We start from the raw sequence: 55883 nt of genomic DNA, 5'->3' as shown, positions 1-55883 counted from the left end.
AAGCTCATGAACGCGCCTTCCTCGTCTTCCCGTCAGATCGTCTGGCCCAGCGTCATCACCGTCATCAGCGCCGCCATCCTGATCGGCGCCGAAGTGTTCGGCGCGGCGTTCGCCGGCGGCTGGGCGCTCGCGATCCTGTTCGGGCTCGGCGACCAGGGCGCACACATCCTGCAGGCCGTGCTGTTCGCACTCGGCGTGCTCGTGATGACGGCCTTCATCCGCGCGGCTCAGCGCATCGAGCCCTTCACGAAGCGCGGCTGAGGCGTCTCGCGCGAGAGAGACGCGCGCGCTGCCACGGAAAACTTAACGCGCGTTCATCTTCCGCGTCGCTCGCGCAACACTGCGCAAGCAGATGTTAGGCAATTCTGTTCGCAGCCTAAAAAAATTCTTGCGAAGCCGAGTCAAAACACTTATGTGCGGACTTGCCCAATTTCGCACGTGCCTGTGGTCGTGTGTCAGTCGGTAGGTATCCGGACAAGAGGCCGGACAGCCGCCAAGGGGTGAAGAAGCCGAGGGGCTCTTCGGAAGTGTGGAAGTCGGAAGGCCGAGGTCGCAAGACTTGCAGGTTGGACGACAAAGCAAACCCGGAGTGCCCAGCATCTCTCTCAAAGGGATGCCATGTCGAAGGTGACTTCGCTCTTTGCAACCGTGACTGGCAGCCGGAGGCGAACCGGCGCACCCCGCTCTCAACGGGGGACGCGACTTAAAGCAACGACGGATCGGGCTTTTTTGGTCTCTACCGGCAGTCCAACGCCGGCGCGGGCTACTGAAAAGGCTTGTCCTTCATTGCCAGGTGTGCGGGCGGGAACACTCCCAACCAATCCACGGCAGCACAGTCTGGTTTGAGTCTTTTGGCTTCGTCGCGCCTCCATCGCGCGATCCGGCCAGAGCACTCTTATCCGGCGTCATGTTTTGAACGGGCCCGTCGCTGGGCCGTTTGGGAGAGTGCCATGACCGAACGTATCCAGGAATTCCTGCGCAACCGCCGCAAGGATGGCCTCGACACCGAGCCGTGCCTCGTCGTCGACCTTGAGGTCGTGCGCGACAATTACCAGAGCTTCGCCAAGGCGCTGCCCGACAGCCGCGTGTTCTATGCCGTCAAGGCGAACCCGGCGCCGGAAGTGCTGTCGCTGCTCGCCTCGATGGGCTCCTGCTTCGACACCGCGACTGTCGCGGAGGTCGAGATGGCGCTGGCTGCGGGTGCGACGCCCGACCGCATCTCCTTCGGCAACACGATCAAGAAGGAGCGCGACATCGCGCGCGCCTTCGCGCTCGGCATCCGGCTGTTCGCGGTCGATTGCGCCGCCGAGGTCGAGAAGGTCGCCCGTGCCGCCCCCGGCGCGAAGGTGTTTTGCCGCATCCTCTATGACTGCGCCGGCGCCGAGTGGCCGCTGTCGCGCAAGTTCGGCTGCGACCCGGAGATGGCGGTCGAGGTGCTCGACCTCGCCAAGCGCCTCCGGCTGGAGCCGTGCGGCATCTCCTTCCATGTCGGCTCGCAGCAGCGCAAGGTGAAGGCGTGGGACCGTGCGCTGGCGATGGCCTCGCAGGTGTTCCGCGACTGCGCCGAGCGCGGCATCAACCTGACCATGGTCAACATGGGCGGCGGGTTCCCGACCAAGTACCTGAAGGACGTGCCGCCGGTGGTGACCTACGGCCGCTCGATCTTCCGCGCGCTGCGCAAGCACTTCGGCAACCAGATCCCGGAGACCATCATCGAGCCGGGCCGCGGCATGGTGGGCAATGCCGGCATCATCGAGTCCGAGGTCGTGCTCATCTCGAAGAAGAGCGACGAGGACGAGGTGCGCTGGGTGTACCTGGACATCGGCAAGTTCGGCGGTCTCGCCGAGACCATGGACGAGTCGATCCGTTACGCCATCCGCACCCGTCACGACGGCGCGGACATGACACCGTGCGTGCTGGCGGGGCCGACCTGCGACAGCGCCGACGTGCTGTACGAGAAGAACCCCTATCCGCTCCCGGTCACGCTCGAGATCGGCGACAAGGTTCTGATCGAGGGCACCGGGGCCTATACGTCGACCTACTCGTCGGTGGCCTTCAACGGCATCCCGCCGCTGAAGACGTACCACATCTGATCCGCCTCTCTGTTCGAGAGGCCTGACGAACCCGGGAGCCGGCTTGCCGGCTCCCTCCCTGACATTTCGATTCTGACGACGTCTTGGACCGGCGTGCTGCTCGCACGTCCGTTCAAACGGGGACTGACGCGCCATGACTGCTTTTCGGAAGCCACAGATCGCCCTCACCTCGAAAGCCGCTCCGTTCGTGATCCGCGCGGAGCGTGCTGGAGACGTTGCGATGCGCGAAGCGCTGCTCGATGCCTGCTTTGGCGAGGACCGCCATGGCCGCACCTGCCAGCGCCTGCGCGACGGACGCGCGCCTGCCGCAGGCCTCGCCTTGTCGGCTATGCGCGAGGGCAGGCTCGTGGGAACCGTGCGGCTGTGGCACGTCAGCGCCGGAGGCAGGCCCGCGCTGGTCCTCGGACCGCTCGCGGTCGATCCTGCCTGCCGCGAGCTCGGGATCGGCGCCGCGCTGATGCATCAGGCGCTGGCCGCCGCCCGGGCGCGCGGGCATGCAGCCGTGATCCTGCTCGGCGATGCCGCCTATTACGCCCGCTTCGGCTTCTCGGCGGACAAGACGGCCGAGCTTGCGCTGCCCGGACCGTTCGAGCGCGACCGCCTGCTGGCGATCGAGTTCGCCGACGGTGCGCTGGACGGCGCCGGGGGGATGATCGTCCCGACCGGCGCGGCCCTGCCCAAACGGAGGTCGGTTCGCGCACCTGTGGCGCGCGCGGCCTGAGGGATCGCTGTCATCGCGACGACCCAAGCCGCGCTGAGCGGCAATGCCCGGCCGCGCCTGCGCCACGCCCGTTGCTTTGGGGTTGCGCAGGCGCCGGAAACGCCCTTTAACCCCGCGAAACATCCTTCAGTCGAGGCCCCAAACCATGCCCCGTCGCCTGATCTCCACCGGCTCTCCGCTCGAGAAGACCGTCGGCTACAGCCGCGCCGTGATCGACGGCGATTTCGCCTTCGTCGCGGGAACCACCGGCTATGACTACAGCACGATGACGATGCCGGCCGACGTCACGAGCCAGTCACGCAACTGCTTCAAGACCATCGAAGCCGCCCTGAAGGAGGGTGGCTTCGAGATGGCCGATATCGTCCGTGCGACCTACTACGTCACCGACCCCAGCTACATCGACGACCACTTCGCCGTCTGCGGCGCGGTTCTCGGCGAGATCAGGCCGGCCGCGACCTTGCTGGTCGTCAGCGCCCTCGCCAAGCCCGAGATGAAGGTCGAGATCGAAGTCACCGCCAAGCGCCGCAGCATCTGACAAGCGCCGCAGCGCCTGATCCACCCAGCCCTTGCCTGCCAGCACGTTCCGGAGAAACCGTCCCATGAGCCCTCCCTCGCAGATCTACGCGAAGATCACCGGTCCCATCGTCATGGTCGGCTTCGGCTCCATCGGCAAAGGCACCCTGCCGCTGATCGAGCGGCATCTCGATTACGACAAGTCGCGCGTCACCGTGATCGATCCCAAGGACGAGGGCCGCAAGGCGCATTGCGAGAAGCACAATGTCCGCTTCATCCAGAAGGCCGTGACCAAGGACAATTATCGCGAATTGCTGTCTCCGCTGCTCACCGAAGGCGGCGGCCAGGGCTTTTGCGTCAATCTCTCGGTCGACACCGGCTCGACCGACATCATGGAGCTCTGCAACGAGCTCGGCGCGCTCTACATCGATACCGTGAACGAACCCTGGCTCGGCTTCTATTTCGATTCGTCGAAGGGGCCGGAGGCGCGCTCCAACTACGCCCTTCGCGAAGTGACGCTGGCGGCCAAGAAGGCGCGGCCTAAGGGCTCGACCACGGCCGTCTCCTGCTGCGGCGCCAATCCCGGCATGGTCTCCTTCTTCGTCAAGCAGGCGCTGCTCAACGTCGCCGCGGATCTGAAGCTCAATGCCCCCAAGCCGAAGACCAAGGCCGAATGGGCGGATCTGATGCGGCAGGCCGGCATCAAGGGTATCCACATCGCCGAGCGCGACACCCAGCGCTCCAAGAAGCCGAAGGAGCCCGACGTCTTCGTCAACACCTGGTCGGTGGAAGGTTTTCTCTCGGAGGGCATGCAGCCGTCGGAGCTCGGCTGGGGCACCCACGAGAAATGGATGCCCGAGAATGCGCATGGCCACGAAGCCGGCTGCGGCGCCGCCATCTACCTGATGCAGCCGGGCGCCAATACGCGCGTGCGCACCTGGTGCCCGACCCGCGGCGCGCAATACGGCTTCCTCGTCACCCACAACGAGTCGATCTCGATCGCCGATTACTTCACGGTGCGTGATGCCTCAGGCACGGCGATCTACCGGCCGACCTGCCACTACGCCTATCATCCGGCCGACGACGCCGTGCTGTCGCTGCATGAGCTGTTCGGCCGTGCCGGCAAGATGCAGGAGAAGCACCACATCCTCGAAGAGGACGAGATCGTCGACGGCATCGACGAGCTCGGCGTGCTGCTGTTCGGCCACGACAAGAATGCGTATTGGTACGGCTCGCAGCTCTCCATCGAGGAGACCCGCGAGCTCGCGCCCTACCAGAACGCCACCGCGCTGCAAGTGACCTCCGCCGTGCTCGGCGGCATGGTGTGGGCGCTGGAGAATCCGAATGAGGGCATCGTCGAGGCCGACGAGATGGATTTCGACCGTCTCCTGGAGATCCAGCTGCCCTATCTCGGCCCGGTGAAGGGTTTCTACACCGACTGGACGCCGCTGACGGACCGCCCGGGACTGTTCCCGGAGGACATCGACACCAGCGATCCCTGGCAGTTCAAGAACGTCCTGGTGCGGTGAGGGCCCGACGCGTCCCGCCTCGCCCACGACTGTCATGCCCGGCTTGACCGGGGCATCCAGTACGCCGCGGCAGTCGTGATTAAACCGAGATGCTGGTGATGACTGGATCGTCCGCCTTCGCGGACGACACTGAGTGTGTGGCTGGGAGCGAGCGGTGACCGCCCTACTTCCTCTCCAGTGGCGGCGCGATTTTCTCGGCAGGTGCCGGCGGCAATGCTGGCTTGGCCGCGCCCGCCGCGCCTTGCGTCTGGGGATCCGGCCGCGCGGGCTCGGGCGCCGGCGTGGTCGGCCGGTCGCCGCCGGGCTTGGCCTCCGCCGGCACCTTGCTCTGCTCGTCGGACGGAGTTCCCTGAAGCGGCTGCGTCGCCTGCGCTATCTGCATCCGGTTCTCGGCGTGGATTTGGGCGAGCGACATCACCGCGACCACGAGTCCCGCCGCGAACAGCGAGACAGCGATTGTCAGGTCGAGCTTCAGGCTGCGCTTGTCATGTTGGCCGGGCATATCGATCACCGCCTTTATCCACGGGATCAACGAAATCGCCTGACCAGGGTTCCATCCCCGGCAGGACCGGAACGGCCCGTTTGCGCGCCAAAACGACGCGCTTACTCGGTCGTGCTGGCTTCCCAGGTGGCATGGCGCACGCCGGGCAGATGCTGCAGATCGGTCGCCACGGCGTTCAGCTCGTTCGGGTCGATCGCGCTCGCGACCAGCTTGGCGACAATCTCCAGCATGTCCTCGCCGATCTCGACGACCTCGAGACTCGCCACCGGATATTTCGCACCCTCGAGCTTTTCGACGAGGCGGTCGCGCATATCAGGCAAGGCGTCGGCCGCGACCGCGAGCTTGAAATAATAGCTCGCCTCCAGTGCCTTCTCGTTCAGCGGGATGCGGTTGATGGCGTTGACCAGCGGACGCAGCATGGTGTTGCCGGCAATGACGAACACCGTCAGCGCGGCCGCCTGCGCGATCATGTCGGCACCGGCGCAGGACCCGACCGCGGCCGAGGCCCACAGCGTCGCGGCGGTGTTGAGCCCGCGCACGTCCATGCCCTGCTTCATGATGACGCCGGCGCCCAGGAAGCCGATGCCCGAGACGACATAGGCGATCACCCGCACCGCGCCCTCTGCATTGTCGAGCTGCATGGCGAGATCGACGAAGGCGGCAGCCCCCACCGCGACCAGCACATTGGTCCGCAGGCCCGCGGTGCGCTGGCGGTATTGCCGCTCGGCGCCGATCAGCGTGCCCAGCACGAAGGCGGTGATCAGGCTGACCAGCGTGTCGGCGAAATCGGCAATCTGGAAGGTGGTGAGAAAACGCATGGCCCGCTATACGTTCGGAAGATGACGATTGATCGTGCGGCACCCACTTAGCCGACCTTGCGGCCTTCCTCAGGGCCGACGAGCTTGTCTTCGATGATCCGTGCTTGCGCTACGCCTGACTGAACAAGGATATCGAGGCAACGGAAAAGATCGTCGGCTCGTTCGGTCAACGTGGCGCGCGCCGTTGCATCTTTGGTTAGAGCCTCATCGCACCAGGCGCACACGCGGCTGCCGATGTTCCTCTCCGCCCAGAAATTTCGGTCTACGCCATAGGCAGAGCACCAAGCCGTCAGTGCCCGAACGACAAACGGAATGAGTGCTTTGTCACGCGACGATTCGATCAGGTTTAGAAATAGAGCCGCGATATAGCCCGACGTTGGCGCACCTACAACAATATTCGTGAGCGTTGGCATGGTTGTCGGCAGGTCATGCCAATTGTTAGGAATTGTCGGACGGTCGCTGCCAGCCCAACGCGAAGGCTGGTAGAACATGGCAGTCAAAGCATCGCCAGCATGAGTTTCGCTCGTAAAGCCCTTCTCGCGTCCTAGACGCCGATAGTTCCAGGTGCGCTTGATGCGGTCGGCAAGCAATTTGCGAACATCAGCCGGATTCTCTGGGGTTTTAGTATCCGTCGCCACCGTCGCCCGGTCGTAACCGCGAAGGAATGAGGCCATGGCGTCATGAAAGGCATCGTCGTTAAACCCTATGATGCGTTTCAAGAATAGATCGACTACTTCCGAATGCGATAACGCAACGCTCAACACTCCGACAAAATCGAAAAAAGCGATATTCCAAGTGTTCGGACGATGGTCGGGCGCGCGCACGTCCTCGCCATGCGGACCATTCGCCTCGTCGGTCCACGCCATCAAATGGACAGCTAGGTGCTTAACCCAGACCGGAACATCCTTGATCGTGAAGCGGATGAGATGATGCGCAAGCTTGGCGATCGCTTGTTCGTGGACATAGTGCCTCGGCCGTTCGCCGTCATCGTCATCATCAATACGTCCATCGTCGCCCAAGCGACTGCCCCGACGCGACCTCGAGGGCCATGACGCCAGCTCGGGCCACGGCGGCTCCGTACCTCCTCCGTCAAGCCAATTCTGTTCGACAGCGATCGCAGCATCAATTGCCTCGCGGTGAAGGCGGTCATTAGCCTTCTGCTCCTCAACACTCAGGGCCCGGCGGAGATGGACCGCAGCGACCATAACTATGCGGATGATGGACCGCGGAATTCGGTCGTTCGCTTCGCCCAAATGCAATAGATTCTGCCCTAACGCTTCGAGTACCGCGGGGTGCTCATAGCCTGATAGCTCTAGGAGCATGTCACGTGTCGTCTTATCCTGATCTCGAAGAAACAGAGCGACAATCCCAAGGGCGGCAGAAGCCGACGTGTTGTGTTCGATCTGATCGTTGCCGAAATATTCACGGTCGTTCTGCACCGATGCCGTCAGTAAAATCGGACGAGCCCAAATTAGAACCTTGTCGCGGTCTTCCGCCTCGTAGTCGCGGGCAACGAGCGCCGCTGTCATTACAACCGCGCGGCGGTTCCATTCCGTATCGTAATTGTCGTCCTCGCCGTCCGGCTGCAGTTGGATTTGCGCGGGCTGCGCTATTGCCCAGGCGAGTGCTTCTTGCAAAAGGGCCGGTGTCGACTGGTCGGGCTCAACAAGAGCGGACTGTATCCGCAGCCGGATACTCATGCGCTGAAGGTTAGCGCTTGCTTGGGAGGCTTGGTTCTCTCTCGCTTGTTGCTCCTCGGGAATTTCCTTGAATTGATAGGCTTGGACCTGAGTACCGTCCTGCAAAGTCGTGGTCACGGCCTCCCAATTTGCCACATCCAGCATGCGGAGGGCGCGCGTAACCGTTGCATGGAGCTCCGCGACCCGATTTTGATCGTCATGGGGTTGATTGTCGAGTTCGTCGCGGACTTTTTCAAAGGCGGCCCGTAGCTGCGTGAGAGTGGTGGCGTCCCCGCGGAAGGCGTATCGCCCGATTATGTCGAATAGGCGCGTTCGTCGCGACCGCTGGGCGTCGAGATCCACGCGAAGAGTGGTCTGGATCTGCTGTCCTCCCGCGCGTGGCCGACGATTGACGCCGCTGATATCGTGCCTAAAGCGGTCCTCATCGAACTGGATCAGTCGAGGATCGGCAGCCAAGGGCCAAGCTGCATCGGCGACGACCTGCCAATGCGACAGCGCAAGGTCAATCGCGACGGCAAGAAACGCAAGACTTGAGCCGTCTGGACCAAGAACGTCGTGCAGGACATCATTGAAAGGGCATCCCGCCTCAATCTGGAGGTGCCCCCAAGCTTCAAGTGCCCTTAATGCCGTGGCGGCGATCAGCGAAGGACCGGTGGCCCGTGTCCAGCGATAGACCATGAGATCGCCTTCGAACGTCATTTCATTGCCGGGAAATGCGATCTTTATCTGCGGAAACGGCGTTCCCTGTTCTTGGTATTGCTCCCGGCGCCATTGCGTCGCGTGCTCGACAAGCCCGCGAATAAGCCGCAAGCCGTCATCGCGGGAAGCATTTAGAACCGAGAGGAATGGTCCGCCATCGGTTGGGATATCCAAAAAGACATGCTCATGGACTTCAAACGGACCGTAGTCGCGGCGACGCGTATAGTAGCGATCCGGATCATCTTTCTCGATCAGCGTCGCTAGCGCAAAATCTGCGAATGGCCCAGGGGCTGCTCCCGGCAACGTTCCAGGCGATTTGAGAAGTGTCTGCTGATCGTGATAGGCGATCGTTTCTGAATTGATGCCGGCTAGGTACCGGGCTGCCGCAGACGGATTCAAGTTCGCGAAACTGAACGCGATCATCCGAATGTCGTTACGCACGTCTTCCAGATGATCGATATTCAGGCTCGGCGGAACCTCGCTGATGTCTCGGTAGACGCGGTGCGTCACATGAGACTCGACGAGGGCAAGCCAATCAAAAAGAATCCCGACAATCTGCGTGTTCAGTGGATAATTGTGGCCATGCGTGGTCATTAGCCACGCCTGAAATATCTTGACGGCATCTGGAATTAATTCGGTCGGCAGAGACTTGGTCGAAATCGTCAGCCAGATCACGAGCGGAAACCAACTCGAACCTTTCGGCGCGATGAAGTCACCACCGCCGAACGCTGGCAGAGCGATATCCGGCCGTACCCTTGCGATCAAGGAAGCGAGAGGCTCAGACTCGACGGCGATCACGAGCCGAATAATTTCGCGCAGCCAGCGCCCGCCCGATTCCAACAAGACGGCTGTCAGAGCAACAAATAGTGTCAGGGAGTTTTCAGAGCGCGGAAGTGCCAGCAGTATGGGCCGCTTCCAGCTCCCATGGCGGCCTTCGCGTTCGGCAATGGCAAGAAGTGCCAGCCAGCGTTGCCCTGAAGGATCATCGGCCAACGCCAATCGCGCCGCGATCTCCAGCCCGCGGCCCAACCAGATTGGCAACGGCCGCTCCATCGGCTGCGCCGCTAACAGGTTGGCGTCTTCGTGGATCTGAAATCCAACCGTCCAGTCACGCAGCACATCGTGTCGGAACGTTACGCTTGCGCCACGGATCTCCTCGCGCAAGGTTTCGAGCCGCAATAGTTCAACAACGGTCCTAGAATCGAGATTGTCGACATTGAACGTTGCCTGCGAGGGGGCCGAAATCGCCTGAGCGCCGATCGTACGTAACAGTTTCAGGCGCGCAAATCGCCGATCGTCCTCGGATCGACCGCCACCATAGCGCCACCACAGGCGCGCGAGATCAAGTTCGGTTGCAATGCCGGCGTCCTGTCCGACACCGAGTTCGACCAGGCGCGACAGATAGAAGAGATTTTCAGCAATTCCCTTAGCCGGATGGCCGTCTGCCAAAATCAGAGCCAGCGCCTTGTTCTGCGAGGAGAGTTCGGCCTTTTCCTCATTCGACAAAGCTCCGATCACCAAGCTGCCGATGCCCGCCGCTCTAACGCGCGTGGGAAGTTTCGTCTTCCAGTCGTCACTTTCCACACCGCAGGTCGCGACGATGCGCCAGCCCTGGCTGCGAGTGGCTTGCGATAGCAGGTCGATGACTGTGGCCCATTCGCCTGGATCGTCGATCTGGTCGATGTTGTCGATGAACAGGGTCGCTCCGCCACCCGCTCCAAGCTCATTGAACAGTTCCGCTTGAGAGCCGGCCCAACCGATCGTGTGAGCCATCACTGACCAGCCGCCCGAGATAATCCGGCCGCGGCGGAGAGCCAGGACGCAGCCTTCAGCTTGCAGACGCGCGGCAAGGTGCTTCATGACCCCGGATTTGCCGACACCGGGAGGCCCCTGGATCAGCACAATCGGACGTTGTTGGAGGAGGTTTTCCGCCTTGTCGATCAACTGGTTTCGCCCAAGGCGCACACCCCCAACGGTCTCGTCGATCTCATCGAGCGCCAGCTCGGCTGCTTCCGTCAGGCGCTCATAGACAGGACGCACATAGGGATGCACTGTGAAGCGGACGCCATGCTGCTGCTCAAGTGTCGTGACAACCGTAGCTCGATCCATGGCGCCGGCCGCACGAGCGCTTGCGCCAACAAGATCGATGAGAACCTGCCAGAGGCCATTGGCACGGTCGGCTTGGTCCGGGCCGAGGATCCAACGCAAATTCTCTCGCGCGCGATGTTCGTAGTCCGAGCCCACTGACTCAAAATCAAAAACCAGAATCTGGAAGCGACGAAGTAGCCTCCAAACCGTCTCGTCGTCCGTCCGCCCGCCGGCCAACCTGAGGTTCGTGCGAAAGACGTCGACGAAGCTGCGCATCGCGTCCGATGCGAAGCTTGGGCGGTTGATACGCGCGGCGAAAGTCGCGCCATCGGGAAGTTGGCGAGCCCAATGCAACACTTCCTGGCAGGCCTGCTCGATACGCGTTGTCGTTCGCGCGACCGCCGCTGCGAGTTCGTATCGGCTGATCGCGAAGTCCGGCTTCTGCGCCGCTTCCCAGATTTGTCCAACGACGTCCAGAAATTCAGTATCGGCGGCGGTGAAGGTCAGGCTGCGCTTGACCTGGATCTCCAATGTGGCCGGGGAGCCGTCCCGGCTGGCCGCTTTGATCACCACATCGTCGAGAGGGTGTTTCGCAACTCGTTGCTGAAACGCAACGCTGCGGACGGTGGCACCCGGCAGGCCGCGAGGCTCTCCGCCTGATAGAAGCGCCAAAACGTAGAATGCACCGACCCTGACCTCAAACTGAGGCCCCGCCCCACCCGTTGCCGCCGGGGCTGCGATTTTGGCTGGTTGGTACGTTTCCTCAGGCACACCTCATCTTGTTCTACGTTTGTTCAACGGTCAAAGGCTTCTTTCTGATTATCAACCTAGAAGACCAGAGCACCGTCGCACACTGGCGCTGGTTAAAGCTCCAGCAGGCCGCCATCCCCATTTTCGTCGGCGAACGCCAGCAGCGTACCCTTGGCGTTCCAGGCGATCGCGGCGACCGGCGGCGTGCCGTTGCGGCGGACCAGGATCTCGGCGCCGTCATCGAGGCGCACCATCAGCACGGTGCCGTCGCTATAGCCGGCGGCGAGGATGTCGTTCCTGGGATGACAGGCGACGACCGAGACGCGCGCCTGCAGCGGTGCCAGCATCGCGGGCTCCTTGCCCATCGGACCGTCCTTGCTGCCGAACGGCCAGATGATGACGGTGTCGGCGCCCGAGGTTGCGAGCCCCTTGCCGCCCGCGCTCCAGGACATCGAGCGGACGCGGCCGGGATAACCGGACATACGCATGTGCCTGTTGTCGGCGAGCCGCCAGCCATGCAGCGCCGGCTCGTGCATCGCAGTGACCAGAAACTTGTTGTCGGGGCTGAAGGTGACGGCGTGATGCGAGCCGGCCCAGGGCAGGAATTCGGCCGATCCTTCCATGTTGGGAAACCACAGCGTCACGCCGTTGTAATGCGCGATCGCGAGCCGCAGGCCTTTCGGCGCGAAGGCGAGGCCGCCGACGGTCGAGGGCACGTCGAGCGATTTCTCCTCGGCCTTGCCGCTCTTGACGGTGGCGGTCTTGCCGGCCGACCAGGCGAAGGCGCCGTCGGTGTGCAGCGCCACCGCGTCGATCCAGCGCCGCTTCGGGTCGGTGGCGAGCAGCGTCACCTCGCCCTTGGCGTCGAGCGAGACGACCTTGCCGTCGTCGCCGCCCATGACGAGGCGCTTGCCGTCGAAGGCGGTGGAGAGAATGCCGCCGCTGTGCACGGCGACCTTGGCGATCTCACCCTTGGCATCGACCAAGGCGACATTCTCCTCGCCGCCGACGAAGGCGGCACGATCCCCGAGGAAATGCGCCGAGGTCACGGCCATGCCGAGCGCAACGGGCTTGACGCGGTCGGTGACGGAGACGATCGAGGCGGAATCGGAAGGCGGCGTGAACTCTTTCATCACGAGACGATGCAGCTCTCGAAACCCTTGCGAATGGCCTCTTCCGGCAATTCGCGGCCGATGAAGACGAGGCGGCTCTCGCGCGGCTCGCCTTCCTTCCACTTCCGCTGGTGGTTGCCCTCCAGCATCATGTGGACGCCCTGGAAGACGTAGCGGTCGTCGTCGTCGTGGAAGGCGAGGATGCCCTTGGAGCGCAGGATCTTGCCGCCCTCGACCTGCACCAGGTTCTGCAGCCAGGGCATGAACATATTGGGATCGAGCGGCTTGTCGGTCTTGAGCGACAGCGACTGCATGTCCTCGTCGTGGTAGTGCTTCAGGCCGGGATCATGATGATGATCGTGGCCGTGATGATGGTGGTGATCATGGTCGTGGTCATGATCGTCGGCCTCCAGGAAATCCGGCTCGATGTCGAGGATGCGGTCGAGATCGAACGCGCCGCGGTCGAGCACGTCGGCCAGCGCCACCGAGCAGCGCTCGGTGCGATGCAGCTTCGCATAGGGGTTGATGGCGCGGATGCGGGCCTCGACCTCGTCGAGCTCGCCCTTGCTGACGAGGTCGGTCTTGTTCAGGACGATGACGTCGGCAAAGGCGATCTGGTTCTTGGCCTCGGGCGCGTCCTTGAGCCGGTCGGACAGCCATTTGGCGTCGGCGACGGTCACCACGGCATCGAGACGCGCGTTCTTCTGCACGTCCTCATCGACGAAGAAGGTCTGGGCGACGGGCGCGGGATCGGCAAGGCCGGTGGTCTCGACGATGATGGCGTCGAACTTGCCCTTGCGCTTCATCAGGCCGTCCATGATGCGAACGAGGTCGCCGCGCACGGTGCAGCAGATGCAGCCGTTGTTCATCTCGAACACTTCCTCATCGGCGCCGATGATGAGGTCGTTGTCGATGCCGATCTCGCCGAATTCGTTGACGATGACGGCGTATTTCTTGCCGTGGTTTTCCGACAGGATGCGGTTCAGCAGCGTGGTCTTGCCGGCACCGAGATAGCCGGTCAGGACGGTCACGGGAATTTTTTGGGAGGTCGCTTCAGACATAACAACTCCGGCTTCGGGCTTTTTCGCGCGACGCGAGGCGGGGTGGCCCCTGCCCTAATGGTCAAGCGCGCTGGTCAGGGCCTTTATATTGTGCCTGACCATGTCAATGTAAGTGGGTGCAGGCCCCTTTTCGCCGGTCAAACCGTCTGAAATCAGGGTCCCGCCGACCTTTGCCCCGGTCTCTGCCGCGATCCGCCGGATCAGCCGGTCATCGCTGATATTCTCCAGAAAAACGGCCGGGATTTTCTGCGCCTTGATCTGACCGATGATGGTCGCGATGTCCCGGGCGCTGGGCTCGGTTTCGGTGGAGACGCCCAAGGGGGCGACGAACCGGATACCGTACTCGGCGGCGAAATAGCCGAAGGCATCATGGGTGGAGATCACCTTGCGCCGCGCGGTCGGGATTTTAGCCACGGCCTCGCGGACCTCGCGGTCCAGCGTTTCGAGCTTTTCCAGATAGGCCTTGGCCTGGGCGCGAAAGAAGTCGGCTGCGTCAGGATCGGCGGCGGCCAGCGCGTTGGCGATATCAGTCACGTAGACCTTGGCGTTGGGGACCGACTGCCAGGCATGTGGATCGGGCGCCGAGCCCAGCTTGAGCGGGGCGATCCCGGCGCTGGCGGTGACGACCTGCGCCTTGCTGCCGGACGACTGCACGAGACGCGGCAGCCAGCCCTCCAGCCCGAGCCCGTTGACGATGACGAGCTTCGCCTCCGCGACGCGCTTCGCATCGGCGGGCGGCGGGGTGTAGACGTGGACATCGCCGTCGGCGCCGACCAGCGTGGTCAAATTGATCCTGTCACCGCCGACGTTACGGACGAAATCGGCGAGGATCGAGAAGCTCGCGACGACGTTCAGCCGCTCCGCGGCCTGACCTGGCGAGGCGATCAACAACAGCGCACAGAACAGGATGAACCGCATCGTCATGCTTCCAGATGCCGGCCGGGAAACAATTGCCGGACCACGCCGCCGACGCGGCCGAACAGAACCGAGATCACGTAGATCACCGTCGCCACCAGAATGATCGCGGGGCCTGAGGGCACCCGGGTCTGGAACGACAGCACGAGGCCGGCATAGCCGGAAGCCGTGGCAGCGACGACGGCGATGCAGATCATCGCGGTGAGATCGCGCGACCAGAACCGCGCGATGCCGGCCGGCAGAATCATCAGGCCGACCGCAAGCAGCGTGCCGAGCGCCTGGAAACCATTGACGAGATTGATCACGACCAGGGCGAGGAAGGCGAGATGCGCAGGTCCCCCGGCGCGACTGACCGTGCGCAGGAACAAGGGATCGACGCTCTCGATCACCAGCGGACGATAGATTACGGCGAGCACGAGCAGCGTCACGGTGGCATTGAAGGCCACCACCAGCAATGTCTGGTCGTCCATCGCGAGGATGTTGCCGAACAGCACGTGCAGCAGGTCGATATTGGTGCCCTTGATCGAGACGATGGTGACGCCGAGCGCCAGCGAGGCCAGATAGAAGGTGGCGAGCGAGGCGTCCTCCTTCAGCCCGGTCGAACGCGCGACCAAGCCGGCGAGGATCGCGACCGCAAAACCTGCGATCAGGCCGCCGGCGGTCATCGCGAACAGATTGAGACCGGAGAGCAGGAAGCCGATTGCGGCGCCCGGCAGGATCGCATGAGCCATGGCGTCGCCGACGAGGCTCATCCGCCGCAGCATCAGGAACACGCCGATCGGCGCGCCGGCCAGCGCCAGCGCGATCACGGCAGCGAGCGCGCGCCGCATGAACTCGAATTCGGTGAACGGGCCGATCAGCGCGTCATAGAGCATCGGATATCAGGCCGCCCGCGAGCCGATATCATCGGCAGCGCAGGCCGCGGCACTGTCGTCGAAGGCCTCGCACATCCGCATCGCGACCAGCAGGTTTTCCGGCGTCAGCACCTCGGCCGTCGGTCCCCACGCCACCGGGCCACGCGCCAGCACCAGCGTCTCGCTGAAATGGTTGCGCACCATCTCCATGTCGTGCAGCGCGGCGAGCACGGTGCGGCCCTCATGGTGCCATTGCTTGACCAGCGCGAGCAGGTCGGCCGTGGTCTTGGCATCGATGGCGTTGAAAGGCTCGTCCAGCACGATCAGGCTGGCGTCCTGGAGCAGCACGCGCGCGAACAGCACGCGCTGCATCTGGCCGCCGGAGAGCGTGCCGATCGGGCGATTCTCGAAGCCGTTGAGGCCCACGGACGCGATGGCGCGCAGAATCTTTCCGCGCGCGGCCTTGCCGATGCCGCCGAACAGGCCGGCATCGCGCCACAACCCGGTGCCGACGAAGTCGAACACCGAGATCGGGAAGCTGCGGTCGATCTCCGCGCTCTGTGGCAGATAGGCGATGTCCCTGGCGTCGAGCCCGCCGAGATGGATGCTGCCGTCGAGCGGCTTGAGGATGCCGACAATGCCGCGCAGCAGCGTCGACTTGCCCGCGCCATTCGGACCGATCACGGCGACCAGCGCACCCCGCCCGACCTCGCCGCTCAGATGGTGGACGGCGGGATGCCGGTCATAGCCGAGCGTGACGTTGTGAAAGTGCAGCGCGGCCATCGTCATCTCATCGCCAGCAGGACCACGCCCCAGAGCACGACACAGACGGCGAGCGCCGCCGCAAGGCGCGCGGCCATGGTCATCCGCAGGATCGACCAGGGCGCCGCCTGGGCAGGATGCGGCGAGGCGGCATCGTGGGTGTGGGTGTGGTCGTGCCCATGCCCGTGCTCGTGCCCCTGCCCGTGCGCATGGGAGTGCCCGTGGGCATGGTCGGGATGATGGGCGCGGGAGGCGGCGGGAACCATCTAAGCATGTTATATTATAACATTACTCCTGTCCATGACCCGGCCGTCGTACCGGGGCGATGCAAAGCCTCGAACCCGGAATGACAGTGCTAGCTCAGGGCTTGCCGATCACCATCGCGATGGCAGCGGCCACGAAGGGGAACGGCACCGAGACGGCGCAGCGGAACCAGACGAAGCGGGCGGGCATGAACGGAATTTCCCACAAGATCACCCGCTGGAAGGCAAACAGCGCCCAGGCCACGACATAAGCCACCACCTGCGGCATCCCGCCGCCCGACTTCAGCGCCACGGAGCCGATGGAGAAGCCGACCACGGGGCCGCCCGGCGTCGCCGCGCCGGCGACCACGGCGGTCGCAACGCCGAGCCAGCCGCTGTCCGGCCCGAGCCAGCCGGTGATCACCTCCTGCGGGATGATCGCAGCGATGTAGCCGGAGCCGATCACCCCGAGCGCGATCCGCGGCACGATGTTGATGAAGTCCATCGAGCCTTCGCGCAGCGAGGCCTTGAACACCGCGGGGCCGCGGCGAAAGGCGATCAGCCCGACGCCGAGCACCGAACCCCACAGCAGGATGTCGATCAGGAGCGCGGCGCTCATGCCGCGTCCTCGTCGCTGGCGCGCTTCGGATAGAGCCGGACATAGACGAAGCGTCCGAGCGCACCGGCGAGCACCGGCAAAGGCAGCGAGATCACGATCCGCCACAATGTGAAGTCGGTGCCCATGATCGGGATTTCCCAGGCCACCGCCCGGCCGTAGCCGATCAAGGTCCAGCTCACGACCATGGCGATGGTGGCGCCGAAATCGGCTCCGACCGCGAGCAACGCGCTCGCCACGGGATAGGCGGTAAACGGCCCGCCCGGCAGGATCGCGCCGAAGGCGGTGCCGATCAGAAGGCCCATCAGGCCGGATTTCGGCCCCAGCGAGCGCGAGACTTTTTCATGCGGCAGGATCTCGGAGATGAAGGCCCCGAGCAGGCAGCCGGCGAGCACGCGCGGCAGGATGCCTGAGAACAGCGAGAGATCGTGGGTCAGGATGTCGAGAACGCCGTCGGTGCCGTCACGCCGCCAGACCAGCGCTGCGCTGACCGCGACCAGAACGGCGATGATGATGGTCGACCAGCCGATCGGCTTGCGCACCCGCCCGGGCCGCGGCTCGGACTCCGCATCCTCGGCCGGCGCTGGGGTTTTCGGGGAAGGTTCTGACAACGGGCTTGTTGGCTCGAGGGCGATGCCCGTCCTGATTAAGGGCGGTGCCCGGGCGATGCAAACGGTACGATGACAGACCCATGCGCGTACCGCGCAGGGCAATTCCGCACAGCAAAAAGGCGGCCGCATAAGCGACCGCCTTGTTTTCTGTCATTCCGGGGCGGCGAAGCCGAACCCGGAATGACGAGGTGAAAGCTCACGCCTTCTCGAACAGGGACTCCACGTATTCCCAGTTCACGAGGTTCTCGACGAACGCCTTGAGATAATCGGGGCGGCGGTTGCGATAGTCGATGTAGTAGGAATGCTCCCAGACGTCGCAGCCGAGGATCGGGGTGGCGCCGTGCACCAGCGGATTCTCGCCGTTCGGGGTCTTGGAGATCTCGAGCTTGCCGTTCTTGACCTGGAGCCAGCACCAGCCGGAGCCGAACTGGCCGACGCCGGCCGCCTGGAAGTCTGTCTTGAACTTCTCGAAGCCGCCGAGATCCTCGTTGATCTTCTTCTCGAGCTTGCCCGGCAGCTTGGTGCCGCCGCCATTGGGCTTCATCCAGCTCCAGAAGTGGATGTGGTTGTAGTGCTGGCCGGCGTTGTTGAACACCGCGGGGTTCTTGCCGAACGAGCCCTTGACGATCTCCTCAAGGGACTTGCCTTCCCATTCGGTCCCCTTGAGCGCGTTGTTGCCGTTGGTGACGTAGGCCTGATGATGCTTGTCGTGGTGGAATTCCAGCGTCTCCTTCGACATGTACTGGCCGAGGGCGTCATAGGCGTAAGGGAGTGGGGGCAGCGTAAAGGTCATGGCTTCTTGTCCGCAACTGGGTGGAGAACGGGTTCTAACGGTCACCCCTTATAGAAGGTTCCGTGGCCGTTAAATACCGCCAATTTGCGAAAGCGCGTGATGCCGCAGCTTGGCCGGATTGCATAAAATCGACGCATCGAATTAAATCAGGCGGTTCGTTCCGAAAATATCTTTGCCAATGAAACATTTATGGGGCCGGAAATGATGAAGACAGTTTCTTCTGCACTCGCTGCCGTCGCGATGTTGCTCGTCTTGACGCCGACCGACGGCAGGGCCGCCGGCACCGTCCTCCGGGCCAAATTCAGCTTTGAGGGTCTGGCGACTTGCCAAAATCCACCGATCCAAAACTTCCCGATCCGCGGCGAAGGGAGCGGCACCCTTTCGACCGACCGCAGCGCCCAGCTCGACATGACCAGCAATATCGAAGGGCGGGTCGTCTACAACGCGAAGCTGGGCGCAAAGCCAACGGAAGCGCCCGAGGGGACGGCCGCACTGCGCGTTGCCGGCCGGCACACCTTGCGCGCCATCCGTGAGTATCCCAACAATTACATCATCATCAACTTGAAGGTCGTCGGCAGCCGCTGCACCATGACGATCGATCAGAGGCTGAAACCGGGCAAGCGGCAGTACACTTTCTACAATGGCTCCGGCCTGTCCTACTGCGCCAAGCCGACCATCACGCGAACCGCGTGCGAAGGTTATTGAGCGCGGCGTCGGGCAGCGGGACTATTCGCAGAACGACGTCCCCTGATAGACGAAGCACTTGCCGCGGGATGCGGAGGAAGGTGAGCGCCGCTCGCGCGTCGCTTCGGGACGTTTGACGCAACTGCCGCCCGCGCTCAGGACGTAGCCCGCCTCGCAGGTGATTTTGACGCAGACCTCTCCGCTGGCGCGGAAGCCCCGGTCGCATTCGAGCGGGCAGACCCGGCCGGCCTTGGCCTGCACCGCATCCAGCGCATCCAGACTCGCAAGTCTGGTGTCGAGCTTCGTACCGGCCTTCTGGTTGAATAGCGAGAGGGCCCGGCGGGCCTGGTCGTTCCACTCATTGCCGACTTCGCCGGTCTTGCAGCCGACCCGCTTGAGCTCGGCCTGGAGCAGGCGAGGAAGATCGGAGGGAATCGCGCGACTCGCCTGCGGTTCCGGTGTAGGCGTGACCATCGCGATCCGGCCGGTGGGCTGGGCCGATCCAGGCGTGGGTGTATCCGGCTGCTGCGGCGCCTCGTTCGTGGCGGCGAGCTTGGCGGCGCTCGCCTTCTTCGCCTCTGCTTCGGCCTCCCGTTGCAACTCGGCGGCTTTTTTAATCTCCGCAGCTTTGGCCTGTTCGGCCAGCCGGTTCTGCTCGGCGGCCAGCTTGGCCTCCTCTACCTGCTTCTTCTTCTCGGCCGCTATCCGGGCTTGCTCGGTTGCCTTCACCTCGGCTTCGGCCTTCGCCTGATCCGCCGCTTTGGCACCCTCGACCGCGAGCCGTGCACGCTCATCCGCGGCTTGGCGCGCCTTCTCGGCGGCAGCCGCGCGCTCGGTCTCCGCCGTGAGCTTGTTGCGCTGCGCCTTCGCGAGATTGGCGTAAAAGCCGGACGGATGCGCGGCGATAAAGGAATCCCACCCCTCGACCGTCCCGACACGTTCGGCCAGCTCATAATCGGCGCGGACATCCGTATCCGCCGGGCGGGCGGGCAGTGCCGGGACCGCAGGCGCCGGAACCAGAGAGACGTCATTGCCGCCGAGCGAATTGGTCGTATAGGGCTCCTGCTGGCTTGCCGTGGCGCTCATCACGTCATCGCGGACGAAACCGAAGGCCTTGCGGATGTCGAGGCCGGGGATGGTCAGATGCTTGACCAGCGCCGTGGTGAACGGGCTGTTGCGGCCGTCACCGTCCGACGCCGTTGCTCCCTCCTTGGCGGCAAAGGCAATGAACGTATTGGGCCTGTTGGCTTCTACGCCTATCAGCCCTCGCCCGAGCGAGCGCGACGCAATCGTGCGCTTCATCTTCTTCGCAAAGGGATTGTCGCGGCAGGCATCCAGAATGACAAGGCGCAGCTTCGCGGCCGGCTCGACCGCAAGCAGGATGCGATTGAGCGACACCGCCTCGTCATCGACGTCGGAATCGCGCTCCAGCACCGCGTCCACCGGGACCGCGTAATTGGTGCCGTCGACCTCGAGGCCATGGCCGGCGAAATAGATGACGGCAATGTCGGCCCCGCGCGCCTTCTCGGTGAAGTCGCGCAGCGCCCGGCGCATCTCCATGTATTTGAGGTCGCGACGCGAATCGATGACGTCAAAGGAAGCCTTGCGGAACATCTCGGCCATGGCGGCCGCGTCGTTCGCGGGATTGGTCAGCGCGGTGACGTTCTGATAGCCAGAATTGCCGAAAACCAATGCCACGCGTTTCTCGGCGCGCGCGCTTTCGCCCGCCAAGCAAAACGCGAGTGCCATAGCGATCAGCCCCAGCCGGCGCATCTCGGTTTCCAGTTTTGTCGCGATACCATACCATTTAGTGCTATCTGAGCAAATTGGCGCCCTCCGTCTGTGAGGCCGATCACCGAACTGCGATGCAAAACGGACTCCATGAGCATTGAGATCGACATTCTGAACGGCGACGCCTCGTGGCCGATTGCGGAGCCATTGCATCAGGCGGTTTGGGGACCACATACGATCGCGGACAAGCCCTGGGCTCAGGTCAAATGGGCCAATGCCGATCTGCGCGTCCTGATCGAGACCCCCGAGGACGGCCTGGTCTGCCATGTCGGCATCTACTTCCGCACCGTCACCTGGAATGGGCAGAAGGTCCATATCGGCGGCATCGGCGGGGTCTGCACCCGCGAGGACCGGCGCGGCCGCGGCTATGCGACCGTGGCGATCGACGCGGCGGTCCACACCATGCGCGCCAACGAGGCCGTTCGCTTCGCGCTGCTGTTCTGCGAGCCCCACAATGTCTCGTTCTACGAGACCCGGAGCTGGCTGCCCCTCAAGGGTGAGGTCTATTGCGAACAGCCGGAGGGGCGGATCCGCTTCACCCACATGGCGCCCTACGTCTTCAACATCGTCCGCGCCCCGACGCTGGGCACCATCGACCTATGCGGCCTGCCGTGGTGAGCCCTGCGTGAGCGAGGGCTGGGCCGCCTGCTCCCGGCCCTATAATATGTCGATCATCATTTAAAATGTCCGCCCGGTGAACATGACGATCGACGCCCCCGTAGACGCCGTCCCGCCGCGGGGACCGGTCGCCTCCTCCATTACGAGCCTGCTGACGGCGCCGATCCTGCCGACGCTGCTCCGCCTCGCGGTCCCCAACATGATCGCGATGGTCGGCAGCACGCTGGTCGCGATCGCCGAGACCTCGTATATCGGCCGGCTGGGCACCATCCCGCTCGCCGCGATCGCGCTGGTGTTTCCGTTCGCGATGCTGACGCAGATGATGAGCGCGGGCGCGATGGGCGGCGGGGTATCGTCCGCGATCAGCCGCGCCCTCGGCGCCGGCGATCGTGACCGCGCCGCGACGCTGGCGCTGCATGCGGCCATCATCGGCCTCTGCGGCGGGCTGTTCTTCACGGTGATGATGCTCGGCTTCGGCCGCTGGTTCTTCACCCTGCTCGGCGGCCGCGACCGCGTCCTGGAGGAAGCCAGCGGCTATTCGCAGGTGCTGTTCTCCGGCGCGGTCGCGATCTGGCTCGTCAACACGCTGGCCTCGGTGATCCGCGGCACCGGCGACATGCGCCTGCCCTCGATGACGCTGATCGGCGCGAGCGTGCTCCAGGTCGTGCTCGGGGGCACGCTGGGTCTCGGCCTGTTCGGCGTGACGCAATTCGGCATGCCGGGTGTCGCCAGCGGCCAGTTGATCGCGTTCAGCTGCGCGGCGGTCTTCCTGCTCTGGTATCTGTGGTCCGGGCACAGCCGGCTGCAGCTCGACTTCCGCGCCTTCCGTTTCGAGCGCGCGATGTTCCTGGACATTCTCAAGGTCGGCGCGGTGGCCTGCCTGTCGCCGCTCCAGACCGTGCTCACGATCCTGATCTTCACCAAGATCCTGGCGACCTTCGGCACCGAGGTGCTGGCCGGTTACGGCATCGGCTCGCGGTTGGAATTCCTGCTGATCCCGATCACCTTCGCCTTCGGCATCGCCTCGGTGCCGATGGTCGGGCTGGCGATAGGCGCCGGACATTTGAAGCGGGCGCGGCATGTCGCCTGGACCGCGGCGGCGGCCTCCGGACTCACGGTCGGCCTGATCGGGCTCGTCGTCGCGCTCGATCCCGCGCTCTGGGTCGCGCTCTTTACGCAAGACCCCGGCGTCACTGCCGCGGCGCACAGCTATTTCCACTGGGCCGGTCCGGCCTTCGTGTTCTTCGGCATAGGCGTGTCGCTCTACTTCTCGTCACAAGGCGCGGCCCGCGTCGGCGGACCGGTGCTCGCCTCCACCGCACGACTTCTGATCGTCGCGATCGGCGGCATCGGCCTCATGATTGCGCAGGCGCCGGCCTGGACCTTGTTCGCGCTGGTCGGCGGGGCCATGGTCGTGTTCGGCCTGTCGACGGCGGCCTCGGTCGCGTTTGTGCGCTGGGGCAAATGAGCGCAGCAAAAGCGCAGGAATGTGATTGCAGCCGCTCGGCGCGGCGTCACTACGGGCCGCAGCGGGTCCGGGACACGGGAATCGGCTACGCCGTCATCGCCTTCAGCGCCGTCGCTGCCGAGGCATAGCCGCCCCGGGCGCCGTCGATGAAGTGGACGTGATCGCTCCGCAGCGCCGAGGGCGCGAAGCAGGTCATCATGGCGGCGTCCTGCTGATGCAGGCCGTAGCGCACGATGCCCTCGCGCGCTGCGGCCGCAAGGCGATCGCTCAGCGCGCGCTCGAGCTGCGGGGTGCAGTCGAGAATCATGCGCAGGCCGTCGTCATACTTCCTGAAGTCCGAGTTCTCGACGACCTGCCGCTTGTAGAGGCCGGGCACGAAGCCGCCGACCTTGATGTCGAAGCGCATGATCAGATAGGCGAAGAGCGTATAGGCCAGCACGCTGGCTCGGCGGGCCAGCAGCGGGCCGCCGCGCCTGGTGCGGGCTTCGTAGTCCACCCCCTGCGGCGGCCATTTCAGCGGCGGTCCCTGCGGCGGCACCGGACGGGCGCCGTCCGGGCTGCGCTCGACGAGATGGATGACGTCCTCGATCACCTTGCGGAAGGCATGCGGATCGGCGCCGCGCGCCGGCATCACCAGCACCGACAGGATCAGCCCGCGCGAGGCCGGCATCATCTCGAAGCGGCAGGACAGTCCGGACAGGTCGGGCTGCGTGCCCGGCGGGGCCTCGGCGACCGCAAACTCGCCACGCTTCATCGCCGCGTCGGCAAAGGCGAGGCCGCCGCCGGAGAACATCGCATAGGACAGGTTCGCCGACGGACCGAAGCGCGCGACACGCACGTCGAGGCCCTGCGCGCGGATGGCGCTTACCGGCACCAGCGCGACCCGCATCCTCAGGTCGAGGTCCTCCCGCACCCAGGTGGCGGTCGCGGCGAGCGCCTCGCGCGCCGCATCGAGATCGCCGGGCGCAACCGCAAAGCTCGCGCCGTCGCCGCCGAACACGAAGGGGAATTCGCGTCCCTCCAAGGCGTTCGTCACCGCCGCGATCACCGCCGCACCGGCCATGTTGACCGCCTTGTAGCGCCGCGCCGCGATCGCCTTGGTGGAATCGACGATATCGGCAACGCCGATGCTCCAATCGTCCGGAAGCGGCGCATAGAGCGCAGGGTCCATCAGGCTGGTGAAGCCGCGGAAGACCGGAATGCCGCCATAGAAGGATTCGCCTGGGGTCATCGGGGATGCCGGATGGTTGGAATGCGCAACAAATACGTGACAGGATCGATCCGGGTTCGCAGGCGGGCGACCCGTTTCGATCATTGGCTGAAATGGGCCGGAACAACAAGACGCCGGCCCGCTGGGCAATGCTGCGGGGGTCATTGATCGGCATCAAACGACCCGCCGGGGAGTGCGGCTATCCTCGTTCAGCTCCACGGCCTTGCATGGGATGATCGAGGTGTCCGACTTCGGCAATAGGGACTCCACCTCTCCGGTCCGCCGACGCACCGGCGTCGACCCGATCAGCGCGGTCAAGATGCCCGAGAGATTGACGGAAGCCGTCGATGCCTGGGCTGAAGCGCACCGCCTGACCCGCTCGGATGCCATCTGCAAGCTGATCGAGCTGGGCCTGAAGATCGCGCCGCCGGTGCTCCCACCGGAGCACCCGATCACGTCAGAGGCGATCAGGATCGAGGAAATCGCAGTCCACGAGATCGAAACGCTGCTCGATCCCGCGTTGCCGGAGGACGAGCGCGAGCGCCGCATCCGCCGCCTCACCGAAGGGCCGCCCGAATTCTCACACGAACGAATTGACCTGCCGAAGATCGCGCCGAAGCACGGGACGTGACGGCTAGAGCATGATCCGGATGTGCGCAGCGGTCTTCTAGTGCAGCTTCTCGTCCTGACGCTTGCGCGAGGTGTCGAGCGACGCGTCATGGCAGCCGACCAGACGAACGAATTGCTGCGGGTACATCTCATAGCCGTGATCGCCGGAATTCTGATGCGCCATCGGTGGACAATGGACAACGTCCGGCTGGGCTTGCTGCGTCCGACCCCGGATTGAAGCGGCCGTGTTTGGCATGGCCATGGACTGCTCCTCGTCGATTAGGGCAGATCGATTGACGTAACCCAACCGATTACGGGGCATATTACGACCAATTCGGGCTGAATGTCATTGCGCCCGATCAACGCAATCATGCCGGCCGAGTTCCGCTCATGCCGTGTTGCCCGCATCGACGGTGAACACGGTGCCGGTGACGTTGCGGCCGCCGTCCCCCAGCAGATATTCCACCATGCGCGCGACGTCGTCTGTCTCCGGCAGCCGGCGCAGCGCGCTGCGTCCGGCGATGCGCTTGCGCCCCTCGTCGGAGAGGTTGTGGGTGAGCTCGGTATCGATGAAGCCCGGCGCGATCGCATTCACGGTGATGCCGACCTTGCCGACCTCGCGCGCCAGCGAGCGGGTGAAGCCGGTGGCAGCCGCCTTGGTCGCACCGTAGACGGACAGGCCGTTATAGCCGGTCGTCGCGATGATCGAGGAGATGTTGATGATGCGGCCGGCGCCGTCCGCCATCATCTGCCGCGCCACATACTTGGTGAGGATGATCGGCGACAGCACGTTGAGCTGCACCAGCGCTTCGATCTCGGAATTGTGCATGGTGGCGAGCAGGCCTTCGGTACCGAGGCCGGCATTGTTGACGAGGCCGTAGACCGGGCCGAACTCGTCGCGCACGAGCTTTGCGAAGGCCGGGATCGCGTCGATCACGGCAAGGTCGCAGGCGCGGAAATGCAGGCGTCCCTCGGATTTTGCGATTGCGCCCTCGAGCTCCTCGCTCTGGCGCCGTGCTACTGCGATCACGTTGTAGCCGGCACCGACCAGGCGACTGCCGATCGCCAGACCAATGCCGCGGCTGCCGCCGGTGACGAGAACGTTATGCATCGGTGCGCGCCAATTTGCCGGCCGGGGTGACGTCGAGCGCCTCGACGAAGCGGATCACCGCCGGCACCTTGTGCGAGGCGAGTTGCGCACGGCACTGAGCCAGGATCTGGTCGCGGATCTCTTTCGCGCGCGCCTGATCGGCGCCGTCGGCCAGGACCACGTCGGCGACGACGATGCCGCCGGTGATTGGGCTCTTGCGCGATTTCGCCCGCGACATCCGCACGTCGGGATGACGGTTGATCACCGCCTCGATCTCCTCGGGGTGGACTTTCAACCCGCCGATATTGATGATGCCGCCGCGACGGCCGACGAAATAATAGCGATCGCCGCGCAGCTCGACGATGTCGCCGCTGTCGACAAAGCCGTCGTCATCGGTGAGCGCCGCGGCGCTGCGACCGACATAGGCGTGCGCGGTGCGCGTCGAACGAATCCGCAGCGAACCGTCGACCACCTTCATCTCGACGCCGTTGCGATTGCCGAGATAGTCGGCCGGAAAGCCTTCCAGCCCGTCATTCACGGCGAAGCCGACGCCGGCCTCGGTCGAGGCATAGGCGTGACCGACCGAAGAATTGGGGAATGCCGCCTTCAACCCGTCCAGCACCGCCTGGTCGGCGATTTCGCCGGAGAGGCGGACGTAAGCCGGGGCGAATTTCGTGGCCGAACCGCTCATCAGGAGCTTGCGCCAGTGCGACGGCGTGCCGGAGATGTGCGAGACGCCACGCCCCTTCAGCCGCGCGACGTGATCGCCGAGCGCTTCATGCGGGTCCGACAGCACCATCGAGCCGCCGGACAGGACGGCGCGAAGGAAGATCTGCAGGCCGCCATAGCGGCGGATGTCGTAGAACGTCGCCCATACCGGCGCAGGTCCGCGCGCGGGACCCTCGGCGACGATGGCGCCGGTGAGCGCTTCCAGCGTGTGACTGACGATTTTCGGCACGCCTGAGGTGCCCGAGGTCAGCATCAGCCATTCCGTGGCGCGCGCGGTCTTGGCCGGCGCGGCCGCTTGAAGCGGCAATTGCGCGATCACGACGAGCGACACGCCGGAATCGGCCCAACGACCGGCGTCGTCGGTGACGACGGCATCGATCCCGGCATCCTCGATCAGTGCATCGAGATGCGCCGGGTTGAGATCGGGCGGGCACAGCAACATGCGGCTCGCGATGCCGTCGAGCTCGATCATGGCAAGGCCCGACCGGAGCTGGTCGGGCAGCTTGAGCAGCACGGAGCGGCCCGACAATTCGCGCAGGCGGCCGCCCAGGACCGTCTGCGACAGGATATCGGTCAACGACACGACATCATGCGCGTCGGAGATCGTGCGGCCTTTCAACTCCGCGCTGAGATAGTCGCGGAGCGCAAAGATCTCACGCGGGGACATTTTCGTAGGCCCGCACGAAATCGCCCACGGTGGCGGGGAATGCTGCGTCCTCGGAAATGGTGAAGGGGTCGACGCCGGTGTCGTCCTCGAGACGCGCCACCAGGATGGCGAAGGCGAGCGAGTCGAAGCCCGTCTCGTGCAGCGACAGATCGTCCGACAGCTCCGGAAGCGTGACGTTCTGCTCCTTGGCGATCTGCCGGATCGCCTCGATGACCTTTGACCTTACCGACATGGCTGGCTCGCTTTGTTATCGTTGGTGTTGCGGCGGCTCGTGCTGGCCGCCTCCCCATGGCCGCCTGTTTACCCGAGAGAAGTAAATGTCTTCTTGGACAATTCAGATAAAATTGGACCTATCTGCCGATTTTGGCGGAGTCACAGCCTGATCGAGCCGCCCAGGATTGCCGCATAAGCCTCGGCATCCAGCGGGACATAAGCTCCGGATTTCGAGTCCGCCATGAACAACGGATCGGGGATCGCGGCGGGATCGAAGCCTTCCCGCAACAGATCGCCCTTCTTCTGCTTGAACGTCTCGGTCGCATCGATCTCGCGGGAGATGCGGATGAAGACCGGACGGGCATAGGCCGGCAGGCGCTGCGACAGATGTGCGGGCAGCGCCGCAATGTCAAAGCCTTCGTTGACCACGATCGCGCTCATGCCGGCGCGGCCATCGGCGCCGGGGATGCTGACGCCGTAGGTGGTGGCATCGACCACGCCGGTGAAATCGCGCATCACCTCGTTCACTTCGGAGGTCGCGACGTTCTCGCCCTTCCAGCGGAACGTGTCGCCGATCCGATCGACGAAATGGAAGAACCCCTTGTCGTCGATCCGCATCAGATCGCCGGTGCGAAACCAGGCATCGCCTTTGGCAAACACATCGCGCAGGATCTTCCTCTCGGTTTCGCCGGCGTCGGTGTAGCCCTCGAAGCGACCCCCGCCCTCGTCGGCGGTGCCGATGCGGCCGATGGCTTCGCCGGCCTCGCCGCGGGCGCAGGCGATGCAGAAGCCCTTTTCATCGCGCAGCGGCGCGCCGTTGTCCGGATCGAGCCTGACGAGATTGGCAGGGAAGCGATGCGCCAGCAGCGGCGGGATGCGGCCGATCGCGCCCGGCTGCCCCTCGACGTTGAACAGCGAGAAATTGCCTTCCGTCGCCGCGTAGAATTCGAGGATACGGGGAATGGCGAAACGCGCCTGAAAGTCCTCCCAGATGTCGCCGCGCAGGCCGTTGCCGCAAACGAGGCGGAGACGATGGCGGTTCTCGTATTCCGAGGGCGGAGCCCTGAGCAGGTAACGGCAGAGCTCGCCGATATATTGAAACAACGTGCAGTCGTGCCGGACGATGTCCGACCAGAAATGCGACGCCGAGAATTTCTCGGCGATCACCACCGAGCCGCCGGCGGCGAGCATGCTGCACGGCGCGACGATGCCGCCGACCGAGTGGAACAGCGGCAGGCAATCATAGAGCCGGTCTTGCGGGCTCGCGCCGGTGAGGCCGGCGAACCAGAAACCCCAATTGAGAATGCGGCGATGGCTGATGCTCGCGGCCTTCGGCAGGCCTGTCGTGCCCGAGGTGTAGATCAGCAGCGCGCGGTCGTCGATGGTGACCTCGCCGTGCTCCTCCGGCGACAGCGGCGCGTCGTCCAGCGCCGCAAGCGCGACGTCGATGGCGCGTTCGCCGCGGGCGTCCCCATGCGTCCACACCTTGGCCTGACTTTTCAGATGCGGCGCGGCTCCCTCCAGCATCTCCTTTAGCTCATGCGCCACGATGATGTGGGAGGGTTTGGCGACGTCGATGCAATGCGCGAGCGAGGGGCCGACCAGCTTGGTGTTGAGAAGCGCGACCACGCCACCGACCCGGCTGATACCGAGCCACGCTGCGAGATAGTCGATGCCGTTCGGCATGATCAAGGCGACGACATCGCCCTTGGCCACTCCGACCGAGCGCGTCCAGCGCGCGTAACGGTTGATGCGTTTCGACAGGCCGGCATAATCGAGACTTGCATCGTCCGTGAGCAGCGCAACGCGGTCGGGCTGGCGCTGTGCCCAATCGTCGATGACGTCGGCGAAAAGGCGCCCCGGCAGCGTCTCGATCCGCGCGGTGAGCTCGATCGCCTTCAGCCAGATCCTGGAAGCCGACGGTGCGCGCGCGACTTTCGGCTGCTCGATGACGCCGGTGGTCATATTGTTCACTCTTTCGGGCGGTCTGCGGTTTCCGGCAGTCTAGCCCGTGCGCCCTGACCCAGGCGTTAAAAGACAAGGTAAACCCGGTTAGGAGGCGATTAACGCTAGCCATCCTTTACCAGGCCGACGCTTTCGGCGGCATGCCGTCAGCGCAGGCCGATGGCCGGTGCAAGATGGCGGGCTAATCGCCGCTAGCCGCTGCGCTTGTGACGCGGGCGCTGCGGAGGTGCTTTGGGCTGATAGTACGGATTGAGATCGCAGGTCGCAGCGCGGCCCGAGGCCGTGGCGCGGCACTGCGGCATCGATGTGAAAGAGCAATCATACCAGTTCAGGCCGCCGCGACCGGCATAGACGTGCATGCAGACAGGATAGCGCGGATCGTAGGTCTGCGCCTGCGAGGGGGTGGCCGCGAGCAACGCCGCGATGGCCATGATCGGGTACGACCAGAGAAGCAAGAAGGGCTCTCCTGCACGGCACACCGACGATCTATTGCGGCCTCTTGTGGCGCCGGCGCGGCGGCGGCGGCTCGTTGTAGGCATAATAGGGATTGGGGTCGCAGGTCGCGGCAAGGCCCGACGCCGTGGCGCGGCACTGCTCCATCGAGGTAAACGAGCAGTCGAAATAGTCACCGCCTCCGCCACCGGGGCCGCCGACGTAGCGGTGCATGCAGAAGGGATAGGCCGGATCGTATCTCTGCGCGCTGGCATCCGCTGCGCCCAGCAACGTGAAGATCGCGGTGAGAATGAGGAATGGCAGGCGCATGGGGCTATCCTCGATTTCGTGGCGTCGCTTCATATGACACAACATCTCGTCGTCCGCGACTGTTCCGCGGGCCTGATGACGTCAAGGTGAGTGGACCGCGCAACGCCAAAAGCGATGCGCACTGGAGAGGTGGTGGCGGTCAAGCCCAGCCGGAACGATGCTGCCAGGCAGCGCTAGCCGCCCAGCCCCTGCAACACCAGCCGGTTCAGCCTTGTCGCAAACGCCGCCGGGTCTTCCGGCAATTCGCCGTCCAGGATCTGCGCCTGCTCGAGCAGGAGCAGGCTGAGATCGTCGACGGTTTTCGAGCCGGCTTGCGCCTTGGTGATCGCCGTCACCAGCGGATGACGCAGATTGATCTCGAGGATCGGCTTGGTGCGCAGGCCCCGGTTCTGCTGCGACAGGATGCGCTCGAGCTCGCGGCTCGGGCCCTGGCTGTCGGCAACGAGGCAGGAGGCCGAGCTGGTGAGGCGCGTCGAGGCCTTGACGTCGCTGACGCGCTCGCCGAGCGCGGCCTTGATCACGGCGACGGTGGCGGCCTCATCCGCGGCCGGCTCCTCCTTCTTCGCCTCGTCCGCCTCATCGACGCGCGGGATCAGGTCGAGATTGAGATCGCCCTGGCTCAGCGACTTCAGCGGCTTGCCCTCGAACTCCGACGGCATCGAGGTCCAGAAGGCGTCGACGGGATCGGACAGCAGCAGCACCTCGATGCCGCGCGCGGTTGCCGCCTCAAGCCGCGGATTGGACTTCAGCCGCTCGATGCTGTCGCCGACGAGATAATAGATCTCGGTCTGGTTGGGCTTGAAATCGGCGATGACCTGCTTCAGCGAACGTTTCTCGCCCGACGTCGTGGTGAAGCGCGACAGGGCCAGCAGCTTTTCGCGCCGCTCGAAATCCTCGTAGATGCCTTCCTTGAGGACCGCACCGAACCCGTCCCAGATCTTGGCAAAATTGTCCGGATCCTTGTCGGCGAGGCTTTCGAGCTCCGACACGACCCGGGTCGCCACCGCCTTGCGGATCTGCGCCAGCTGCGGATTGTTCTGCAGCATCTCGCGGGAGATGTTGAGCGGGAGATCCTCGCTGTCGACGACGCCGCGAATGAAACGCAAATAGCCCGGCAACAGATCGGCATCATCGGTGATGAAGACCCGGCGGACGTAAAGCTTCACGCGGCCCTTGCGGTTCGGCTCGAACAGGTCGAACGGCTTGGCCGAGGGCGCAAACAGCAGCACGGCGTAGGAATAGCGCCCCTCGGCACGATAATGCAGCGTCATCGCGGGATCGTCGAAGGCGGATGCGATCTGCTGATAGGCCTTCTTGTAGTCCTCCGGCGTCAGCTCGGACTTCGAGCGCTGCCACAGCGCGCTCGCCGAGTTGATCTGGCGCGGCTCGCCTTCTTCCGGCACGAGCTCGATCGGGAACAGGATGTTGTCGGAATAGGCATGAACGATGCGCTCGATCTCGAAGGCCTCGAGATATTTCCTGGCATCGTCCTTCAGGTGCAGGACGATCTCGGTGCCCCGCGTCACGCGCGCCGCCTCCTCGTCGCTGGCGCGGGAGATCTCGAAGCCCGAGCCGCCGGAGGACGTCCAGGTCCAGACATCGCTCTCGCCGGCGCGGCGGCTGATCACGACGATCTTCTCGGCGACCATGAAGGCGGAATAGAAGCCGACACCGAACTGGCCGATCAGGCCGAGACCGTCCTTGGCCTCCTTCAGCTTGGACACGAACGCCTTGGTGCCGGAGCGGGCGATGGTGCCGAGATGATCGATCAGCTCCTGCCGCTCCATGCCGATGCCGTTGTCGGCGATCACGAGCGTATTCGCCTGCTTGTTCGGGGCGATGCGGATCTTGAGCGCGTCGCCCTCGCCCAGCAACGCCGGACTGGCTATCGCCTCGTAGCGGAGCTTGTCGCAGGCGTCGGAGGCGTTGGAGACGAGCTCGCGCAGGAAGATGTCGGTCTCGGAATAGACGGAGTGCACCATGAGGTGCAGCAGCTCGGAAACCTCGGCCTGGAAGGGCTGCGTATGCACAGCCGTGTCTGACGTCGTCATGCGTTTACCCGGTCAAAACGAAAAGGAAGAAACCCGGGATATAACGCGAGGCGAGGGGGGATCAAGTGGACGTGAAAAATCGCCCTCCCGGCGGGAGGACGATCTGTCTGGTCGCGCAGCGGATCAGGTCACGCAACGACCGGGCTGGAGCAGCTTTGCGACCTCGGTCAGCGAGCTGACCATCGGCTCACAGGCGATCGTCGGCTTGGTGCGCACCTTCTTCTGGTTCTGGAGCAGTGCCGGCGGCTTGGCGTTACCGGTCTCGATCGCGGCAGGCACCCGCAGCAGCACCGACGTGGCGGCGAGGTCGTTCAGCCGCATCGAGACGGTGCGGGTGGGAACCGCGGCCGGCTTGAGCTCGGCAATACGGTCGGCCTTGCCGGCGCGATTGACGTTGTGAGCTGGGGCGTGGCTCAGGCTGTGGCTGGGCAGATCGGCGACCGCCTGCCAGCGGTCGGCCAGATCGTGGCCGGAGGCCAATTGCACCGCGCCGAGCGTCGCGGCCATCGCGATTGCGCCTAAAAAAACCTTATGAATCTGTGACATGGCTGTCGGTCCCTCGCCCCATGGCGATCGCGGGAACAACGCGAGCGGAGGACCGGGGGTTCTTGGCAGCTGCGATCACTTAACCGTGTCCGGCAAATGCAGCGGCGCGCGGAAATTATTTCGCAAGGCTTGGAACGTCTTGCATGGACAGGAGTCGTCTCAGCAGCCGGCTATTCCCCCCTGCCCCATAAGCCGGCGACGTAGGGCGCGACTGTGGTGATGCCAGTCGCGCCTTACTTTTGTCTGCAGCTCACTTGCTTTGTCTGCAGCTCACTTTGGCTGGACTTGTGCGGCCTTCCCCGCCAGCCAGTCCCGCCCCTCGCCATAGAGCTTCTCGACCTCGGGCCCGGTCAGGCCCGGCATGTCGCGCTTGACCTTGTAGCCGATCAGCTCCTGCATGTAGGCGAGATGGCGATAGCCTTCGGGCAGCGCGGCCAGCGCTTCCTGGTCGAGGCGGAGCGTCGCGGCAGGATCGACCGGATCGATGCGGTCCTTCTCGTAGATCGGCTGGCGCCGGACGATGCCCCATCTTCCAATTCCTGATGGGTCTTGCCGCTTCTCCAGGAAATCGTAGAAGCGTCCGGTGCAGACGACGTCGCAGAGCACGTCGTGCACCAGGGCGCGCTGCGAGATCGTCATCTTGGTCTGGGCGATCGCCCGCGCGCCGGAAAGATCGATGCTGGTGCCGCCGAGGAAATGCAGGATGCGAACGCCTCTGGCGAACCCCTCCCGGCTGACGCGCATGAACTCCCGCGCCGGTCCCTGAAACCAGGTGGCGGACATCCAGCCCTCCTCATGCCAGACCGTGGCAAAACGCTCCCAATCGCCGGCATCGCGCCACACCGCCCAGTTCTCGACGAGGTCGCGAATGGCGAGGCGATCGAGCAGTTGCTGGTCCATGGGCACATCTCCGACGAGGATCATGCATCAGCTATGAGCGGCGTCACCGATGCGCGTCAAGAGCGGGCGACCGGCACGAAAAACCGACGTGCCTTGCGACACGCCGGTTCAGATCGTTTCGCGAAGGTCGCCTGCCTTACGCCGCAGGCGCCTTCGGCGTGCGGTTGCGCGAGTTGCGCTGGAAGAACAGGGCCTGGCTCGCCACCGCCGACACCATCGCGGGCTGGAACGGTTTCGAGATCAGGAACGCCGGCTCGGGCCGCTCACCGGTGAGGAAGCGCTCCGGATAGGCGGTGATGAACACCACCGGCACCTCGAAGGTGCGCAGCAATTCGTTGACGGCATCGAGGCCCGAGGAGCCGTCGGCAAGCTGGATGTCGGCGAGGATGAGGCCGGGCCGCTTGTTCTTGGCCAGCGCCACCGCATCGGCATGGGTGCGCGCGACGCCGACAACGTTGTGGCCGAGATTCTTCACCAGGCTCTCGAGGTCCATGGCGATGAAGGTCTCGTCCTCGATGATGAGCACGTCGGTCGCGATCTCGGCCGCCATCTCGCGTCCGGCGGTGTCCGCCAGCCGCCGCGTCTCGGCGACGTCGGTGCCGAGGATGAAGGCGACCTCCTCCTCCGAGAATCCCTCCAGGGAGAGCAGCAGGAAGGCCTGCCGCGGCAGCGGCGTGATGTTCGACAGCCGTCGCTCAGGCGGCATCGGCAGGGTCGCCACCTCCGAATCATCGTTGACGGAGACCGAATTCCAGATCTGGGTGAATAGCCGAAACAGCCCGACGCGGGGGCCATGGCTCTCGTCGAGCACGCTGGGATCTCCGAGCATGGCTTCCAACATGGCTGCGACATAGGCGTCGCCGGATGCCTGGCTGCCCGTCAGGGCGCGCGCGTACCGGCGCAACAAGGGCAAGTGTTCGGCAACGAGCTGTGAACGGGACATCCCCACTCCATTCATCTTCGGGCCAACCTGGCAACGCGGGGGGCCCGGGTTCCCCTGCTGGCTGTCTACGCCTCAGCCTAAGAAAAGTTCCGCTTGAGGCGGAACTTTTTCTCGAACCTGGAATTGTGCCTATCCAGGGAACGGCTCCCGGTTGAGAAAACTTCTCGATTTTACAGTAACTTAACTCGGGGAAACGTGGAACAGGTCATGAAAGATCTCAAGTCTCAAGCAACCAGAAGCACGACCCCCGGCAAGGGAGGGCTCACTCCGGAGATTCAATCCCGGATCGGGCATCAGCTGCGTGCCATGTACGACGACGTGGTGCGGCAGGGGGTTCCGGATCGGTTCGCAGAACTGATCAAGAAGCTTGATGCCCAGGGAGCCACACCCCAAGTGGAAAATGACGGGGGATCTAACGACAACACCAATGGGAGGGATTAATGCCTCTCACGGACTCCCTGCGTAACGACATCCTGGCGGCCGTACCCAGCCTGCGCGCCTTTGCCATCTCGCTCAGCGGCAATGCCGACCGCGCCGACGACCTGGTGCAGGAGACGCTGCTCCGCGCGCTCGCCAACATCGACTCGTTCCAGCCCGGCTCCAACCTGCCGGCGTGGCTGTTCACGATCCTGCGCAACCTGTTCCGCTCGGACTATCGCAAGCGGCGGCGCGAGGTCGAGGATGCCGAGGGCAATTACGCCAAGACGCTGAAGACACAGCCGTCGCAGAACGCGCATCTCGAGTTCGAGGAATTCCGCACGGCGCTGGACAAGCTTCCACAGGACCAGCGTGAAGCTTTGATCCTGGTCGGCGCCTCCGGCTTCTCCTACGAGGATGCGGCTTCGATCTGCGGCTGTGCCGTCGGCACGATCAAGAGCCGCGTTAACCGGGCCCGCTCGAAGCTCGCCGCGCTGCTCTACGTCGACGGCGCCGAGGATTTCGGGCCGGATGAGACCGTGCGGGCCGTGATCGGCGGCAGCGGCGGCTGACGGCCGGCGTCAATCGAACCGGACAAGATGAAGGCGGCCGCTTCTGCGGCCGCCTTTGCATGCGTGCGCGAACGACGCCGCCCGCGCCGATCACTCCTCCACGAAAGTGACGGTCTCCGCCACGCTCGCCCGCGAGGTGCGGTAGCTGTTGACCTTGTGCGCATGGTCGGCATAGCCGAACGAGATGCCGCAGACGACGCGGCGGTCGTCAGGCAGGTTGAAGTGGCGACGGATCAATCCGGAGTGCCGCGCCAGCGCGGCCTGCGGAATGGTGCCGAGCCCGAGCGCCTGCGCAGCCAGCATGAAGTTCGAGACATAGGCGCCGCAATCGATCGCACCGTAAATGCCGAGCGGCTCGTTGGTGTGGATGATCGCGACATGCGGCGCGCCGAAGAAATTGTAGTTCTCCAGCGCCTGCCTGGCGTAGGCCATCTTGTCGCCGCGGGCGATGCCGAGCGTGTTGTAGAGCTGAAAGCCGCTTTCGCGGCGGCGTTCGAGGTAGACGCCGACATATTCGCGCGGCGGGGTGAAGTCGTAATCGTCGCCGAGACCGCCTGAGGCCTCCTTGTAGATCGCCTCGCGAAAGCGCTCCTTGGCCGCGCCGCTGGCGATGACGACCTGCCAGGGCTGGCTGTTGCACCAGGACGCGGTGCGCTGCGCGGTGGCCAGCACATGCTCGATCGTGGCGCGGTCGACCTGCTTGGGCAGGAAGGCGCGGACGGAGTAGCGCTCGTTGAGGAGCTCTTCGAGCACATCGATACGGTTTTGGGTCTGGCTCACTTTTGCGTCCATGGTCAGCTCGCGATGCTTGCTTCGTAGGGGGGGGCAAAGGCGCGTCGCGCCGTGCCCACCGACAGACTTTCCCCGGCGCATCTGCATATGGTGGGCACGCTTCGCTTTGCCCACCCTACGAGACACAGCCATGGACTGGATCACCGTCCCTTGGTCGGGATCTTGTTGTACGGCACGTCCTTGTCGACGCGGATGTCGCCGGGCAGGCCCAGCACGCGCTCGGCGATGATGTTGCGCAGGATCTCGTCGGTGCCGCCGGCGATGCGCATCGAGGGCGAGGACAGCAGCATCTGCTGGAACTGGCCTTGCACCGTCTCCTCGTCGTTGCCGGTGAGCACGCCGGCCGCGCCCTGCAGGTCCATGGCGTAGGTCGCGATGTCCTGCAGCATCATGCCGGAGACGAGCTTGCCGATCGAGTTCTCCGGACCCGGCCGCTCGCCCTTCGACAGCGCCGAGATGGTGCGGTAGCTCGTGAACTTCAGCCCGTTCGACTTCGCCGCCCAGCTCGCCAGCTTCGAGCGCACGGCGGGATCGTCGATCGCCGGGCCATCCTCGAGCATGAGGTTTGAGCAGAACTCGAACATCTCAGGCACGCCGGTCGCAAGCCGCGCGCCGATCGACATGCGCTCGTTCATCAGCGTGGTCAGCGACACGCTCCAGCCATCGCCGACGGCGCCGAGACGCTGGCTGTCGGGGATCACCACGTCGGTGAAATAGACCTCGTTGAACTCCTGCATGCCGTTGGCCTGCTTGATCGGACGCACCTCGACGCCGGGGCTCTTCATGTCCAGGAAGAACATGGTGAGGCCCTTGTGCTTGGGCACGTTCGGATCGGTGCGCGCGATCAAAAGGCCGTAATCGGAGTAATGCGCGCCCGAGGTCCAGATCTTCTGGCCGTTGACGACCCAGCTATCGCCCTTCTTCTCCGCGCGGGTGCGAAGCCCCGCGACGTCCGAGCCGGCGGACGGTTCGGAAAACAGCTGGCACCAGATCTCCTCGCCCGAGGCGAGCTTCGGCAGATACCGGCGCTTCGCGTCCTCGCTGCCGAACGCCATCACGGTCGGGCCGCACATGCCCTCGCCGATCTGGAACGGCTGCGTCAGCTTGCCGTAGACGCCCTCCTCCTGCTGCCAGATCACTTTCTCGATCGGCGTCGCGCCACGCCCGCCATATTCCCTAGGCCAGTGCAGGCAGGCCCAATTGCCCTCGAACTTCTTCTTCTGCCAGGCCTTGCCGACCTCGACGATGTCGCGATTGGCGAGGCGGATACGGCCGAGCGAAGATTTTGACAGCTCGGCATGCAGCTCCTTCGGCGCGTTGGCGTCGATCCATTTGCGCGCGGTCTCGCGGAATGCGGCTTCCTGCGGCGTGTCGTCGAAATTCATGGCGGACCTCTATCTTCGTAGGGTGGGTTAGCGAAGCGTAACCCACCACTTCTGCTGACGCCGAGACGAAAGAGGTGGGTTACGCCTTCGGCTAACCCACCCTACGGTTCTAGCCTCTTCCCTTGGTCGGGATCTTGTTGAACGGCACGTCCTTGTCGACACGGATGTCGCCGGGCAGGCCCAGCACCCGCTCGGCGATGATGTTGCGCATGATCTCGTCGGTGCCGCCCTCGACGCGCGTTCCTGGCGCACGCAGCAGCATGGCCTGAAAACGGCCCGCCAGCTCCGCATCCTCGCCGCTAATCACGCCGCTCGCACCCTGCAGGTCCAGTGCGTAGGTCGCGACGTCCTGGATCATCGAGCCCGCCACCAGCTTGCCGATGGAGTTTTCCGGCCCCGGCCGCTCGCCCTTCGACAGCGCCGAGATCGCGCGCATGCTGGTGTATTTCAGCCCGCTCGCCTTCACCGCCCAGTTCGCCAGCTTCGAGCGCACCGCGCGATCCTCGATCGCAGGACCGTCATCGAGCATCAGGCTGGAGCAATATTCGAACAATTCCGGGAATCCGGTCGAGACCGCCGCGCCGATCGCGCTGCGCTCGTTCATCAGCGTGGTCAGCGAGACGTTCCAGCCGTCGCCGACCTCGCCGAGGCGCTGGTGGCCGGGGATACGGACATTGGTGAAATAGACCTCGTTGAAGTCGGAGGCCCCGCTCGCCTGCTTGATCGGCCGCACCTCGACACCAGGACTCTTCATGTCCAGGAAGAACATGGTGAGGCCCTTGTGCTTGGGCACGGTCGGATCGGTGCGCGTCAAGAGGATGCCGTAGTCGGAATAATGCGCGCCCGAGGTCCAGATCTTCTGGCCGTTGACGATCCAGTCGTCACCGTCCTTCTCCGCACGCGTCCGGAGCCCTGCGACGTCGGAGCCGCCGGCGGGCTCGGAGAACAGCTGGCACCAGACCTTCTCGCCGGAGGCGAGCGGCGGCAGATAGGTGCGCTTATGCTCCTCGCGCGCGAACGCCATCATGGTCGGCCCGCACATGCCGTGGCCGATGATGAACATGCGGGAGAGCTGGCCGAACGGCCCCTCTTCCTGCGACCAGATCACGCGTTCGATCGGCGAGGATCCGCGGCCGCCATATTCCTTCGGCCAGTGCAGGCAGGCCCAGCCGGCATCGGCCTTCTTCTTCTGCCAGGCCTTTGCGACGTCCAGGATATTGGCGTTCTTGAGCACGGTGCGGCCGAGCGAGGATTTGCGCAGCTCTTCCTCGTATTGCTTGGGCGCGTTCGCCGCGATCCAGGCGCGGGCGGTGGCGCGAAATTCGGCTTCCTGCGGGGTGTCGTCGAAGTTCATGGTGCTTCTCTGTCTTCGTAGGGTGGGTTAGCCGAAGGCGTAACCCACCAATTTCGTCCAACGCGCCGATCGATGGTGGGTTACGCCCTACGGATCGCGCTGCGCGCATCCGCAGAGCTAACCCACCCTACGCATCTGTGCTTACGCCGCGTTCTTCTTGCGCATGCGATCGATCAACTGGTCCTCCCAATAGGACATGCTGCCGAGCCCCAGCGCCATGGCGTTGGCGCGGCGGTAGTACATGTGGCAGTCGAACTCCCAGGTGAAGCCCATGCCGCCGTGAACCTGGATGTTGTTCTTGGCGCAGTGCTGGAACGCCTGCGTCGCGCTGATGCGCGCGGCGGCCGCAGCTTCCGACAGCTCAGCGGCATTGGTCGAGAGCGCCCAGGCGCCGTAATAGCTGTTGGAGCGCGCCAGCGTCGCCGAGACGTACATGTCGGCGAGCATGTGCTTGACGGCCTGGAACGAGCCGATCTGACGGCCGAAGGCGATGCGGTCGAGCGCGTAGTCGCGGCCCATCTCCAACGCGCGATCGGCGCCGCCGACCTGCTCGAACGCACACAGCACCGCGGCGCGGTCGAGCACCTCTGTGAGGATGCTCCAGCCTTCCCCGGCCGCGCCGAGCGGCTCCGCCTTGCAGTCCTTGAAGGTCATCTCGGCCTGCCCGCGGGTCGGATCGAGATTGGTGAGGTTCTTGACCTCGACGCCGCCCGCCTTGAGATCGACCAGGAACAGCGAGATGTCGTTGTCGCGGCCGCTCGATCCGGTGCGCGCGGCGACCACCGCGAAGTCGGCGATGGCGCCGTCGGCGACCGGCTTCTTGACCCCGTTGAGCACGCCGTTCGCAGCCGTGAGCTTGACATTCTTCGGCGCCGGATTGCCCTTGCCCTCGAACAGCGCCAGCGTGCCGATGGCTTCGCCCGAGGCGATCGCCGGCAGCCATCTCTTCTTCTGCGCGTCGCTGCCGGCTATCAGCAGCGCTTCGGCGGCAAGATACACGGTCGAGGAGAACGGCACCGGTGCGTTGGCCCGCCCCATCTCCTCCGCGATCACGCAGAGCTCGAGATGACCGGCGCCCGCTCCGCCGAACTCCTCGGGAATAGCGACACCAAGAAAGCCCATCTCGGCGAGGCCCTTCCACAGCTCCTTGTCGTAAGGCGCCTTGCCGTCGAGCACCACGCGCACCGCCTTGGGCGAGCATTTCTCGGCGAGGAATTTGCGCGCCTGGTCGCGGAGCTGCTTCTGATCGTCGGAGAAGTCGAAGTTCATGGCGGGCTATCCTTGTTTATTCGTCGTTCATTGGAGCCGTCATTCCGGGGCGCGCGTAGCGCGAGCCCGGAATCCATAACCACCAGCCGGGGTTATGGATTCCGGGCCTGGCCCTTCGGGCCATCCCGGAATGACGAGGTGAGAGACTTGCGCACTCATCGCAGCACGATCACGTCGCCATCCGGCCTGTCCGCATAGAGCCGCTCGACCAGCACGGCGCGGCGCTCGAGGCCGGCGCGCTGGTTGATGTAGCCCTTGTCGGTGAGCTCATTGCCGTCGATCGAGGGCGGCTCGACCATCAGCATCGCGCGCGCGATGATGCGGCTGCTGGCGCCCTCGCATTCCTTATTATGAGCTTCCAGGCCGCGGCGGAAGCAGGCAACCACCTCGGGATGCTTCACCGCGTCGGCAAAGCTGAGATCAGGATTGCCGACGAGCTGGCGGCAGGCATGCAGGTTCGGCCAGGCCAGCAGGCCGATGAAGGCGCGATCCTGCCCCGCGACCAGCGCGTCATGCACCACAGGCGTTGCGGCTGCGATCGCATCGGTGCGGAGCGAGCCGACATGCACGAATGTGCCGGTGGTGAGCTTGAAGTCCTCGACCACGCGGCCCGCGAAGATGATGCCCTTTACCGGATCGGCATCGTCGACGAACACGCCGGCATCGCCGATGCAGTAAAACCCTTCCTCGTCGAACATCTTCTTGGTCAGCTCCGGCTGGCCGAAATAACCCGGGGTGACGTTGACGCCGCGCAGGCGCAGCTCGTATTTCGAGCCGCACGGCACCATCTTCAACTCGACCCCCGGGAACGGCAGGCCGATCAGGCCGACGCGCTCGGTGTCCCAATAGGTGCCGGTTGAGGTCGGCGCGGTCTCGGTCGAACCCCAGCCGGTATAGAACACGATGCGCTCGCCGGTGGTCTTCACGGCGAGGGCCTGCATGCGATCGTAGAGATCGTCGGGCAGCCGCGCGCCGCCATAGGCCATGATCGACAGGTTCTTGAAGAACGAGCGGCAAAGCGCGTCGTCCTTCTCCATGGCGGCAGCGAGCGCGGCATAACCGGCCGGCACGTTGGCGTAATAGGTCGGCGAGATCTCGCGCAGGTTCCGCAGCGTCTCCTCGAACTGGCCCGGCATCGGCCGGCCGTCGTCGATATAGAGCGTGCCGCCATCGACCAGGATCGGATGAAACGCCGCATTGCCGCCCATGGTGTGATTCCAGGGCATCCAGTCCAGCATGGTCGCGATCGGGCCGTCAGGCGAGCGCGGCCGCACCTGCATCATCATCGCGGCATTGGCGCACATCATCTCTTGCGTGTTGATGACGGCCTTCGGCATGCCGGTCGAGCCCGACGTGAACAGCAACTTACCGACGGTCTGCGGCGTGATTCTTGCGATCGAATCCGCGACATCCTTCGTCACCGGCGTGGCCGCCAACTCGGCAAAGCTGACGCTCGTGATGCCGTCGCAGGGCCTCGCGACGTGCACCACGGTGACGCCGGAGAGATCGAGCGCCTTCAGCGCCTTCTCGAAGGTCGGACCGTCCTGGACCATCAGCACGGCCGGCTTGATCAGGTCGAACAGGTACTTCAGCTTGACGTGATCGTGGCTCATCAGCGAGTAGGCCGGCGACACCGGCGCCGCGGGTGAGCGTGCCTGCATCGCGGCCTGCGTCATCAGCGCATGCTCGATCGAATTGCCGGAGAGGATCGCGACTGGCCGCCCGTCGAGCCGGAGATTGAGCAGACCTTGCGTCAGCGCATCCACGGTACGCTTGGCTTCGCCATAGGACACCTTGCGCCATTCGCGGTTCGGGCCGCCGCGCTGCGCCAGCCAAATACGCTCGGGCGCTTCCTTCGCCCACTTCGCCAGCGACGCCGGAATGTGCGTCTCGTAAGCTTGCAGCGGAATGCGCGACTTCAGCACCACCGTGCCGTCGGCGCGGCGCTCGACGTCGATGTCGCGCTTGAGCCATTCGACCTTGCGAAAGGCGGGCTTCGTCATCACAGCCGCCGCGCTTCCACTCATTTTGCGTCTCCCGGAATTATTGTCCTTTACGGATCTTGGTGGCTCAGCGCTTGATATAGACAGGCTTTCGCTTCTCAAGGAAGGCCCTGATGCCTTCCGAAAATTCTTCAGAGCGGCTGCACAGGACCTGGTTGCGATCCTCCATCGCGATCGCCGCCTCCAGCGATCCGGCATCGACGCTCATGTTGAGGCATTCCTTGGACAGGCGCAGCCCCACCGGCGAAGCCGTCATCATCGCCTCGACATAGGGCTCGGCCGCTTCGTCGAGCTTGTCCTCGTCCACGACCTCCGAGACCAGGCCGACCGCAAGCGCCCGCTCGGCTCCGATGAAGCGCCCGGTGAGGACCAGTTCCGATGCGACGGAGACGCCGACGAGGCGCGGCAGGAAGTAGCTGGTGCCGATGTCGCAGCCGCCGAGGCCGAGCTTGATGAAGGCGCAATTCATCCGCGCCGATTTCGTCGCGATGCGGATGTCGGAGGCGAGTGCCAGCGCAAAGCCGCCGCCGGCGGCCGCGCCCTGCACCAGCGCCAGGATCGGCTGCGGACAACGCCGCATCAGCATCACGATGTCGGCGATGCGGCGTTGCGAATCCAGCGATTCCGTGACGCCCGGCGGCTCCTGCTGCCCGGCACGGCGCGCCATCGCCGCCTTGAGATCGAGGCCCGCGCAGAAATTCTTGCCGGCTCCCCTCAGCACCACCACGCGGGTGTCGCGATTTCGTTGGAGGCCCTGGAAATAGTCGTTGAGCGCGTCGATCAGCGCAGGATCGAGCGCGTTGAGGTGTTCAGGACGATTGAGCGTCACCCGGTCGACGCCGTCGTCATGCTCGATCAGCAGCGGTTGGGACATGGGGGCCTCGTGCATCAGTCGTGAGCCGGACTTCTACCCTCCCCTGGAGGGGGAGGGTCGGCTCACATTGCGCGCAGCGCTATGTGAGACGGGGTGGGGTGACGGTCTCTCCGCGTCGAGACTGCCCGAGTGGAGAGATCACCCCACCCCGCTCGCGCTACGCGCGATCGACCCTCCCCCTCCAGGGGAGGGTAAGAAACAGACAGCCTACCGCGGCGCCATGCGGATGGCGCCATCGAGACGGATGGTCTCGCCGTTCAGCATCGGGTTCTCGACGATGTGCACCGCGAGCGAGCCGTATTCGGCGGCATCGCCGAGACGCGAGGGATGCGGCACCTGGGCACCCAGGCTCTTGCGGGCTTCTTCGTTCAGGCCCATCAGCAGCGGCGTGAAGAACAGGCCGGGCGCGATGGTGTTGACGCGGATCTTCTGGCTGGCGAGATCGCGCGCGGCCGGCAAGGTCAGGCCGACAACGCCGCCCTTCGAGGCCGAATAGGCGATCTGGCCGATCTGGCCTTCGTAAGCCGCGACCGACGCCGTATTGATGATGACGCCCCGCTCTTCGCCGACCGGCTCGATCGTGACGAGGCGCTCGGCGAACAGACGCAGGCAGTTGAAGGTGCCGATCAGATTGACGTTGATGATGCGCGCGAACTTCTCGAGCGGATAGACGCCGTCGCGGCCGACGATGCGCTGCGAGCCGCCGATGCCGGCGCAGTTCATCAGCACGCGGGCGACACCATGTGCGGCCTCGGCTTTCGCGATTGCCGCCTTGATCTGCTCTTCGCTGGTGACGTCGGCATGCAGCGCAATGCCCTTCACTTCAGCAGCGACCTTCTCGGCGTTGTCCTTGTTCTGGTCGATCACGCCGATCTTGGCGCCCCTGGCCGCCATGGCGCGGGCGGTGGCTTCGCCCAGGCCCGAACCGCCGCCGGTGATGAGAACGGCTACGTCTTTCAACTGCATCGCTTGTACCTTTCCTTGGACGTTTCTTCTCTAGACTTTGAGAGGTTCAGCCGGATCATCCGGCTGCAACGGCTTCCCCGGCTTGCGTGAGGATGCCGCCACAGATCAACGTTTCCATGTGCTTGATGTACTGCCGGCAGACGTCGTCGGTGACCGGACCGACGCCGGTCGCGCGGGACATCGCGTGCCGGCCGAAGAACAGGTGATCGCAGGCGCCGATCAGGCTGGTGTAGAACAGCACCGGATCGGTGGCGCGGAATTCGCCGCGGCTGACGCCCTCCGCGAGCAGGCGGCGGTGGAAATCCAGCAGCGGCGCGACGAAGAATTGCGAGACTTCGTCGGCAGAGTCGGCACTGGTTTCGTGCAGAAGATAATGGATCAGCCGGTTCATATAGGGAAACCGGTGATAGGCGCGGATGATGCCGGCGATATGCAGCTTCAGCTTCGCCGTCGACGTGATCGGTTGCGCCAGCAGATATTCGAGGTTGGACATCTCGGTCGCTGCATCGCGCGCCAGCAGCGCCAGCAGCAGGCCGTCCTTGTTGCCGAAATGATATTTGACCAGCGCGGCGTTGGCGCCCGACTTCTGCGCGATGTCGGACAGCGAGATCTCGATTGAGGAGCGTTCGATCATCAGCTCGCTCGCGGCCACGAGCAATTTCTCCGCCGTGGAATTCTTCCCGCTCGGGAGCCGGTTCGGTACGCTGGTAGCCACGGAAGATCCCTGTTCACCGCTCGAAGCGGGGCGCAGATAAGCCCAAGCAGCGCCTCATCACAAGAGTTAATTGATCGATTGACTAAACGATCTCCCGTCCCTTAAATCCGCCCCCGACACCCAACTCCAATCAAGAATTCAGGGAGAAACCGACATGGCCGAGGCTTACATCGTCGCCGCTGCGCGTACCGCCGGCGGGCGCAAGGGGGGCCGTCTCGCCGGCTGGCATCCGGCCGATCTCGCCGCGAAGGTGCTGGACGAGCTGGTCGATCGCACCAAGGTCGATCCTGCCCTGGTCGAGGACGTGATCATGGGCTGCGTCATGCAGGTCGGCGAGCAGTCCAACAACGTCGCGCGCAACGCGGTGATGGCCTCGAAGCTGCCGGAGAGCGTGCCGGGCACCTCGATCGACCGCCAGTGCGGCTCCTCGCAGCAGGCGCTGCACTTCGCCGCGCAGGCGGTGATGTCGGGCGCCATGGACGTCGTGATCGCCGCCGGCGTGGAATCGATGACGCGCGTGCCGATGGGCCTGTCCTCGCAGCTTCCGGCCAAGAACGGCTTTGGCAATTACAAGAGCCCGGGCATCGAGAAGAAGTATCCGAACATCGTCTTCAGCCAGTTCACCGGCGCGGAGATGATGGCCGAGCGATACGGCCTCTCCAAGGATGAGCTCGACCAATTTTCCTACGACAGCCATCAACGCGCGATCGCGGCGACGCAGGCCGGCCACTTCAAGAAAGAGATCGTGCCGCTCGAGATCACCCGCGCCGACGGCTCCAAGGACACCCACCATATCGACGAAGGCATCCGCTTCGACGTCACGCTCGACGGCATCAAGGGCGTCAAGCTGATCGCCGAGAACGGCAAGCTCAGCGCCGCCAGCGCCAGCCAGATCTGCGATGGCGCCTCCGGCGTCATGGTGATGAACGAGCGCGGCCTGAAGCAGCTCGGCGTCAAGCCGATCGCGCGCGTCCACCACATGACCATGATGGGCGGCGATCCCGTCATCATGCTGGACGCGCCTTTGCACGCGACCAAGCGCGCGCTGGAGAAGGCCGGCATGAAGATCGGCGACATCGACCTGTTCGAGGTCAACGAGGCCTTCGCCTCGGTGCCGACCGCGTGGCTGAAGACCACCGGCGCCGATCCCGAGCGTCTCAACGTCAACGGCGGCGCCATCGCGCTCGGCCATCCCCTCGGCGGCTCCGGCACCAAGCTGATGACGACGCTGGTGCACGCCCTGCATCAGCGCGGCAAGCGCTACGGCCTGCAGACCATGTGCGAAGGCGGCGGCATGGCCAATGTGACGATCGTGGAGCGGCTGTAGGCTGAGACGTCGCCACACAAACGGTGTCGTCCCGGCGAACGCCGGGACCCATAACCACAGGAGGCTGTGGTTATGGCGAGCCGGGGCGACATTCTGTTTCAGCGACTCACTGCAGTGACTATGGGTCCCCGCGTTCGCGGGGACGACATCTCGTTTGCCTCGGGACCTGCACCAAATGACCCACCCCTCCGTCCACGCCCGCACCACGCCCGACAAGATCGCCTATCAGATGGCCGGGACCGGCAAGGCAATCACCTATCGCGAGCTCGACGAGCTCTCGAACCAGGGCGCGCAGCTGTTCCGCTCGCTCGGGCTGAAGGCCGGCGACCACATCGCGCTGCTAATGGAGAACCGTCTCGCCTTCATGGAGCTGTGCTGGGCCGCGCAGCGCAGCGGGCTCTACTACACCGCGATCAGCCGCTATTTGAAGCAGGACGAGATCGACTACATCATCGCCGATTGCGGCGCCAAGGTCGTGATCACCACCCCGAAATGCGCCGACCAGATCGAGGGCCTGATCAAGGGCGCCGCCGGCGAGCCGATCTTCTACATGATGGACGAGCCGCTGCCCGGCTTCCGTTCCTACGACAAGGAGGCCGCCGCGCAGCCGACGACGCCGATCGCAGACGAGGTCGCCGGCTACGACATGCTGTATTCATCCGGCACCACCGGCCGGCCCAAGGGCGTCAAGAAGGCCTTCGAAGGTAAAGCGATCGACGAGCCGAACCCGCTTCTGCGCGTACTCTGCGCCGACATGTGCGGCATGAACACTGACAGCATCTATCTGTCGCCTGCGCCGCTCTATCACGCCGCCCCCTTGCGCTTCAACATGATGGCGATCGTGCTCGGCGGCACCTCCATCATCATGGAGCACTTCGACGCCGAAGAGTTCCTGAAGCTGGTCGAGAAGTACAAGGTCACCCAGTCGCAGCTGGTGCCGACCATGTTCGTGCGCATGCTGAAGCTGCCGGAGGAGGTCCGCACCAAATACGACGTCTCGACGCTCAAAGGCGCCATTCACGCCGCCGCGCCCTGCCCGGTCGACGTCAAGGCAAAGATGATCGAATGGTGGGGACCGATCCTGATCGAGTATTACGCGGGATCGGAGGGCAACGGCGTCACCGTCTGCAGCTCGCAGCAATGGCTGGAGCACCGCGGCAGCGTCGGCCGCGCCGTGGTCGGCAAGGTCAAGATCCTCGACGAGAACGACGAGGAGCAGCCGGTGGGCGAGATCGGCACGGTCTATTTCGCCGACGCACCCGCATTCACCTATCACAACGATCCCGAGAAGACGAAGAAAGCCTATAACGCGAAGGGCTGGTCGACGCTCGGCGATGTCGGCTACCTCGACAAGGACGGCTTCCTCTATCTCACCGACCGCAAGTCCTACATGATCATCTCGGGCGGCGTGAACATCTACCCGCAGGAGACCGAGGACGTTCTGATCACGCATCCTGAGGTCGCCGACGTCGCGGTGTTCGGCGTGCCGAACGAAGAAATGGGCGAAGAGGTGAAGGCGGTGGTGCAGCCGCACGACATGAGCCGCGCCGGCAAGGCGCTCGAGGCCGATTTGATCGCCTATTGCAAGAGCCGCCTCTCCGCCATCAAGTGCCCGCGCACGATCGATTTCGAGCCCGAGCTGCCGCGCACGCCGACCGGCAAGCTGGTGAAGCGGCATCTGCGCGATCGATATTGGCCGAAGGCGGCAGCGAAGATTTAGCCCGCGATCTCGTAGAGTGGGCAAAGGCGCGAAGCGCCGTGCCCACCACCTGTCCATGTGACGATAGGTTCGGTGGGCACGCTCCGCTTTGCCCACCCTACGAAGTCAGTGCAAGCCGTCTCAATCAAACAAACTCGGCGTGTGGTTCACCAGCGCGCCTTCGATCTCGAGCATCTTCAGCTTGGTCACCACGCCGCCATTGGCCGAGAAGCCTCCGGGCTTGTTGCCGGCGGCGAGCACGCGATGGCAGGGCACCACGATCGGGCACGGATTGCGGCCGAGCGCCTGGCCGACATCGCGCGACAGCTGAACGCCGCCGAGCTGCTTGGCGATATCGCCATAGGTGATGGTCTTGCCCGGCGGAATCGCGCGGGCGATCTCATAGACGCCGCGGTTGAACTCGGGCACTCCGTCGAGATCGAGGGCAATGTCGGTGAGGTCATCCGGCTCGCCCGCGAGCAGTCTTGTGATGCGGTCGATCGCCTGCTGCACCTCCGCGGTCGGCTCGGTCTCCGTGGCCTCGGCGTGGCGCTGGCTGATACGGGTGCGGATCTTCTCTTCGCCACCCATCGGCAATTGCGTGCCGTTGATGCCGCGCGGGCCCCAGGCGATGGCGCAAAGGCCGATCCGGGTGTCGAACAGGGCGAAATGCTGGTCGGTCATGGCTTGATTCCTGAGCTTGCGTCCTCGTCGCATGCCCCCATCGTGATCTCGGCCCAAATCTAGGCTTGGAAATAGTTGCGATCCACCCGGTTTCCGGGAATCTTGCACAGGAGTTCCGCCTGCCTCGCGAGTCCCGCATGCAAAGCCTCCACGTCAACGGTTACGACATGCCCTATCTCGACGTGGGGGACGACAAGGGCCGGCCGCCGCTGGTCTGCGTGCACGGCTCGCTCAACGACTTCCGGGTCTGGGGCTGCGTGCTCGGACCGCTGACGCAGCAGCGCCGGGCCATCGCGGTCAGCCTGCGGCATTTCTTTCCCGACCGCTGGGACGGCCTCAGTGACACCTATTCGATCGCCCAGCATGTCCAGGACGTCATCGCCTTCATCGAGAAGCTCGACCTTGGTCCCGTCGACCTGATGGGCCATTCCCGCGGCGGGCACATCTGCTTTCGCGTCGCGCAGCAGCGCCCCGATCTGCTGCGACGGCTCGTCCTGGCGGAGCCCGGCGGCGAGCTCGATGCCAGCCTCGATCCCGATTACGTCGGCGGCCCCTCGCCGCTGCTGGCGCGCTTCACGGCCTCGGCCGAGAAGATCGCAGCGGGCGATGTCGACGGCGGGCTCGCCGTCTTCGTCGACACGCTGGAAGGCGCCGGCACGTGGCCGCGGCTGCCGGCGATGGTGAAGCAGAACCTTCGCGACAACGCCTATACATTGATCGGGCAGGTCCGCGACAATCGTCCGCCGTTCTCGAAGGCGGATGCGGAGTCCATCAAGATGCCGACGCTGTTCGTCCTGGGCGCGCGGACCAAGGGCCTGCTGCCGAAAGTGCTGCGTGCGCTGGCCGCGCATGTGCCCTATTCCAAGACGGCGGTCATCCCGAACGCGACACATCCGATGTTCGAGCAGGCGCCGCAGAGATATTCCGAAGTGGTGCTGGATTTTCTGGCGAGCTGATCATGCAGACATTCCGCGTCAACGATTACGACATGGCCTATCTTGAGGTCGGAAGCGGCCCGCCGCTGGTCTGCGTGCACGGCACGCTCGGAGATTTCCGCACCTGGTATGCGGTGCTCGGTCCGCTGTCGAAGACCCGTCGCGTGATCGCGGTCAGCCTGCGGCATTTCTTCCCCGAGCATTGGGACGCCGTCGGCGACGACTACAAGATGGCGCAGCACGTTTCGGACACCATCGCCTTCATCGAGCAGGTGAAGCCCGGGCCGGTCGATTTGATGGGCCACTCGCGCGGCGGCCACATCGCGTTCCGCGTGGCGCAGGCGCGGCCGGATCTGCTGCGAAAGCTGGTGCTGGCCGAGCCCGGTGGCGATCTCGACGCCAGCCTGCTGGTGCCCGAAGGCACGCCTGCGCATCCGCCGCTGGCGGCGCGCACCGCGCGCTCGGTCGAGATGATCCGCGCCGGCGACATCGAGGGCGCGCTGCAGAATTTCTACGAGGGCATTGAAGGCGACGGCGCCTGGCGGCGGGTGCCGGCGGCGGCGAAGCAGCAGCTGCGCGACAACGCGCTGACCTTGCTCGGCCAGATCAACGAGCAGCGTCGGCCCTACACGCTCGCAGACGCGCAGGCGATCCGGACGCCGACGCTGCTGATCGGCGGCGGCGCCACGACAGGGAGCCTGTCGGTGTTGTGGCGCGTACTGGCCGCGCATATCGCGGGAGCTGAGACGGTGGTGATTCCGAACGCCGGCCATTGGATGTTCGAGCAGGCGCCGCTGGAGTTCGGCGACGTGGTGAACCGGTTCTTGGCGGAGTAGGCGCCCTCTCCCCACCGGGGAAGAGGGCGCGGCAATTCACGCTTTCCACCCGCCAACCGGCATCTTGACCGTTGCGTTCAGCCGGTTCCAGACGTTGATGGTTGCGATCGACAGGATCAGCGTGGCGAGCTCGCGTTCGTCGTAATGCTTGTCGGCCTCGCTCCAGACCGCATCCGGCACCGGATCCTCGCGATCGGCGAGACGGGTGACGGCCTCGGTCAGCGCCAGCGCGGCGCGCTCGGCGTCGGTGAAATAGGGCGCCTCGCGCCAGGCAGACACGGCGAACAGGCGCTCGTCGGTCTCACCCAGCTTGCGGGCGATCTTGGGATGCATGTCGACACAGACGCTGCAACCGTTGATCTGGCTGGCGCGCAGGTGCACCAGTTCCAGAAGCTTTTCCGGCAGGCCCTGCTTGGTCAGGCTGCCGAGGGACTGCAGGAGGTTCATGGCCTCGGGCAGGACCATGACGGGGTGATTCATGCGGGCGTGCATCATGTTCGTCTCCATCGCTCGAATTTCGAAGGTTCCGGTCACACCGGCCGGATCGGCTTCGTCATGGGCATGACGGATCGCGACGAGGGAATGTGACCGATGACCGAGCAAAATCTTCTCACTGAACAGTTCGAGGCCAGCAGGGACCATTTGCGCGCGGTCGCCTACCGGATGCTGGGCTCCCGCGCCGAGGTCGACGATGCCGTGCAGGAGGCCTGGCTGCGGGTCAGCCGCTACGACATGTCCGATATCGCGAATCTGCGCGGCTGGCTGACCACCGTGGTCGCGCGCATCTGCCTCGACATGCTGCGCGCACGGAAATCGCGCAAGGAAGAGCCGATGGGCCCGCATGTGCCGGAGACGGCCGACGAGACGCCGCTGCGCGAGGCCGAGATGGCCGACTCCGTCGGCGCGGCGCTGCTCGTGGTGCTGGAAACGCTGCAGCCTGCGGAGCGGCTCGCCTTCGTGCTGCACGACATGTTCGCCGTGCCGTTCGAGGAGATCGCGCCGATCGTGGGCCGTTCGGTCGAGGCGTCGCGGCAGCTCGCGAGCCGGGCGCGGCGGCGCGTGCAGGGCGCGCCGGTGCCCGAGACCGACCTGTCACGCCAGCGCACAATCGTCGATGCCTTCCTCAAGGCATCGCGCGAGGGCGATTTCGAAGGGCTGCTGGCCGTGCTCGATCCCGACGTCGTCTTCCGCGCCGACGAGGCCGCGATGCGGCTCGGCACGCTGGCTGAGATCCGCGGCGCGGATGCGGTCGCGCAGCTCTATAAAGGCCGTGCCAAGGCGGCGCGGACCGCGCTGGTCGACGGCGAGATCGGCGTTGCCGTCATCCTCGGCGGGCAGCTGCGCATCGCGGTGCGCGTGACATTCAAGAACGACCGTATTGCCGGGATCGAGGCCCTGGCTGATGCGGAGCGGCTCGCTGCGCTGGGGGTCGAGGTGCTGGAGGGCTGAGGCCGAACGCGATTTCGCGAAAACAACCCCATGCACAGTAGACGGGCCTAGAGATATCAAAGGCTTAGCCAGTGCCCGACAGGGCGTTGCGTCACCCTCCGATACCGCTTGACGGGCCCACCTGTCGGAGCATACCTTCGAATACGGAATTCCGTATTCCCTTTTGCCTTTCGGAGCTGCCGGCGTGATCCCTCTCGACCCGCTCCCGAACCTGATCGACCAAGTCTATGCGCGCATCCTGGAGGCGATCTCCGACGGGACGCTCGAGCCCGGCCGACGGATCCGCCAGAACGAGCTCGCCGACAAGCTCGGCGTGTCGCGCCAGCCGGTGTCGCACGCGCTGCATCTCTTGCACCGGCAGGGCCTCGTCGCCGAGAGCGGCAAGCGCGGCTTCGAGGTCACCCAGCTCGACCCTGCACGCATCCGCCAGCTCTACGAGGTGCGCGGCGCGATCGATGCGCTGGCGGCCCGGCTCGCGGCACGACGCGCGGGATCCGACGCGGCCGGCCGCGCGCGGTTGGAAGCGGCGCTGGCCGCCGGAGGCCGCATCGACAGCGCGACGCCCCTGGCCGAACTCATCGTGCTCGACGTCGATTTTCACCGCGCGATCTATCAGCTCGCCGGCAATCCCGTGATCGAGGCGACGATCGCGCCGCAATGGCCGCATATGCGCCGCTCGATGGCGACGGTGCTGTCGGAGCTCGACTATCGCGGCAGCGCCTGGGCCGAGCACGCCGGCATCGCCGGGCATATTCTCGCAGGCGATGCGAGCGCGGCCGAACGCGCCGCGCTGGCGCATGCGCAAACGGCGGGGCGGATGACCGAGGAGAGGTTGAGGGCGAGCGACGAGGCGGCGGCGTAGTGGCACCGCTCCGTCATGCCCGGTCTTGAGCCGGGCATCCACGTTCTTTTGAACGTGACGCCAAGACGTGGATGGCCGGGTCAAGCCCGGCCATGACGAGAGAGAGACAACAAATAACAAGCCAAGGAGGACGACCCATGAGACTGTCTCAGGAGCAATTGGAGTTCTTCCACCGCGAGGGCTGGCTGTTCCTGCCCGAGCTGTTTACCCAAGAGGAGGTCGATCTGTTGGCGCGCGAGGCGGTCGGCATCTACGATGCCAACCGGCCGGAGGTCTGGCGCGAGAAGAGCGGCGCGCCGCGCACGGCCTTTGCCGCGCATCTCTACAACGAGGCGTTCGGCATCCTCGGGGCGCATCCGCGCATGATCGAGCCGGTCGAACAATTGTTCGGCGAGCCCGTCTACATGCACCAGTTCAAGATCAACGCGAAATCAGCCTTCACCGGCGACGTCTGGCAGTGGCACCAGGATTACGGCACCTGGAAGCGCGACGACGGCATGCCGGAGCCGCGGGCGATGAACATCGCGATCTTCCTCGACGAGGTGATGCCGATCAACGGCCCCCTGATGCTGGTGCCGCGCAGCCAGAACGCCGGCGATCTCGAGGCCTCGCACGACCTCGCCACCACCTCCTATCCGCTGTGGACGCTGGACGAGGCGACGGTGACGCGCCTCGTCGAGCAGGGCGGCATCGTCGCGCCGACCGGCAAGCCCGGCGGCATGCTGATGTTCCACGGCAATCTCGTGCACGGCTCCGCCGGCAACATCACGCCCTATCCGCGCAAGATCGTGTATCTGACGCTGAACGCGGTCTCCAACTACATCCGGACCCCGACGCGGCCGGACTATATCGCCCATCGCGACTTTACCCCGATCAAGGCGGTGGACGACGACGCGCTGCTGCGGCTCGCCCGTGCACCGCGGCAGGCGGCGGAGTAGTCTGAGGTCTCGTGCCCCGGACGCAGCGCAGCGTCTCTTGACGACGCGCTGCAGAGCCGGGGCCCATGCCACACCGGTTAGTTTCCCTGTAGTCTTCCTGGGTCCCGGCTCTGCGGAGCAGCGTTTCACGCTGCACCGCGTCCGGGACACGATAGTTTAGCAGGACATTCCCATGAACCTCTTCCGCCTCCTCCAGGCCCGCGCCTCCGCCGGCAAGCCCGTCCGGGTCGCATTGATCGGTGCGGGCAAATTCGGCTCGATGTTTCTGGCGCAGGTGCCGCACACGCCCGGGCTGGAGGTGCCCGTCATCGTCGACATCGACCGCGAGCGCGCGCGCGAGGCCTGCCGCACTGTCGGCTGGGACGCGGAGCGGATCGCCGCGACCATGTTCACCGATGACGGCGCGCGCGCCATTGCCGGCGGTGCGATGGACGTGGTGGTGGAGGCGACCGGCAATCCCGCGGCCGGCATCAAGCATGCGCGCGCCGCGATCGCCGCGGGCAAGCATGTCGTGATGGTGAATGTCGAGGCCGACGTGCTGGCGGGCCCCCTGCTCGCCGAGGAAGCGCGCAAGGCGGGTGTGGTCTATTCACTCGCCTATGGCGACCAGCCGGCGCTCACTGCCGAGATGGTCGACTGGGCCCGCGCCACCGGCTTCCGCGTCGTCGCCGCCGGCAAAGGCACGAAATACCTGCCGGCCTACCACGACGTGACGCCTGACGGCGTTTGGCAGCATTACGGCCTGACCGCAGGCGAGGCGCAGTCGGCCGGCATGAACCCGCAGATGTTCAACTCGTTTCTCGACGGCACCAAATCGGCGATCGAGATGGCCGCGATCGCCAATGCCTGCGCGCTCGACGTGCCCACGGACGGCCTGCTGTTTCCGCCCTGCGGCGTCGACGATCTGCCGCACATCATGCGGCCGCGCTCGCGCGGCGGCGTTCTGGAGCGACCTGGCGTGGTCGAGGTCGTCTCCTCGCTCGAGCGCGACGGCCGGCCGGTGTTCCGCGACCTGCGCTGGGGTGTCTATGTCGTGCTGGAGGCTCCGAGCGATTATGCCGCCGACTGCTTCCGGCAATACGGCCTTAAGACCGACGCCAGCGGACGCTTTGCTGCGATGTACAAGCCCTATCATCTGATCGGGCTCGAGCTGAACATCTCGGTGCTGTCGGCCGCGCTGCGGGGTGAGCCGACCGGCCAGGCCAGCGGCTTCCGCGGCGACGTCGCGGCGGTCGCCAAGCGGAATTTGCGCGCGGGCGAGATGCTCGACGGCGAGGGGGGCTATACGGTGTGGGGCAAGCTGGTACCGGCGGCTGCGAGCCTGAGGGCCGGCGCCTTGCCGATCGGACTCGCCCATCGCGTGAAGCTGAAACATGACGTCGCCCATGGCGCGGTGGTGCGCTGGAGCGATGTCGAATTCGATGCAGGCAACGAAACGGTGAAGACGCGCAAGGCCATGGAAACTGCATTCGCAGCGCAGCATTGACCGGCTTGCCAGGGCACAACCAAAGCGCGCTTGATTTGCGGTTCCCCTTTGGTCATGCTGCCTGCGATCCGGGAATGAATTTCGGACCTACATAAGGAAACGTCGGCCAGCGACGAAGACGAAAGCGGCGTCAAGACCGCGATCCCTCGTCGAGGACTCGGCATCACAGGAGGGAAACGCATGGAACGTCGTAAATTCCTGACGGCAGGCGGACTGGGCCTTGCCGCAAGCGCAGTCGCAGCGCCAGCTATCGCGCAATCGATGCCGGAGGTGAAATGGCGGCTCGCCGCGAGCTGGCCGAAATCACTCGATACGCTCTATGGCGGCTGCGAATATTTCTGCAAGCGCGTAGCCGAGATCACCGACAATCGTTTCCAGATCCAGCCCTTTGCTGCCGGCGAGCTCGTGCCTGGCCTGCAGGTGCTCGACGCCGTCTCCAACGGCACCGTCGAGATGGGCAACACCGCGCTGTATTATTATTGGGGCAAGAACCCGGCGTTCACCTTCGGCACGTCGCTGCCGTTCGGCCTCAACACGCGCCAGCACATTTCCTGGCTGCTGTGGAACGGCGGTCAGGACATGCTCAACGACCTCCTCAAGGAGTACAATGCCGTCGGCGTGCCGACAGGCTCGACCGGTGCGCAGATGGGCGGCTGGTTCCGCAAGGAGATCAAGACCGTCGACGATCTCAAGGG

55 protein-coding genes (1 of these 55 cut by a window edge) are annotated in these 55883 nt (G+C 64.8%); 20 read left to right on the top strand and 35 right to left on the bottom strand.

All coding sequences use genetic code 11. The features are described from left to right. The first annotated feature begins 6 nt into the window (after positions 1 to 6). The 5 genes from DCM79_RS22225 to DCM79_RS22205 all read left to right on the top strand — a co-directional run bounded on the left by DCM79_RS22225 (position 7) and on the right by DCM79_RS22205 (position 4856). The gene (locus DCM79_RS22225) at positions 7 to 261 is read left to right on the top strand and encodes a hypothetical protein (RefSeq protein WP_028134216.1); all 255 of its coding nucleotides are present in this window, start codon (positions 7 to 9) and stop codon (positions 259 to 261) included. Between the two features lie 689 nt (positions 262 to 950). Beyond that, the gene (locus DCM79_RS22220) at positions 951 to 2093 is read left to right on the top strand and encodes a type III PLP-dependent enzyme (RefSeq protein ID WP_257176348.1); all 1143 of its coding nucleotides are present in this window, start codon (positions 951 to 953) and stop codon (positions 2091 to 2093) included. A 133-nt stretch (positions 2094 to 2226) separates the two neighbouring features. Further along, positions 2227 to 2814: a GNAT family N-acetyltransferase gene (locus tag DCM79_RS22215; protein WP_257176347.1), complete on the top strand. Its 588-nt coding sequence runs from the start codon at positions 2227 to 2229 to the stop codon at positions 2812 to 2814. Positions 2815 to 2959: 145 nt separating this feature from the next. Further along, on the top strand, positions 2960 to 3349 hold the full coding sequence (locus tag DCM79_RS22210) for a RidA family protein (protein WP_028134213.1): 390 nt from the start codon (positions 2960 to 2962) through the stop codon (positions 3347 to 3349). Positions 3350 to 3413: 64 nt separating this feature from the next. After that, positions 3414 to 4856 (top strand): homospermidine synthase, encoded by a 1443-nt coding sequence (locus DCM79_RS22205; protein ID WP_257176346.1) that lies wholly within the window; start codon positions 3414 to 3416, stop codon positions 4854 to 4856. Between the two features lie 163 nt (positions 4857 to 5019). Here the strand turns inward: DCM79_RS22205 and DCM79_RS22200 are convergent, their stop codons facing one another. The 12 genes from DCM79_RS22200 to DCM79_RS22145 form a co-directional block, all read right to left on the bottom strand. After that, the gene (locus tag DCM79_RS22200) at positions 5020 to 5358 is read right to left on the bottom strand and encodes a hypothetical protein (protein ID WP_257176345.1); all 339 of its coding nucleotides are present in this window, start codon (positions 5356 to 5358) and stop codon (positions 5020 to 5022) included. A gap of 101 nt (positions 5359 to 5459) precedes the next feature. Next, complete coding sequence (locus DCM79_RS22195) at positions 5460 to 6176, bottom strand: MgtC/SapB family protein (RefSeq protein WP_257176344.1); 717 nt, start codon at positions 6174 to 6176, stop codon at positions 5460 to 5462. Positions 6177 to 6223: 47 nt separating this feature from the next. Then, entirely contained in the window at positions 6224 to 11194 is a 4971-nt protein-coding gene (locus tag DCM79_RS22190) for a hypothetical protein (RefSeq protein ID WP_257176343.1), read from the bottom strand. Between the two features lie 332 nt (positions 11195 to 11526). After that, positions 11527 to 12546, bottom strand: coding sequence for a WD40 repeat domain-containing protein (locus tag DCM79_RS22185; RefSeq protein ID WP_257176342.1), 1020 nt, complete (start codon positions 12544 to 12546; stop codon positions 11527 to 11529). After that, entirely contained in the window at positions 12546 to 13586 is a 1041-nt protein-coding gene (locus DCM79_RS22180; RefSeq protein WP_257176341.1) for a GTP-binding protein, read from the bottom strand. Before DCM79_RS22180 ends, DCM79_RS22185 begins: the two co-directional genes overlap by 1 nt. A 54-nt stretch (positions 13587 to 13640) precedes the next feature. After that, a complete protein-coding gene (locus DCM79_RS22175) occupies positions 13641 to 14504 on the bottom strand; it encodes a metal ABC transporter solute-binding protein, Zn/Mn family (RefSeq protein WP_257180818.1) in 864 nt (287 codons plus the stop codon). A gap of 2 nt (positions 14505 to 14506) precedes the next feature. Continuing rightward, on the bottom strand, positions 14507 to 15376 hold the full coding sequence (locus tag DCM79_RS22170) for a metal ABC transporter permease (RefSeq protein WP_257176340.1): 870 nt from the start codon (positions 15374 to 15376) through the stop codon (positions 14507 to 14509). 6 nt (positions 15377 to 15382) lie between these two features. After that, positions 15383 to 16138, bottom strand: coding sequence for a metal ABC transporter ATP-binding protein (locus tag DCM79_RS22165; protein ID WP_257176339.1), 756 nt, complete (start codon positions 16136 to 16138; stop codon positions 15383 to 15385). 2 nt (positions 16139 to 16140) lie between these two features. Further along, positions 16141 to 16383, bottom strand: coding sequence for a hypothetical protein (locus DCM79_RS22160; protein WP_257176338.1), 243 nt, complete (start codon positions 16381 to 16383; stop codon positions 16141 to 16143). Positions 16384 to 16477: 94 nt separating this feature from the next. After that, a complete protein-coding gene (locus DCM79_RS22155; protein WP_257176337.1) occupies positions 16478 to 16978 on the bottom strand; it encodes a hypothetical protein in 501 nt (166 codons plus the stop codon). Then, positions 16975 to 17586 carry a permease gene (locus DCM79_RS22150; protein WP_257176336.1) on the bottom strand — a complete coding sequence of 204 codons (612 nt, stop codon included), beginning with the start codon at positions 17584 to 17586 and terminating at the stop codon, positions 16975 to 16977. Before DCM79_RS22150 ends, DCM79_RS22155 begins: the two co-directional genes overlap by 4 nt. Before the next feature lie 196 nt (positions 17587 to 17782). After that, positions 17783 to 18379, bottom strand: coding sequence for a superoxide dismutase (locus DCM79_RS22145; RefSeq protein ID WP_028134201.1), 597 nt, complete (start codon positions 18377 to 18379; stop codon positions 17783 to 17785). 189 nt (positions 18380 to 18568) lie between these two features. Here DCM79_RS22145 and DCM79_RS22140 point away from each other — a divergent pair, with 189 nt between their 5' ends. Beyond that, positions 18569 to 19084: a hypothetical protein gene (locus tag DCM79_RS22140; RefSeq protein ID WP_257176335.1), complete on the top strand. Its 516-nt coding sequence runs from the start codon at positions 18569 to 18571 to the stop codon at positions 19082 to 19084. A 21-nt stretch (positions 19085 to 19105) separates the two neighbouring features. Here the strand turns inward: DCM79_RS22140 and DCM79_RS22135 are convergent, their stop codons facing one another. After that, positions 19106 to 20836, bottom strand: coding sequence for a caspase family protein (locus DCM79_RS22135; RefSeq protein WP_257176334.1), 1731 nt, complete (start codon positions 20834 to 20836; stop codon positions 19106 to 19108). 108 nt (positions 20837 to 20944) lie between these two features. Here DCM79_RS22135 and DCM79_RS22130 point away from each other — a divergent pair, with 108 nt between their 5' ends. Both DCM79_RS22130 and DCM79_RS22125 read left to right on the top strand, forming a co-directional pair. Further along, a complete protein-coding gene (locus tag DCM79_RS22130; protein ID WP_257176333.1) occupies positions 20945 to 21472 on the top strand; it encodes a GNAT family N-acetyltransferase in 528 nt (175 codons plus the stop codon). Between the two features lie 82 nt (positions 21473 to 21554). Further along, entirely contained in the window at positions 21555 to 22940 is a 1386-nt protein-coding gene (locus tag DCM79_RS22125) for an MATE family efflux transporter (RefSeq protein ID WP_257176332.1), read from the top strand. 85 nt (positions 22941 to 23025) lie between these two features. On the opposite strand, the gene DCM79_RS22120 is transcribed toward DCM79_RS22125, so the two are convergent. Beyond that, positions 23026 to 24171: a DUF3095 domain-containing protein gene (locus DCM79_RS22120; RefSeq protein WP_257176331.1), complete on the bottom strand. Its 1146-nt coding sequence runs from the start codon at positions 24169 to 24171 to the stop codon at positions 23026 to 23028. Between the two features lie 211 nt (positions 24172 to 24382). Between DCM79_RS22120 and DCM79_RS22115 the strand changes: the two genes are divergently transcribed. Then, positions 24383 to 24781, top strand: coding sequence for a hypothetical protein (locus DCM79_RS22115; protein WP_257176330.1), 399 nt, complete (start codon positions 24383 to 24385; stop codon positions 24779 to 24781). Positions 24782 to 24817: 36 nt separating this feature from the next. Here DCM79_RS22115 and DCM79_RS22110 read toward each other — a convergent pair whose 3' ends face one another. From DCM79_RS22110 to DCM79_RS22060, 11 genes are all read right to left on the bottom strand, one after another. Continuing rightward, positions 24818 to 25021: a hypothetical protein gene (locus DCM79_RS22110; protein ID WP_257176329.1), complete on the bottom strand. Its 204-nt coding sequence runs from the start codon at positions 25019 to 25021 to the stop codon at positions 24818 to 24820. 126 nt (positions 25022 to 25147) lie between these two features. Beyond that, positions 25148 to 25870, bottom strand: coding sequence for an SDR family NAD(P)-dependent oxidoreductase (locus tag DCM79_RS22105; protein ID WP_257176328.1), 723 nt, complete (start codon positions 25868 to 25870; stop codon positions 25148 to 25150). Next, a complete protein-coding gene (locus DCM79_RS22100) occupies positions 25863 to 27245 on the bottom strand; it encodes a class I adenylate-forming enzyme family protein (RefSeq protein WP_257176327.1) in 1383 nt (460 codons plus the stop codon). The genes DCM79_RS22105 and DCM79_RS22100 overlap by 8 nt, the downstream gene beginning before the upstream one ends. Further along, positions 27232 to 27477 (bottom strand): acyl carrier protein, encoded by a 246-nt coding sequence (locus DCM79_RS22095; protein WP_028134192.1) that lies wholly within the window; start codon positions 27475 to 27477, stop codon positions 27232 to 27234. Before DCM79_RS22095 ends, DCM79_RS22100 begins: the two co-directional genes overlap by 14 nt. Positions 27478 to 27617: 140 nt before the next feature. Further along, positions 27618 to 29432 (bottom strand): long-chain-acyl-CoA synthetase, encoded by a 1815-nt coding sequence (locus DCM79_RS22090; RefSeq protein WP_257176326.1) that lies wholly within the window; start codon positions 29430 to 29432, stop codon positions 27618 to 27620. A 182-nt stretch (positions 29433 to 29614) separates the two neighbouring features. Next, entirely contained in the window at positions 29615 to 29854 is a 240-nt protein-coding gene (locus DCM79_RS22085; RefSeq protein ID WP_257180817.1) for a DUF3551 domain-containing protein, read from the bottom strand. 55 nt (positions 29855 to 29909) lie between these two features. Beyond that, positions 29910 to 30185 carry a DUF3551 domain-containing protein gene (locus DCM79_RS22080; RefSeq protein WP_257176325.1) on the bottom strand — a complete coding sequence of 92 codons (276 nt, stop codon included), beginning with the start codon at positions 30183 to 30185 and terminating at the stop codon, positions 29910 to 29912. A gap of 173 nt (positions 30186 to 30358) precedes the next feature. Beyond that, entirely contained in the window at positions 30359 to 32236 is a 1878-nt protein-coding gene (gene htpG / locus DCM79_RS22075; RefSeq protein WP_257176324.1) for a molecular chaperone HtpG, read from the bottom strand. 123 nt (positions 32237 to 32359) lie between these two features. Continuing rightward, on the bottom strand, positions 32360 to 32782 hold the full coding sequence (locus DCM79_RS22070; RefSeq protein ID WP_257176323.1) for a hypothetical protein: 423 nt from the start codon (positions 32780 to 32782) through the stop codon (positions 32360 to 32362). A gap of 270 nt (positions 32783 to 33052) precedes the next feature. Continuing rightward, positions 33053 to 33682 carry a nuclear transport factor 2 family protein gene (locus DCM79_RS22065; RefSeq protein ID WP_257176322.1) on the bottom strand — a complete coding sequence of 210 codons (630 nt, stop codon included), beginning with the start codon at positions 33680 to 33682 and terminating at the stop codon, positions 33053 to 33055. A gap of 136 nt (positions 33683 to 33818) precedes the next feature. Further along, a complete protein-coding gene (locus DCM79_RS22060) occupies positions 33819 to 34625 on the bottom strand; it encodes a response regulator (protein ID WP_257176321.1) in 807 nt (268 codons plus the stop codon). Positions 34626 to 34832: 207 nt separating this feature from the next. Between DCM79_RS22060 and DCM79_RS22055 the strand changes: the two genes are divergently transcribed. Both DCM79_RS22055 and DCM79_RS22050 read left to right on the top strand, forming a co-directional pair. After that, on the top strand, positions 34833 to 35066 hold the full coding sequence (locus tag DCM79_RS22055; protein ID WP_028134180.1) for a NepR family anti-sigma factor: 234 nt from the start codon (positions 34833 to 34835) through the stop codon (positions 35064 to 35066). Further along, entirely contained in the window at positions 35066 to 35614 is a 549-nt protein-coding gene (locus DCM79_RS22050) for a sigma-70 family RNA polymerase sigma factor (protein WP_018316216.1), read from the top strand. Before DCM79_RS22055 ends, DCM79_RS22050 begins: the two co-directional genes overlap by 1 nt. Positions 35615 to 35704: 90 nt before the next feature. Here DCM79_RS22050 and DCM79_RS22045 read toward each other — a convergent pair whose 3' ends face one another. The 8 genes from DCM79_RS22045 to DCM79_RS22010 all read right to left on the bottom strand — a co-directional run bounded on the left by DCM79_RS22045 (position 35705) and on the right by DCM79_RS22010 (position 44915). Beyond that, the gene (locus tag DCM79_RS22045) at positions 35705 to 36406 is read right to left on the bottom strand and encodes a nitroreductase (RefSeq protein WP_257176319.1); all 702 of its coding nucleotides are present in this window, start codon (positions 36404 to 36406) and stop codon (positions 35705 to 35707) included. A 140-nt stretch (positions 36407 to 36546) separates the two neighbouring features. After that, complete coding sequence (locus DCM79_RS22040; RefSeq protein WP_257176318.1) at positions 36547 to 37791, bottom strand: acyl-CoA dehydrogenase; 1245 nt, start codon at positions 37789 to 37791, stop codon at positions 36547 to 36549. A 109-nt stretch (positions 37792 to 37900) separates the two neighbouring features. Then, positions 37901 to 39145 carry an acyl-CoA dehydrogenase gene (locus DCM79_RS22035; RefSeq protein WP_257176317.1) on the bottom strand — a complete coding sequence of 415 codons (1245 nt, stop codon included), beginning with the start codon at positions 39143 to 39145 and terminating at the stop codon, positions 37901 to 37903. Positions 39146 to 39286: 141 nt separating this feature from the next. Next, positions 39287 to 40414, bottom strand: a complete 1128-nt coding sequence (locus DCM79_RS22030; protein WP_257176316.1) for an acyl-CoA dehydrogenase family protein — start codon at positions 40412 to 40414, stop codon at positions 39287 to 39289. A gap of 155 nt (positions 40415 to 40569) precedes the next feature. After that, the gene (locus DCM79_RS22025; RefSeq protein WP_257176315.1) at positions 40570 to 42441 is read right to left on the bottom strand and encodes an AMP-binding protein; all 1872 of its coding nucleotides are present in this window, start codon (positions 42439 to 42441) and stop codon (positions 40570 to 40572) included. A 43-nt stretch (positions 42442 to 42484) separates the two neighbouring features. After that, positions 42485 to 43291 carry an enoyl-CoA hydratase/isomerase family protein gene (locus DCM79_RS22020; protein ID WP_257176314.1) on the bottom strand — a complete coding sequence of 269 codons (807 nt, stop codon included), beginning with the start codon at positions 43289 to 43291 and terminating at the stop codon, positions 42485 to 42487. A gap of 207 nt (positions 43292 to 43498) precedes the next feature. Further along, entirely contained in the window at positions 43499 to 44257 is a 759-nt protein-coding gene (locus DCM79_RS22015) for an SDR family NAD(P)-dependent oxidoreductase (RefSeq protein ID WP_257176313.1), read from the bottom strand. A 55-nt stretch (positions 44258 to 44312) separates the two neighbouring features. Continuing rightward, entirely contained in the window at positions 44313 to 44915 is a 603-nt protein-coding gene (locus tag DCM79_RS22010; protein WP_257180816.1) for a TetR family transcriptional regulator, read from the bottom strand. A 211-nt stretch (positions 44916 to 45126) separates the two neighbouring features. On the opposite strand from DCM79_RS22010, the gene DCM79_RS22005 reads away from it, so the two are divergent. Beyond that, a complete protein-coding gene (locus tag DCM79_RS22005; protein WP_257176312.1) occupies positions 45127 to 46299 on the top strand; it encodes an acetyl-CoA C-acetyltransferase in 1173 nt (390 codons plus the stop codon). Positions 46300 to 46474: 175 nt separating this feature from the next. Beyond that, a complete protein-coding gene (locus DCM79_RS22000; protein ID WP_257176311.1) occupies positions 46475 to 48019 on the top strand; it encodes an acyl-CoA synthetase in 1545 nt (514 codons plus the stop codon). 120 nt (positions 48020 to 48139) lie between these two features. On the opposite strand, the gene DCM79_RS21995 is transcribed toward DCM79_RS22000, so the two are convergent. Further along, positions 48140 to 48682: a methylated-DNA--[protein]-cysteine S-methyltransferase gene (locus DCM79_RS21995; protein WP_257176310.1), complete on the bottom strand. Its 543-nt coding sequence runs from the start codon at positions 48680 to 48682 to the stop codon at positions 48140 to 48142. 137 nt (positions 48683 to 48819) lie between these two features. On the opposite strand from DCM79_RS21995, the gene DCM79_RS21990 reads away from it, so the two are divergent. Next, a complete protein-coding gene (locus tag DCM79_RS21990; RefSeq protein ID WP_257176309.1) occupies positions 48820 to 49638 on the top strand; it encodes an alpha/beta fold hydrolase in 819 nt (272 codons plus the stop codon). A gap of 2 nt (positions 49639 to 49640) precedes the next feature. Next, complete coding sequence (locus DCM79_RS21985; RefSeq protein ID WP_257176308.1) at positions 49641 to 50453, top strand: alpha/beta fold hydrolase; 813 nt, start codon at positions 49641 to 49643, stop codon at positions 50451 to 50453. Positions 50454 to 50489: 36 nt separating this feature from the next. Here the strand turns inward: DCM79_RS21985 and DCM79_RS21980 are convergent, their stop codons facing one another. After that, positions 50490 to 50945 carry a carboxymuconolactone decarboxylase family protein gene (locus DCM79_RS21980; RefSeq protein ID WP_257180815.1) on the bottom strand — a complete coding sequence of 152 codons (456 nt, stop codon included), beginning with the start codon at positions 50943 to 50945 and terminating at the stop codon, positions 50490 to 50492. A gap of 99 nt (positions 50946 to 51044) precedes the next feature. Here DCM79_RS21980 and DCM79_RS21975 point away from each other — a divergent pair, with 99 nt between their 5' ends. The 5 genes from DCM79_RS21975 to DCM79_RS21955 form a co-directional block, all read left to right on the top strand. Beyond that, entirely contained in the window at positions 51045 to 51902 is an 858-nt protein-coding gene (locus DCM79_RS21975) for a sigma-70 family RNA polymerase sigma factor (RefSeq protein WP_257176307.1), read from the top strand. Between the two features lie 184 nt (positions 51903 to 52086). After that, the gene (locus DCM79_RS21970; protein ID WP_257176306.1) at positions 52087 to 52764 is read left to right on the top strand and encodes a GntR family transcriptional regulator; all 678 of its coding nucleotides are present in this window, start codon (positions 52087 to 52089) and stop codon (positions 52762 to 52764) included. Positions 52765 to 52901: 137 nt separating this feature from the next. Further along, positions 52902 to 53702, top strand: a complete 801-nt coding sequence (locus DCM79_RS21965; RefSeq protein WP_257176305.1) for a phytanoyl-CoA dioxygenase family protein — start codon at positions 52902 to 52904, stop codon at positions 53700 to 53702. A gap of 172 nt (positions 53703 to 53874) precedes the next feature. Further along, entirely contained in the window at positions 53875 to 55188 is a 1314-nt protein-coding gene (locus DCM79_RS21960) for an NAD(P)H-dependent oxidoreductase (RefSeq protein WP_257176304.1), read from the top strand. A 180-nt stretch (positions 55189 to 55368) separates the two neighbouring features. Beyond that, a protein-coding gene (locus tag DCM79_RS21955; RefSeq protein WP_257176303.1) for a TRAP transporter substrate-binding protein crosses the window boundary here: on the top strand, positions 55369 to 55883 show its start. 574 nt of this gene lie beyond the right edge of the window; only the first 515 of its 1089 coding nucleotides appear in the window; its start codon is at positions 55369 to 55371; its stop codon lies off the right edge, out of view.

This window comes from Bradyrhizobium sp. WBOS07 (assembly GCF_024585165.1).
Lineage (GTDB): Bacteria > Pseudomonadota > Alphaproteobacteria > Rhizobiales > Xanthobacteraceae > Bradyrhizobium > Bradyrhizobium japonicum_B.
This window is presented reverse-complemented; position numbering and strand designations above follow the sequence as displayed.

Bases quoted from the DNA above. Each gene is read 5' to 3' on its own strand.
- DCM79_RS22000 (WP_257176311.1), top strand. From the start codon at position 46,475: ATGACCCACCCCTCCGTCCACGCCCGCACCACGCCCGACAAGATCGCC.
- DCM79_RS22165 (WP_257176339.1), bottom strand. From the start codon at position 16,138: ATGGCCGCGCTGCACTTTCACAACGTCACGCTCGGCTATGACCGGCAT.
- DCM79_RS22025 (WP_257176315.1), bottom strand. From the start codon at position 42,441: ATGAGTGGAAGCGCGGCGGCTGTGATGACGAAGCCCGCCTTTCGCAAG.
- DCM79_RS22005 (WP_257176312.1), top strand. From the start codon at position 45,127: ATGGCCGAGGCTTACATCGTCGCCGCTGCGCGTACCGCCGGCGGGCGC.
- DCM79_RS22205 (WP_257176346.1), top strand. From the start codon at position 3,414: ATGAGCCCTCCCTCGCAGATCTACGCGAAGATCACCGGTCCCATCGTC.
- DCM79_RS22055 (WP_028134180.1), top strand. From the start codon at position 34,833: ATGAAAGATCTCAAGTCTCAAGCAACCAGAAGCACGACCCCCGGCAAG.
- DCM79_RS22020 (WP_257176314.1), bottom strand. From the start codon at position 43,291: ATGTCCCAACCGCTGCTGATCGAGCATGACGACGGCGTCGACCGGGTG.
- DCM79_RS22015 (WP_257176313.1), bottom strand. From the start codon at position 44,257: ATGCAGTTGAAAGACGTAGCCGTTCTCATCACCGGCGGCGGTTCGGGC.
- DCM79_RS22225 (WP_028134216.1), top strand. From the start codon at position 7: ATGAACGCGCCTTCCTCGTCTTCCCGTCAGATCGTCTGGCCCAGCGTC.
- DCM79_RS22080 (WP_257176325.1), bottom strand. From the start codon at position 30,185: ATGCGCCTGCCATTCCTCATTCTCACCGCGATCTTCACGTTGCTGGGC.
- DCM79_RS22105 (WP_257176328.1), bottom strand. From the start codon at position 25,870: ATGCATAACGTTCTCGTCACCGGCGGCAGCCGCGGCATTGGTCTGGCG.
- DCM79_RS22175 (WP_257180818.1), bottom strand. From the start codon at position 14,504: ATGCGGTTCATCCTGTTCTGTGCGCTGTTGTTGATCGCCTCGCCAGGT.
- DCM79_RS22220 (WP_257176348.1), top strand. From the start codon at position 951: ATGACCGAACGTATCCAGGAATTCCTGCGCAACCGCCGCAAGGATGGC.
- DCM79_RS22095 (WP_028134192.1), bottom strand. From the start codon at position 27,477: ATGTCGGTAAGGTCAAAGGTCATCGAGGCGATCCGGCAGATCGCCAAG.
- DCM79_RS22185 (WP_257176342.1), bottom strand. From the start codon at position 12,546: ATGAAAGAGTTCACGCCGCCTTCCGATTCCGCCTCGATCGTCTCCGTC.
- DCM79_RS21990 (WP_257176309.1), top strand. From the start codon at position 48,820: ATGCAAAGCCTCCACGTCAACGGTTACGACATGCCCTATCTCGACGTG.
- DCM79_RS22045 (WP_257176319.1), bottom strand. From the start codon at position 36,406: ATGGACGCAAAAGTGAGCCAGACCCAAAACCGTATCGATGTGCTCGAA.
- DCM79_RS22065 (WP_257176322.1), bottom strand. From the start codon at position 33,682: ATGGACCAGCAACTGCTCGATCGCCTCGCCATTCGCGACCTCGTCGAG.
- DCM79_RS22070 (WP_257176323.1), bottom strand. From the start codon at position 32,782: ATGTCACAGATTCATAAGGTTTTTTTAGGCGCAATCGCGATGGCCGCG.
- DCM79_RS21965 (WP_257176305.1), top strand. From the start codon at position 52,902: ATGAGACTGTCTCAGGAGCAATTGGAGTTCTTCCACCGCGAGGGCTGG.
- DCM79_RS22200 (WP_257176345.1), bottom strand. From the start codon at position 5,358: ATGCCCGGCCAACATGACAAGCGCAGCCTGAAGCTCGACCTGACAATC.
- htpG (WP_257176324.1), bottom strand. From the start codon at position 32,236: ATGACGACGTCAGACACGGCTGTGCATACGCAGCCCTTCCAGGCCGAG.
- DCM79_RS22035 (WP_257176317.1), bottom strand. From the start codon at position 39,145: ATGAACTTCGACGACACCCCGCAGGAAGCCGAATTTCGCGCCACCGCC.
- DCM79_RS22170 (WP_257176340.1), bottom strand. From the start codon at position 15,376: ATGCTCTATGACGCGCTGATCGGCCCGTTCACCGAATTCGAGTTCATG.
- DCM79_RS22155 (WP_257176337.1), bottom strand. From the start codon at position 16,978: ATGAGCGCCGCGCTCCTGATCGACATCCTGCTGTGGGGTTCGGTGCTC.
- DCM79_RS22145 (WP_028134201.1), bottom strand. From the start codon at position 18,379: ATGACCTTTACGCTGCCCCCACTCCCTTACGCCTATGACGCCCTCGGC.
- DCM79_RS21985 (WP_257176308.1), top strand. From the start codon at position 49,641: ATGCAGACATTCCGCGTCAACGATTACGACATGGCCTATCTTGAGGTC.
- DCM79_RS22135 (WP_257176334.1), bottom strand. From the start codon at position 20,836: ATGCGCCGGCTGGGGCTGATCGCTATGGCACTCGCGTTTTGCTTGGCG.
- DCM79_RS22125 (WP_257176332.1), top strand. From the start codon at position 21,555: ATGACGATCGACGCCCCCGTAGACGCCGTCCCGCCGCGGGGACCGGTC.
- DCM79_RS22120 (WP_257176331.1), bottom strand. From the start codon at position 24,171: ATGACCCCAGGCGAATCCTTCTATGGCGGCATTCCGGTCTTCCGCGGC.
- DCM79_RS22195 (WP_257176344.1), bottom strand. From the start codon at position 6,176: ATGCGTTTTCTCACCACCTTCCAGATTGCCGATTTCGCCGACACGCTG.
- DCM79_RS21975 (WP_257176307.1), top strand. From the start codon at position 51,045: ATGACCGAGCAAAATCTTCTCACTGAACAGTTCGAGGCCAGCAGGGAC.
- DCM79_RS22060 (WP_257176321.1), bottom strand. From the start codon at position 34,625: ATGTCCCGTTCACAGCTCGTTGCCGAACACTTGCCCTTGTTGCGCCGG.
- DCM79_RS22110 (WP_257176329.1), bottom strand. From the start codon at position 25,021: ATGGCCATGCCAAACACGGCCGCTTCAATCCGGGGTCGGACGCAGCAA.
- DCM79_RS22040 (WP_257176318.1), bottom strand. From the start codon at position 37,791: ATGAATTTCGACGACACGCCGCAGGAAGCCGCATTCCGCGAGACCGCG.
- DCM79_RS22100 (WP_257176327.1), bottom strand. From the start codon at position 27,245: ATGTCCCCGCGTGAGATCTTTGCGCTCCGCGACTATCTCAGCGCGGAG.
- DCM79_RS22180 (WP_257176341.1), bottom strand. From the start codon at position 13,586: ATGTCTGAAGCGACCTCCCAAAAAATTCCCGTGACCGTCCTGACCGGC.
- DCM79_RS22130 (WP_257176333.1), top strand. From the start codon at position 20,945: ATGAGCATTGAGATCGACATTCTGAACGGCGACGCCTCGTGGCCGATT.
- DCM79_RS22210 (WP_028134213.1), top strand. From the start codon at position 2,960: ATGCCCCGTCGCCTGATCTCCACCGGCTCTCCGCTCGAGAAGACCGTC.
- DCM79_RS21995 (WP_257176310.1), bottom strand. From the start codon at position 48,682: ATGACCGACCAGCATTTCGCCCTGTTCGACACCCGGATCGGCCTTTGC.
- DCM79_RS21960 (WP_257176304.1), top strand. From the start codon at position 53,875: ATGAACCTCTTCCGCCTCCTCCAGGCCCGCGCCTCCGCCGGCAAGCCC.
- DCM79_RS22140 (WP_257176335.1), top strand. From the start codon at position 18,569: ATGGGGCCGGAAATGATGAAGACAGTTTCTTCTGCACTCGCTGCCGTC.
- DCM79_RS22115 (WP_257176330.1), top strand. From the start codon at position 24,383: ATGATCGAGGTGTCCGACTTCGGCAATAGGGACTCCACCTCTCCGGTC.
- DCM79_RS22215 (WP_257176347.1), top strand. From the start codon at position 2,227: ATGACTGCTTTTCGGAAGCCACAGATCGCCCTCACCTCGAAAGCCGCT.
- DCM79_RS21980 (WP_257180815.1), bottom strand. From the start codon at position 50,945: ATGCACGCCCGCATGAATCACCCCGTCATGGTCCTGCCCGAGGCCATG.
- DCM79_RS22160 (WP_257176338.1), bottom strand. From the start codon at position 16,383: ATGGTTCCCGCCGCCTCCCGCGCCCATCATCCCGACCATGCCCACGGG.
- DCM79_RS22050 (WP_018316216.1), top strand. From the start codon at position 35,066: ATGCCTCTCACGGACTCCCTGCGTAACGACATCCTGGCGGCCGTACCC.
- DCM79_RS22030 (WP_257176316.1), bottom strand. From the start codon at position 40,414: ATGAACTTCGACTTCTCCGACGATCAGAAGCAGCTCCGCGACCAGGCG.
- DCM79_RS22085 (WP_257180817.1), bottom strand. From the start codon at position 29,854: ATGGCCATCGCGGCGTTGCTCGCGGCCACCCCCTCGCAGGCGCAGACC.